The 55422-nt window shown below is 57.0% G+C and carries 61 protein-coding genes and 1 tRNA gene (1 of these 62 only partly in view); 33 read left to right on the top strand and 29 right to left on the bottom strand.

Annotated elements, in window-relative coordinates; genetic code table 11:
• Nucleotides 1-247, top strand: partial view of a division plane positioning ATPase MipZ gene (locus ACR0EK_RS13160; protein WP_209598810.1) — the 3' end only. 563 nt of this gene lie to the left of the window's left edge; 247 of the gene's 810 nt are visible here — the last part of the coding sequence; its start codon lies beyond the left edge, outside the window; its stop codon occupies nt 245-247.
• A gap of 73 nt (nt 248-320) precedes the next feature.
• Here the strand turns inward: ACR0EK_RS13160 and ACR0EK_RS13155 are convergent, their stop codons facing one another.
• From ACR0EK_RS13155 to ACR0EK_RS13145, 3 genes are all read right to left on the bottom strand, one after another.
• Nucleotides 321-935, bottom strand: coding sequence for a PIN domain-containing protein (locus ACR0EK_RS13155; RefSeq protein ID WP_480507322.1), 615 nt, complete (start codon nt 933-935; stop codon nt 321-323).
• Between the two features lie 229 nt (nt 936-1164).
• Nucleotides 1165-2436: an adenylate/guanylate cyclase domain-containing protein gene (locus tag ACR0EK_RS13150; RefSeq protein ID WP_480900356.1), complete on the bottom strand. Its 1272-nt coding sequence runs from the start codon at nt 2434-2436 to the stop codon at nt 1165-1167.
• Nucleotides 2437-2475: 39 nt separating this feature from the next.
• Complete coding sequence (locus tag ACR0EK_RS13145) at nt 2476-2928, bottom strand: MarR family winged helix-turn-helix transcriptional regulator (RefSeq protein WP_480900355.1); 453 nt, start codon at nt 2926-2928, stop codon at nt 2476-2478.
• Nucleotides 2929-2985: 57 nt separating this feature from the next.
• On the opposite strand from ACR0EK_RS13145, the gene hmgA reads away from it, so the two are divergent.
• From hmgA to ACR0EK_RS13105, 8 genes are all read left to right on the top strand, one after another.
• Complete coding sequence (gene hmgA / locus ACR0EK_RS13140; protein ID WP_267365046.1) at nt 2986-4341, top strand: homogentisate 1,2-dioxygenase; 1356 nt, start codon at nt 2986-2988, stop codon at nt 4339-4341.
• Nucleotides 4342-4377: 36 nt separating this feature from the next.
• Entirely contained in the window at nt 4378-4512 is a 135-nt protein-coding gene (locus ACR0EK_RS13135) for a hypothetical protein (protein WP_480900354.1), read from the top strand.
• A gap of 44 nt (nt 4513-4556) precedes the next feature.
• Nucleotides 4557-5819: a fumarylacetoacetase gene (gene fahA, locus ACR0EK_RS13130; RefSeq protein WP_480507314.1), complete on the top strand. Its 1263-nt coding sequence runs from the start codon at nt 4557-4559 to the stop codon at nt 5817-5819.
• 87 nt (nt 5820-5906) lie between these two features.
• On the top strand, nt 5907-6857 hold the full coding sequence (locus ACR0EK_RS13125; protein WP_480507312.1) for an MBL fold metallo-hydrolase: 951 nt from the start codon (nt 5907-5909) through the stop codon (nt 6855-6857).
• Nucleotides 6858-6991: 134 nt separating this feature from the next.
• A complete protein-coding gene (locus tag ACR0EK_RS13120) occupies nt 6992-8602 on the top strand; it encodes an FAD-dependent oxidoreductase (protein WP_480900353.1) in 1611 nt (536 codons plus the stop codon).
• Between the two features lie 5 nt (nt 8603-8607).
• Nucleotides 8608-8805, top strand: coding sequence for a DUF2783 domain-containing protein (locus tag ACR0EK_RS13115; protein WP_209506076.1), 198 nt, complete (start codon nt 8608-8610; stop codon nt 8803-8805).
• An 11-nt stretch (nt 8806-8816) separates the two neighbouring features.
• Nucleotides 8817-9455 (top strand): maleylacetoacetate isomerase, encoded by a 639-nt coding sequence (gene maiA / locus ACR0EK_RS13110; RefSeq protein ID WP_480473945.1) that lies wholly within the window; start codon nt 8817-8819, stop codon nt 9453-9455.
• A gap of 86 nt (nt 9456-9541) precedes the next feature.
• Entirely contained in the window at nt 9542-9877 is a 336-nt protein-coding gene (locus tag ACR0EK_RS13105; protein WP_480494725.1) for a DOPA 4,5-dioxygenase family protein, read from the top strand.
• Here the strand turns inward: ACR0EK_RS13105 and ACR0EK_RS13100 are convergent.
• On the bottom strand, nt 9874-11502 hold the full coding sequence (locus ACR0EK_RS13100; protein WP_480483804.1) for an acyl-CoA synthetase: 1629 nt from the start codon (nt 11500-11502) through the stop codon (nt 9874-9876). The two genes, ACR0EK_RS13105 and ACR0EK_RS13100, sit on opposite strands and share 4 nt — an antisense overlap.
• Nucleotides 11503-11723: 221 nt before the next feature.
• On the opposite strand from ACR0EK_RS13100, the gene ACR0EK_RS13095 reads away from it, so the two are divergent.
• Nucleotides 11724-13115, top strand: a complete 1392-nt coding sequence (locus ACR0EK_RS13095) for an aminotransferase family protein (protein WP_480487218.1) — start codon at nt 11724-11726, stop codon at nt 13113-13115.
• Nucleotides 13116-13207: 92 nt separating this feature from the next.
• On the opposite strand, the gene ACR0EK_RS13090 is transcribed toward ACR0EK_RS13095, so the two are convergent.
• The 6 genes from ACR0EK_RS13090 to ACR0EK_RS13065 form a co-directional block, all read right to left on the bottom strand.
• Nucleotides 13208-13798: a YeeE/YedE thiosulfate transporter family protein gene (locus tag ACR0EK_RS13090; protein ID WP_480967868.1), complete on the bottom strand. Its 591-nt coding sequence runs from the start codon at nt 13796-13798 to the stop codon at nt 13208-13210.
• Nucleotides 13799-13802: 4 nt separating this feature from the next.
• Nucleotides 13803-14351, bottom strand: a complete 549-nt coding sequence (locus ACR0EK_RS13085; RefSeq protein ID WP_480538759.1) for a YeeE/YedE thiosulfate transporter family protein — start codon at nt 14349-14351, stop codon at nt 13803-13805.
• Nucleotides 14352-14575: 224 nt separating this feature from the next.
• On the bottom strand, nt 14576-14941 hold the full coding sequence (gene rplT / locus ACR0EK_RS13080) for a 50S ribosomal protein L20 (protein WP_039523695.1): 366 nt from the start codon (nt 14939-14941) through the stop codon (nt 14576-14578).
• A gap of 15 nt (nt 14942-14956) precedes the next feature.
• Nucleotides 14957-15157 carry a 50S ribosomal protein L35 gene (gene rpmI / locus ACR0EK_RS13075; protein WP_010443552.1) on the bottom strand — a complete coding sequence of 67 codons (201 nt, stop codon included), beginning with the start codon at nt 15155-15157 and terminating at the stop codon, nt 14957-14959.
• A gap of 183 nt (nt 15158-15340) precedes the next feature.
• The gene (locus ACR0EK_RS13070) at nt 15341-16891 is read right to left on the bottom strand and encodes an alanine/glycine:cation symporter family protein (RefSeq protein WP_480483806.1); all 1551 of its coding nucleotides are present in this window, start codon (nt 16889-16891) and stop codon (nt 15341-15343) included.
• A 13-nt stretch (nt 16892-16904) separates the two neighbouring features.
• Entirely contained in the window at nt 16905-17342 is a 438-nt protein-coding gene (locus ACR0EK_RS13065) for a universal stress protein (protein WP_209506060.1), read from the bottom strand.
• Nucleotides 17343-17490: 148 nt separating this feature from the next.
• Here ACR0EK_RS13065 and ACR0EK_RS13060 point away from each other — a divergent pair, with 148 nt between their 5' ends.
• On the top strand, nt 17491-17985 hold the full coding sequence (locus ACR0EK_RS13060) for a winged helix-turn-helix transcriptional regulator (RefSeq protein ID WP_324169989.1): 495 nt from the start codon (nt 17491-17493) through the stop codon (nt 17983-17985).
• Nucleotides 17986-18017: 32 nt separating this feature from the next.
• Here ACR0EK_RS13060 and pyk read toward each other — a convergent pair whose 3' ends face one another.
• Nucleotides 18018-19463, bottom strand: coding sequence for a pyruvate kinase (gene pyk / locus ACR0EK_RS13055; RefSeq protein WP_267365133.1), 1446 nt, complete (start codon nt 19461-19463; stop codon nt 18018-18020).
• A gap of 143 nt (nt 19464-19606) precedes the next feature.
• On the opposite strand from pyk, the gene ACR0EK_RS13050 reads away from it, so the two are divergent.
• The 3 genes from ACR0EK_RS13050 (at nt 19607) to ACR0EK_RS13040 (ending at nt 21073) form a co-directional block, all read left to right on the top strand.
• Entirely contained in the window at nt 19607-20344 is a 738-nt protein-coding gene (locus ACR0EK_RS13050; protein ID WP_480900352.1) for an N-formylglutamate amidohydrolase, read from the top strand.
• Nucleotides 20345-20430: 86 nt separating this feature from the next.
• Complete coding sequence (locus ACR0EK_RS13045; protein ID WP_480554763.1) at nt 20431-20670, top strand: DUF6868 family protein; 240 nt, start codon at nt 20431-20433, stop codon at nt 20668-20670.
• 88 nt (nt 20671-20758) lie between these two features.
• Nucleotides 20759-21073, top strand: a complete 315-nt coding sequence (locus ACR0EK_RS13040) for a DUF1244 domain-containing protein (RefSeq protein ID WP_480900351.1) — start codon at nt 20759-20761, stop codon at nt 21071-21073.
• Nucleotides 21074-21116: 43 nt separating this feature from the next.
• Here the strand turns inward: ACR0EK_RS13040 and ACR0EK_RS13035 are convergent, their stop codons facing one another.
• The 3 genes from ACR0EK_RS13035 to dgcN all read right to left on the bottom strand — a co-directional run bounded on the left by ACR0EK_RS13035 (nt 21117) and on the right by dgcN (nt 24029).
• Nucleotides 21117-21977: a D-amino-acid transaminase gene (locus ACR0EK_RS13035; RefSeq protein ID WP_480487222.1), complete on the bottom strand. Its 861-nt coding sequence runs from the start codon at nt 21975-21977 to the stop codon at nt 21117-21119.
• Between the two features lie 10 nt (nt 21978-21987).
• Nucleotides 21988-22953, bottom strand: coding sequence for an N-acetyl-D-Glu racemase DgcA (dgcA, locus tag ACR0EK_RS13030; protein WP_480494738.1), 966 nt, complete (start codon nt 22951-22953; stop codon nt 21988-21990).
• A gap of 74 nt (nt 22954-23027) precedes the next feature.
• Complete coding sequence (dgcN, locus tag ACR0EK_RS13025) at nt 23028-24029, bottom strand: N-acetyltransferase DgcN (protein WP_480967867.1); 1002 nt, start codon at nt 24027-24029, stop codon at nt 23028-23030.
• A 295-nt stretch (nt 24030-24324) separates the two neighbouring features.
• On the opposite strand from dgcN, the gene ACR0EK_RS13020 reads away from it, so the two are divergent.
• Nucleotides 24325-25287, top strand: coding sequence for an L-malyl-CoA/beta-methylmalyl-CoA lyase (locus tag ACR0EK_RS13020; protein ID WP_480900350.1), 963 nt, complete (start codon nt 24325-24327; stop codon nt 25285-25287).
• Between the two features lie 51 nt (nt 25288-25338).
• On the opposite strand, the gene ACR0EK_RS13015 is transcribed toward ACR0EK_RS13020, so the two are convergent.
• Together ACR0EK_RS13015 and ACR0EK_RS13010 are read right to left on the bottom strand one after the other, a co-directional pair.
• Complete coding sequence (locus tag ACR0EK_RS13015; protein ID WP_480487229.1) at nt 25339-25917, bottom strand: PA14 domain-containing protein; 579 nt, start codon at nt 25915-25917, stop codon at nt 25339-25341.
• Between the two features lie 119 nt (nt 25918-26036).
• Nucleotides 26037-26489: an Lrp/AsnC family transcriptional regulator gene (locus ACR0EK_RS13010; RefSeq protein WP_480774195.1), complete on the bottom strand. Its 453-nt coding sequence runs from the start codon at nt 26487-26489 to the stop codon at nt 26037-26039.
• Between the two features lie 73 nt (nt 26490-26562).
• On the opposite strand from ACR0EK_RS13010, the gene ACR0EK_RS13005 reads away from it, so the two are divergent.
• Together ACR0EK_RS13005 and ACR0EK_RS13000 are read left to right on the top strand one after the other, a co-directional pair.
• The gene (locus ACR0EK_RS13005) at nt 26563-27159 is read left to right on the top strand and encodes a LysE family translocator (protein WP_267366163.1); all 597 of its coding nucleotides are present in this window, start codon (nt 26563-26565) and stop codon (nt 27157-27159) included.
• Between the two features lie 185 nt (nt 27160-27344).
• Complete coding sequence (locus tag ACR0EK_RS13000; protein WP_267366162.1) at nt 27345-28307, top strand: acetyl-CoA carboxylase carboxyltransferase subunit alpha; 963 nt, start codon at nt 27345-27347, stop codon at nt 28305-28307.
• A 3-nt stretch (nt 28308-28310) separates the two neighbouring features.
• Here the strand turns inward: ACR0EK_RS13000 and ACR0EK_RS12995 are convergent, their stop codons facing one another.
• The 3 genes from ACR0EK_RS12995 to ACR0EK_RS12985 all read right to left on the bottom strand — a co-directional run bounded on the left by ACR0EK_RS12995 (nt 28311) and on the right by ACR0EK_RS12985 (nt 30928).
• The gene (locus ACR0EK_RS12995; RefSeq protein ID WP_480900349.1) at nt 28311-29441 is read right to left on the bottom strand and encodes a lytic murein transglycosylase; all 1131 of its coding nucleotides are present in this window, start codon (nt 29439-29441) and stop codon (nt 28311-28313) included.
• 113 nt (nt 29442-29554) lie between these two features.
• Nucleotides 29555-30202, bottom strand: a complete 648-nt coding sequence (locus ACR0EK_RS12990) for a GntR family transcriptional regulator (RefSeq protein WP_480473964.1) — start codon at nt 30200-30202, stop codon at nt 29555-29557.
• Between the two features lie 30 nt (nt 30203-30232).
• On the bottom strand, nt 30233-30928 hold the full coding sequence (locus ACR0EK_RS12985; protein ID WP_480483820.1) for a M48 family metallopeptidase: 696 nt from the start codon (nt 30926-30928) through the stop codon (nt 30233-30235).
• A gap of 100 nt (nt 30929-31028) precedes the next feature.
• Between ACR0EK_RS12985 and ACR0EK_RS12980 the strand changes: the two genes are divergently transcribed.
• From ACR0EK_RS12980 to ACR0EK_RS12950, 7 genes are all read left to right on the top strand, one after another.
• Nucleotides 31029-31355, top strand: coding sequence for a TIGR02300 family protein (locus ACR0EK_RS12980; RefSeq protein ID WP_267366159.1), 327 nt, complete (start codon nt 31029-31031; stop codon nt 31353-31355).
• A gap of 143 nt (nt 31356-31498) precedes the next feature.
• Nucleotides 31499-31574: transfer RNA gene (locus ACR0EK_RS12975), tRNA-Ala, on the top strand.
• A gap of 783 nt (nt 31575-32357) precedes the next feature.
• Entirely contained in the window at nt 32358-32699 is a 342-nt protein-coding gene (locus tag ACR0EK_RS12970) for a hypothetical protein (RefSeq protein WP_480900346.1), read from the top strand.
• 96 nt (nt 32700-32795) lie between these two features.
• A complete protein-coding gene (locus tag ACR0EK_RS12965) occupies nt 32796-33227 on the top strand; it encodes a c-type cytochrome (RefSeq protein ID WP_480900344.1) in 432 nt (143 codons plus the stop codon).
• A gap of 10 nt (nt 33228-33237) precedes the next feature.
• Entirely contained in the window at nt 33238-33579 is a 342-nt protein-coding gene (locus tag ACR0EK_RS12960) for a copper resistance CopC family protein (protein ID WP_480900342.1), read from the top strand.
• A gap of 2 nt (nt 33580-33581) precedes the next feature.
• Complete coding sequence (locus tag ACR0EK_RS12955; RefSeq protein ID WP_480487240.1) at nt 33582-34448, top strand: copper resistance D family protein; 867 nt, start codon at nt 33582-33584, stop codon at nt 34446-34448.
• An 11-nt stretch (nt 34449-34459) separates the two neighbouring features.
• Complete coding sequence (locus ACR0EK_RS12950; RefSeq protein WP_480483825.1) at nt 34460-34894, top strand: c-type cytochrome; 435 nt, start codon at nt 34460-34462, stop codon at nt 34892-34894.
• A gap of 337 nt (nt 34895-35231) precedes the next feature.
• Here ACR0EK_RS12950 and ACR0EK_RS12945 read toward each other — a convergent pair whose 3' ends face one another.
• The 6 genes from ACR0EK_RS12945 to ACR0EK_RS12920 all read right to left on the bottom strand — a co-directional run bounded on the left by ACR0EK_RS12945 (nt 35232) and on the right by ACR0EK_RS12920 (nt 38559).
• Complete coding sequence (locus ACR0EK_RS12945; RefSeq protein ID WP_480900339.1) at nt 35232-35891, bottom strand: DUF2461 domain-containing protein; 660 nt, start codon at nt 35889-35891, stop codon at nt 35232-35234.
• Between the two features lie 12 nt (nt 35892-35903).
• The gene (locus tag ACR0EK_RS12940) at nt 35904-36242 is read right to left on the bottom strand and encodes a TfoX/Sxy family protein (protein WP_480586549.1); all 339 of its coding nucleotides are present in this window, start codon (nt 36240-36242) and stop codon (nt 35904-35906) included.
• Nucleotides 36243-36247: 5 nt separating this feature from the next.
• A complete protein-coding gene (locus tag ACR0EK_RS12935; RefSeq protein WP_480483828.1) occupies nt 36248-36469 on the bottom strand; it encodes an MAPEG family protein in 222 nt (73 codons plus the stop codon).
• A gap of 24 nt (nt 36470-36493) precedes the next feature.
• Entirely contained in the window at nt 36494-36880 is a 387-nt protein-coding gene (locus ACR0EK_RS12930; RefSeq protein ID WP_480900336.1) for a VOC family protein, read from the bottom strand.
• Between the two features lie 68 nt (nt 36881-36948).
• A complete protein-coding gene (locus ACR0EK_RS12925) occupies nt 36949-38184 on the bottom strand; it encodes an RNA polymerase sigma factor (RefSeq protein WP_480900334.1) in 1236 nt (411 codons plus the stop codon).
• Between the two features lie 3 nt (nt 38185-38187).
• Nucleotides 38188-38559, bottom strand: coding sequence for a YciI family protein (locus tag ACR0EK_RS12920; RefSeq protein ID WP_480900333.1), 372 nt, complete (start codon nt 38557-38559; stop codon nt 38188-38190).
• Between the two features lie 209 nt (nt 38560-38768).
• Between ACR0EK_RS12920 and ACR0EK_RS12915 the strand changes: the two genes are divergently transcribed.
• Nucleotides 38769-41009: a HEAT repeat domain-containing protein gene (locus ACR0EK_RS12915; RefSeq protein ID WP_480900332.1), complete on the top strand. Its 2241-nt coding sequence runs from the start codon at nt 38769-38771 to the stop codon at nt 41007-41009.
• A 99-nt stretch (nt 41010-41108) separates the two neighbouring features.
• Here the strand turns inward: ACR0EK_RS12915 and ACR0EK_RS12910 are convergent, their stop codons facing one another.
• Nucleotides 41109-42014 (bottom strand): LysR substrate-binding domain-containing protein, encoded by a 906-nt coding sequence (locus ACR0EK_RS12910; RefSeq protein ID WP_209598847.1) that lies wholly within the window; start codon nt 42012-42014, stop codon nt 41109-41111.
• 178 nt (nt 42015-42192) lie between these two features.
• On the opposite strand from ACR0EK_RS12910, the gene ugpB reads away from it, so the two are divergent.
• The 5 genes from ugpB to ACR0EK_RS12885 all read left to right on the top strand — a co-directional run bounded on the left by ugpB (nt 42193) and on the right by ACR0EK_RS12885 (nt 47299).
• Nucleotides 42193-43503: a sn-glycerol-3-phosphate ABC transporter substrate-binding protein UgpB gene (gene ugpB, locus ACR0EK_RS12905; RefSeq protein ID WP_480483833.1), complete on the top strand. Its 1311-nt coding sequence runs from the start codon at nt 42193-42195 to the stop codon at nt 43501-43503.
• Between the two features lie 63 nt (nt 43504-43566).
• Entirely contained in the window at nt 43567-44448 is an 882-nt protein-coding gene (gene ugpA, locus ACR0EK_RS12900) for a sn-glycerol-3-phosphate ABC transporter permease UgpA (protein ID WP_209505975.1), read from the top strand.
• Between the two features lie 20 nt (nt 44449-44468).
• Nucleotides 44469-45305 (top strand): sn-glycerol-3-phosphate ABC transporter permease UgpE, encoded by an 837-nt coding sequence (gene ugpE, locus ACR0EK_RS12895; protein WP_480559701.1) that lies wholly within the window; start codon nt 44469-44471, stop codon nt 45303-45305.
• 3 nt (nt 45306-45308) lie between these two features.
• The gene (ugpC, locus tag ACR0EK_RS12890) at nt 45309-46364 is read left to right on the top strand and encodes a sn-glycerol-3-phosphate ABC transporter ATP-binding protein UgpC (protein ID WP_480900330.1); all 1056 of its coding nucleotides are present in this window, start codon (nt 45309-45311) and stop codon (nt 46362-46364) included.
• A complete protein-coding gene (locus ACR0EK_RS12885) occupies nt 46364-47299 on the top strand; it encodes a glycerophosphodiester phosphodiesterase family protein (RefSeq protein ID WP_480967866.1) in 936 nt (311 codons plus the stop codon). Before ugpC ends, ACR0EK_RS12885 begins: the two co-directional genes overlap by 1 nt.
• Before the next feature lie 73 nt (nt 47300-47372).
• On the opposite strand, the gene ACR0EK_RS12880 is transcribed toward ACR0EK_RS12885, so the two are convergent.
• Both ACR0EK_RS12880 and ACR0EK_RS12875 read right to left on the bottom strand, forming a co-directional pair.
• Nucleotides 47373-49058 (bottom strand): tryptophan halogenase family protein, encoded by a 1686-nt coding sequence (locus ACR0EK_RS12880; RefSeq protein ID WP_267365576.1) that lies wholly within the window; start codon nt 49056-49058, stop codon nt 47373-47375.
• A gap of 65 nt (nt 49059-49123) precedes the next feature.
• Complete coding sequence (locus ACR0EK_RS12875; RefSeq protein WP_480914607.1) at nt 49124-50650, bottom strand: malonate--CoA ligase; 1527 nt, start codon at nt 50648-50650, stop codon at nt 49124-49126.
• Nucleotides 50651-50930: 280 nt separating this feature from the next.
• Here ACR0EK_RS12875 and ACR0EK_RS12870 point away from each other — a divergent pair, with 280 nt between their 5' ends.
• The 3 genes from ACR0EK_RS12870 to ACR0EK_RS12860 are packed head-to-tail and all read left to right on the top strand — an operon-like array spanning nt 50931 to nt 54680.
• Entirely contained in the window at nt 50931-52457 is a 1527-nt protein-coding gene (locus ACR0EK_RS12870) for a DUF4153 domain-containing protein (protein WP_480900323.1), read from the top strand.
• Between the two features lie 13 nt (nt 52458-52470).
• Nucleotides 52471-53163, top strand: a complete 693-nt coding sequence (locus ACR0EK_RS12865; protein WP_480487262.1) for a response regulator — start codon at nt 52471-52473, stop codon at nt 53161-53163.
• The gene (locus ACR0EK_RS12860; RefSeq protein ID WP_480900321.1) at nt 53148-54680 is read left to right on the top strand and encodes a sensor histidine kinase; all 1533 of its coding nucleotides are present in this window, start codon (nt 53148-53150) and stop codon (nt 54678-54680) included. Before ACR0EK_RS12865 ends, ACR0EK_RS12860 begins: the two co-directional genes overlap by 16 nt.
• 366 nt (nt 54681-55046) lie before the next feature.
• Here the strand turns inward: ACR0EK_RS12860 and ACR0EK_RS12855 are convergent, their stop codons facing one another.
• Nucleotides 55047-55367, bottom strand: a complete 321-nt coding sequence (locus ACR0EK_RS12855) for a DUF3604 domain-containing protein (protein WP_480900416.1) — start codon at nt 55365-55367, stop codon at nt 55047-55049.
• Nucleotides 55368-55422 lie beyond the last annotated feature (55 nt).

The following is a 55422-nucleotide window of genomic DNA, read 5'->3' as shown; positions in this document are numbered from 1 at the left end:
GCGCATGGTCAACAAGGAAAAGATGCAGCGCGCGATCGAAATGCTGTCGCAGCGCATCGGCTTCCGCGTCGCCGCGGGCTTTTCCGAACGGGTGATCTTTCGCGAACTGTTTCCGCGCGGCCTGACCCTGCTGGACCTCAAGGATATTGGCGTCAAACAGCTGAACATCTCGAACATCGCAGCACGGCAGGAACTGCGCGACATGATGCGAGAGCTGAACCTGCCGGGTGTCGAAGTCGATTTCTGATCAGTTGTATTGGAGGCAGGTCTGAGGGGAAAACGGGCAATTCAAAACGCGAAACTCTCAGCCCCTAAGCCAGTCAGTGCTGGGTAATGTCGGGGCCATAACTGACTGATTGGTCCGAAAAGACTACGTGACCACGTCTTTTCAACTCATCAACCAGCCTTTCCAGCTCTTCCTGCTCCAAGGTCTTTAAAAAAAGGGCGTTCATCGTTCCCTTAAGGGTTTTGATCTTCCTAGGACGCGAAGTTCCTCTAGACTTCAAGCTGTCAACAATCGCATCAATTTTTTGATCCAGCGAGCTTGCATTCGAGATTTTGACGAATGGAATCTCGGATAGGTCTGCATGACGGAAAGCGGGGAGCTTCCTTTGTCGCAGATGTGCAATCAATGGGTCGAAGCCTTTGTCACGAGAAATAACATGGAAGTACGCATTGGCGTCTTTAGCAGAGAGTTCTCCTAAGTAGAACGCAATATGAAAGTCCAAGGCGTTCGAGCCATTCCCTGCTATCTTCTGATAAACAGCATTTTCTCCCAAGCTTTGCAGTGCTTGTGCAAAGTCATAAGGTATGCTTTTTTGATTGGCTCCTACGAAAACAATCAAGGTGCAAACATGTCCCCGAAGGAGTTCGAGGTTCTTGGGTTGAACATTTTCAAAGTCGATTAGTATGTAGTTGTTTTTCAAAGGCCGCACTCCAATTCGAGCTCAATGCAAATACAGGACGCCGGATCAGGTCAATATGAAGGTTTCCCTGATTACCCTGCTTAAAACCGCATTGTCGGCAATGGCCTCAAACCAGTTATTCGTTCAAATCCTCACCATTCTCGAACATTCGCTCCAACCCGCCGCTCGTACCCAGCTAAACAAAGGTGTTCCTTCACGACTTTCAGTTTCGGAATCGCTGAACAGAATAGCCTCGGTTTCACCCGGTAACTGATGGCCCGCCGGGACTGTATACCGTGAACAGCTCTTTGGGTTCGTTCACCCCGCGCAGCATGTAACGCCCGACCGAGATGAGGTCTTGCGCGCAGGGGCGTGCCGCGACCGCGACGTCGTCCGAGATCAGGATTCTCTGACCCAGCGACCGGTGCATTCCCGCGATGCGTGCGGCCTGATTGACGGCGGGGCCGATCACCGTGAAATCCAGCCGCGTTTCGGAGCCGATATTGCCATACAGGATTTCGCCGGAATGCAGGGCCAGCGTGAAATTCGCAACCGGCAGCCCCTGCGCCTGACGTCTGGCGTTCAATTCATCCATACGGGCTTGCAGCAAGGGCACCGCGCTGAGCGCGGCACGGGCGTCCTCGTCGATTTCGCCGACATCGAACATGGCCATCAGCCCATCGCCCATGAATTTCAGGATATTCCCACCCTTGTCGTGCACAACGCCCACGGCCACGGCCAGGTAATCATTGAGCATGTCGATGATCTCGTGACCCGGCAGGTCTTCTGACAGGTTGGTGAACCCTTCCAGATCGAAATTCCAGATCACCGCATCGATCTGCTGCAATGATCCGCGACGAATCTCACCCGACAGGACGCGGCGCCCGGCATCACGACCCAGATAGACCCGCATCAGGTCTTCGGTCAGGTTCTGGTTCTTGGCGGATTTGAGCGCCAGCCCCAGATGCGGCAATACCGCATGAATGTGCCTGAGATCGCTGTCATCAAACCCGGACGGCGCATCGCTGGCCCAGGACATCAGGACGCCATCACTGACTTTTTTGGTACCGTCGGGGCGCATCTTCCCCGACCCCTCATACGAGATGCCGGTGGCATAATAATCGGTCGCCCCAACCTCTCTCAGGTCGTTCAGCAACGGAAATCGGCTGGGTTCGTTTTGGTCGACCAGTTTGACCCGAATTTCATTCAGATCCTCGTTCAGCAGCGCATAAAGCGGGCTTTGTTGCCACATTTCGCTGGGCGTATCCGTGTTTTCAAACTTCTCGGATTCACCGCCGGTGCTTTTGTACCAGCTATATCCGGTTCCGCCGTAAACCGGGTGCAAGGCCGACTGCGCCGCATGAAACCGCATCAGCGGAATGCCCATATCGACCAGACTTGTGCAGAACCCTTCCAGCAACTCTTCCTGCCCGGCACCCTCAAGCCCCTTTTGGACCAACCAGTCGATCAGGGTGTGTGTGGATACCTTGGCAGGTTCGAATGACGTCATTTCAAATTCCGTATCAAGCATGACACACATCTGGGGGCGGCAGGCGGCAATTACCAGTGGTCAGTCCACACCAGCCAACCGTCGCAACATCTGGCGCAGCAAGGCGGCCTCTTTTTCGCTGAACAGGTCCGACAGCCTGGCGTCATAGCTTGCAGCCACCCCGTACAAGTCGCGATACACGGCTTGCCCGGCGGGTGTCAGTGTCAGCCATTCCGCCCGCCGATCAGCCTCGTCCCGTGTGCGTTTCAGGTACCGGCGCTCCTCAAGCTTGGCAACTGCACGGCTGATCTTGGTCTTGTGCATTCTGGCCCGTTCACCAATTTCCTTGGCGGTCATTTCGCCAAACAGCCCCAGATGGAACAGCACCCGCCATTCGGTTCTGAGCATTCCGTACCGCCCCTTGTAGACAGCCTGAAATTCCAACGAGGCGCGCTCGGCCGCCTGGTTCAGCAGGAACGGCAGAAAATTCTGCAGGAAAAAGTCATCATTTTTTTCAGATTCGTCATGTGCCATGCTTGTTAGTTACAAAATCAACTATTAACCGACAAGCAGCAAACGGAGGAATACGTAATGAACCGTCCGACGGATCCGCATTCATTGACGCAAGCAGCAACGCCTGTTGGTACCCATGCCGGTTACATGCCCGGCTTTGGCAACGACTTTGAAACCGAGGCGCTGCCCGATGCGTTGCCGCAGGGGATGAACAGCCCGCAAAGGTGCAACTACGGGCTTTACGGTGAACAGCTGAGCGGCACGGCCTTTACCGCCAACCCGCCTGAACGCACCTGGTGCTATCGTATTCGCCCGTCGGTAAAGCATTCGCACCGTTACGAAAAAATCGACTTGCCCTATTGGAAATCGGCCCCCTGCATCGACCCGGATGTGATCAGCCTGGGCCAGTATCGTTGGGATCCGGTGCCGCATTCCGACGAAGGTCTGAACTGGATGACCGGGATGCGGACCATGACGACGGCGGGGGACGTGAACACCCAGGTTGGCATGGCCTGCCATATCTATCTGGTCACCGAATCCATGGTCGACGACTATTTCTTCTCGGCCGATTCCGAGTTGCTGGTGGTGCCACAGGAAGGACGCCTGCGCTTTGCGACTGAACTGGGAATCATTGACCTTGAGCCCAAGGAAATCGCGATCATCCCGCGTGGACTGCTCTACCGGGTTGAAGTTCTGGAAGGCCCGGCACGCGGCTTTGTCTGCGAGAATTACGGCCAGAAGTTTGAACTGCCGGGTCGCGGTCCGATCGGGGCCAACTGCATGGCCAACCCGCGCGATTTCAAAGCTCCGGTCGCTGCCTATGAGGATCGTGAAACCCCGTCGACCGTGACGATCAAATGGTGCGGCCAGTTTCATACCACTAAAATCGGACACAGCCCGTTGGATGTGGTGGCGTGGCACGGCAATTATGCACCCTACAAATACGATCTGCGCAACTATTGCCCGGTTGGCGCGATCCTGTTTGACCATCCCGACCCGTCGATCTTTACCGTTCTGACGGCACCCTCTGGCCAGCCCGGCACCGCAAATATCGACTTTGTCCTGTTCCGCGAACGATGGATGGTGATGGAGGATACGTTCCGCCCGCCCTGGTATCACAAGAACATCATGTCGGAACTGATGGGCAACATCTACGGTCAATACGATGCGAAACCGCAGGGCTTCGTTCCCGGTGGCACCAGTCTGCACAACATGATGATCCCGCATGGCCCCGATAGGGAAGCCTTTGACAAGGCGTCCTATTCCAATTTGGGGCCGGAAAAGCTGGACCAGACGATGTCGTTCATGTTCGAAACCCGGTTCCCCCAGCACCTGACACCGTTTGCCGCCAATGAGGCACCGTTGCAGGACGACTATATCGACTGCTGGACATCGCTTGAGAAGAAGTTCGACGGCACACCGGGCAAGAAATGACCCTCAGACTGGGCTCCCCAGACGGCACCCGTCCTGATGGCGATAAGCATTCCCATTCCGGTTGCAGGCGTACCGTCGCTGCAACCGGAAAACAAAGACGGAGCCTCGGCAGCCAACCTGCTGCAACCGCGCCCGCTCTGGGCTTTGGCGCCTGTCTATTCGGGGTTATGATCGTTTCGAACCACGTACCAAATACAACAATATAGGGGCAAAATATGCCTTTGATGAAATCCTGGGTGGCCTCGGCCAACGACGCGGCGCATCCGTTTCCACTGAATAACCTGCCTTACGGTGTTTTCTCGACCGAAGGAGATGATCCGCGCTGCGGCGTGGCCATTGGCGACATGATCCTCGACATGGCCGCGGCCGAGGCCGAGGGTCTTGTCGCGCTGAACGACTATCCGCTGTTCGACGTGCCCTATTGGAACGATCTGATGGAAGAAGGCCCCGCCGTCTGGGCCGCCCTGCGCGAGCGGCTGACCGCGCTTCTGTCCAAAGGGTCGAAAGAGCAGGAGACTGTTGAACCGCTGCTGGTGCCGATGGCCAAAGCCACGCTGCATATGCCGCTGGTTGTCAGCGAATACACAGACTTTTACGCCGGCAAGCAACACGCCCAGAACATGGGCGCCATCCTGCGCGGCTCGCCCGATCTGCCGGCAAACTGGCTGCATATCCCGATCGGGTACAATGGACGAGCCTCCTCGGTCGTGGTGTCGGGCACGCCGATCCACCGCCCCAATGGCCAGACCAAGGCCCCCGATGCCGAGATGCCGTCCTTTGGCCCCTCGAAACGGCTCGATATCGAGCTGGAGATGGGCGCCATCGTCGGCACCGGGTCGGAGTTCGGCCAGCCGATCACGGTGGACGAGGCCGATGCGATGATCTTTGGCTATGTGCTGCTGAACGACTGGTCGGCGCGCGATATCCAGGGCTGGGAGTATCAACCGCTGGGGCCGTTCCAGGGCAAGGCATTCGGCACCTCGATCTCTCCGTGGATCGTGACGGCTGCCGCGTTGGAGCCGTTCCGCGCGCCCACCCCCCCGCGTGAGAAAGAGCTTTTGCCCTATCTCAAGGGCAGCAAGGACGGGCTATACGACATCGAGCTTGAGGTTCTGATGCAGCCCGAAGGCGCCGACCGCGCCTCGGTCATCGCCAGGACCAACTATAACCGCATGTATTATTCGGCGGCTGAGCAGCTGTGCCATCACGCCATTGGCGGCTGCGCGATGAACCCGGGCGATCTGTTGGGCTCGGGCACCATCTCGGGGCCGGAACGCAGCGAATTCGGCTCGCTTATGGAACTCAGCTGGGCCGGGCGCGAGCCATTTACGCTTGAGACCGGCGAGACCCGCAGCTTTATCGAAGACGGCGACACAATGACCCTGACCGGCGCTGCCAGGGGCGATGGCTATACCATTGGCTTTGGCGATTGCACCGGCACCGTTCTGCCTGCACTCAATTCCCCATTCGGGCGATGACGCACTGAGCTTCATCTTTTTCCAAATACTCCCGCCGGAGGCATCCAACCTCTGCCTTCCGCGCAACCGCAAAAGGACAAAACCAAGATGGCCAAAGCATTCGCGTCCCAGGGGGACATGTCGGAAAAGAAAATCTCGTTCACTGAAGTGGGCGAAGGGCTTTATGCTTTCACCGCCGAGGGTGACCCGAACTCGGGCGTGATCATTGGCGATGACAGCGTGATGATCGTCGAGGCACAGGCGACCCCGCGCCTGGCCAACAAGGTGATCGAATGCGTGCGGTCTGTGACCGACAAGCCGATCACCCATGTGGCGCTGACCCATTACCACGCAGTGCGGGTTTTGGGTGCCAGCGCTTTTGGCGCGCAACAGATCCTGATGTCCGACATGGCCCGCGCCATGGTGGTGGAACGCGGTCAGGAAGACTGGGACAGCGAATTCCAGCGCTTCCCGCGCCTGTTCGAAGGGCATGAAAGCATCCCCGGCCTGACCTGGCCCACCACCACATTCAGCGACACGATGACCGTTTATCTGGGCAATCGCCGGATCGACCTGATGCATCTGGGGCGCGCCCATACCGCCGGCGATATCGTCATCCACGTGCCAGACCAGAACGTGATGTTCACCGGCGACATCGTCGAATATCACTCGGCCTGCTATTGCGGTGACGGGCATTTCAACGACTGGGGCGACACGCTGGACGAGATCAAGTGGTTCGATGTCGACGCCATCGCACCGGGACGCGGCGATGCGCTGGTTGGCAAGGACATGGTCAATGCCGCCATCGAAAACACTCGCGATTTCGTCGAAAGCACCTACCGCCCGGCGGCCAGGGTTGCGGCGCGCGGTGGCAGCCTGAAAGAGGCATGGGATGCAGTCCGCGCCGAATGTGACCCGAAATTCGCCAATTACGCGATCTACGAACACTGCCTGCCGTTCAACGTCGCCCGCGCCTACGACGAAGCCCGTGGTATCGACACGCCTCGCATCTGGACCGCCCAGCGCGATCTTGAGATGTGGGAGGCCCTGCAGGGGTAAGGAAAAACGACCCAGTTTGATCCAGATCGTTTTAGGCGGCGGGATTCAATGAAACCATATGCCAAAGGCTTCGGCACATGTTGCCGGAGCACAGGACATGCAGCACTTTGGCCCATCTGCTTGGGGGGAAGCCCATGAACAAGATCTTTGAAACTCCGCTTTACGGCTATGAACGCAGTCCGGATCAGGACAGCCCGACGCCAGTTCGGCGCAAGGTTATCGTGATCGGCGCGGGCCCGGTTGGTCTGGCCGCGGCGATTGATCTGGCGCAGCAAGGGGTCGACGTCGTGGTTCTGGACGAGAATGACAAGGTCAGTTTCGGCAGCCGCGCCATCTGTTTCTCGCAACGCACGCTGGAAATTGCCGACCGGCTGGGATGCGGGGGCCGACTGGTCGACAAGGGCGTCCTGTGGGACCGGGGCAAGGTCTTCTTCGATGATCGGCAGGTCTATGACTTCAACCTGCAACCGGATGAAGGTTATGCCAACCCTGCCTTCATCAACCTTCAGCAATACCATTTTGAGAACTATTTCGTTGAACGGGTCCGCGAGTTGCAGGCAGAAGGCGCACCGATTGAGATACGCGGGCGCAACAAGGTCGAGGCGATTGGCACGCATGACGATCACGTGCGGCTGGAGGTCGAGACACCAGAAGGACCTTACACAATCGAAGCCGAATGGCTGATTGCCTGTGATGGCGCGACATCCCCTGCCCGGCGGATGTTGGGCATTGATTTCGAAGGACGGATATTTGAAGACAACTTCCTGATTGCAGACGTGATCATGGATGCGGATTTTCCGTCTGAACGCTGGTTCTGGTTCGATCCGCCGTTCAATCGCGGGCAATCCGCGTTGTTGCACAAACAGCCCGACAATGTGTGGCGCATCGACTTGCAGCTGGGTTGGGACATCGACAAGGAACGCGAAAAGCGCCCCGAGAACGTGATCCCCCGCCTCAAGGCGATGCTTGGGGATGATGTCGAATTTGAGCTGGAATGGGTCTCGATCTATACGTTCCAGTGCCGTCGCATGGAAAGCTTCCGCAAGGGCCGTGTCCTGTTTGCGGGCGACAGCGCGCATCAGGTCAGCCCCTTTGGCGCGCGCGGGGCCAATTCCGGCCTTCAGGACACCGACAACCTGTGTTGGAAACTGAAGCTGGTTCTGGACGGGAAAGCACCTGAAACTCTGCTGGACAGCTACAACGCCGAACGCGTGTACGGGGCGGACGAGAACATCCTGAATTCCAGCCGGTCGACCGATTTCATCACCCCGAAATCCGAGATGTCGCGGATCCTGCGCGATGCGGTACTGGACCTGAGCGAGCATTATGACTTCGCGCGCCCGCTGGTGAATTCTGGCCGCCTGAGCCAGCCCTGCACCTATGATGGATCTTCGCTGAATTCTGCGGACGCGCTGAACGGCCCCGCCGGAACGCGCCCGGGTTCGGCCTGTCCAGACGCTCCGCTTGGTGACGAGTTTCTGCTGCCCAAGCTTGCAGGCAAGTTCACGCTTTTGACTATCGATGCAGACGCCCCAGATACCCTGGAAGAAGATGGGATCGAGGTCACGCGACTGGCGCTGTCGGTCAAGGATGATATGACGCTGGCCCTCAAACGCCGCTATCTGGGCGACGCGACCAGCGCAGTCTACCTGATCCGCCCGGACCAGCATGTGGCCGCCCGGCGTGACAGTTACGAAGAAAACACCTTCCGGCACGCGATCCGCAGAGCCTGCGGTAAGGAGTAAGCCCCATGTCAGACCTGATCCTAACCCCGAACATCAAAAACGCCGATGACTTCTATGCCGAACTTCTGGCCGCGCATGAAGGCCTGGAAAAAGCAGACAGCGACGCGCTGAATGCGCGGCTGGTACTGGTGTTGGCCAACCACATCGGTGACAGTACGGTGCTGACGGACGCCCTTCGCGCTGCCGCTTTGACTGACAGTTGACAGGCCCGGACGTGAGCGACGTCGTCCTTTATGACTATTGGCGATCCTCGGCCAGTTACCGGGTGCGGATCGCCCTGAATCTGGCCGGGATCGCGTATCGCCCGGTTGTTGTCGATCTGGTGGGCGGCGCACAAAAGGGCGATGAACATATCGCGCGAAACCCGCAGGGCTTTGTGCCGGTTCTGGATATTGACGGGCTGCGGTTGACGCAATCGCTGGCCATCCTCGACTATCTGGACCGGACCCGGCAGTTGAACCTTCTGCCTGATGATCCGGCGGAACGCGCGCGTGTTCAGGCGCTGGCTTATGCGATCGCCGTCGACATCCACCCAGTCTGCAACCTGTCGGTTGCGCGCTATGCCACGACCCTGAGCCATAACGCCCCCGACATGCCCGGCGACTGGATGCGGAATTTCATCAAACCCGGGTTGCAGGCGTTCGAAACCATGTTGGGTGATTTCGAACAGGCCCCCTACTGTGTTGGGTCAAAGCCCGGTCTCGCCGACCTCTGCCTGATCCCGCAGATCTATAACGCGCGCCGGTGGCAGGTTGATTTGTCGGATATGCCCCGCCTGCTGCGGGTTGAAGAGGCCTGCGCCAATCACCCGGCCTTTGTCGCGGCACATCCCGACGCACATGCGCAGGGTTAACATTGCACAGACCCTGTGTGCATGCGCAGCTAGGTTTTTTTCCTTTTAGGCCTTAGCTTTGAGCCAACAAAGCAGACGAGGTTCCTATGCCCGAGATCACCGGCTATCACGCCCATGTCTATTTCGACGCCGACACGCAGGACACCGCGCGACAGGTCTGTGAAGAGGCGGCCCGCCTGTTCCCTGTTCAAATGGGCCGGATGCACGCCCGAAACGTCGGCCCCCATTCGCGCTGGAGCTGCCAGCTGGGCTTTGCTGCAAGCGCATTCGACCAAGTCATCCCATGGCTGATGCTGAACCGGCAGGGCCTGACGGTCTTCACGCACCCGGAAACCGGTGAACATCTGGAGGATCACCGCGACCGCGCGCTCTGGATGGGTGAGATGCTGGCGTTGGACCTGTCGATCTTCGACAATCTTTAACCCAGCGCCCGTGCCTGATCCCGCAGAACGAATTTCTGCACCTTGCCGGTAGATGTCTTGGGCAGAGTGCCGAACACAACCGTTTTGGGTGCCTTGAAATGGGCCATCCGGTCTCGACAGAAGGCGATAAGCTCTGCCTCGGTTGCGGCTGCGCCGGGTTTCAATTCGACAAAGGCGCAGGGCGTTTCGCCCCATTTCTCATCGGGACGGGCCACCACGGCGGCCTCCATCACCGCCGGATGCTTGTAGAGGATACCTTCGACCTCGACAGATGAGATATTCTCGCCGCCCGAGATGATGATGTCCTTTGAACGGTCCTTGAGCGCGATATAGCCATCGGGGTGCATGACACCCAGATCACCGGACGCGAACCAGCCGCCGTGAAAGGCCTTGTCGGTAGCGTCGGGATTCTTGAGGTATCCTTTCATCACCACGTTGCCCTGCATGAATATCTCACCCATGGTTTCGCCATCAGCCGGAACCGGTTCCAGCGTTTCCGGGTCGGCCACCATCAGTCCGGACAACGCGGTATAGCGCACCCCTTGCCGCACCTTGAGGGCCGCGCGATCTTCAGGCCCTTTGCTGTTCCATTCGTCTTTCCATGCGCAGACAACCGAAGGCCCATAGGTTTCGGTCAGGCCATAGACATGCGTGACCTCGACACCCATCGCCTCCATCGCTTCGATCACGGCCGCAGGCGGCGGGGCACCTGCCGTCATCACCTTGATCTGGTGGTCAAAGTCCTTCAACTCATCCGGAGCGTGGGCCAGCATGTTCAGAACGATCGGCGCACCGCAGAAATGGGTCACTTTCTCGTCCCGGAAAGCAGCATAGATCGGTTCGGCCCGCACCGCGCGCAAGCAAACGGAAACACCTGCATTGGCTGCCATGGCCCACGGGAAGCACCAGCCGTTGCAGTGGAACATCGGCAGGGTCCACAAATAGACCGAATGCTTGGGCATATCCCAGTCCAGCAAATCGGACTGCGCATTCAGGGTCGCGCCGCGATGGTGGTAAACCACGCCCTTGGGGTTGCCCGTGGTGCCCGAGGTATAATTCAGGGTGATCGCGTCCCATTCGTCCGCTGGCAGTGACCAGTCAAACGCGGGGTCGCCTTCGGCCAGCAGGGCATCATAGGTCAGGCGGCCCAGCTTTTCACCGCCGTCGAAGGTGGGGTCTTCGATATCGATGACCAGAATGTCATGATCGACCTGTTGCAGCGCATCTTTCACCACATCCGAAAACTCGGGGTCGACCAGCAGCGCCTTGGCTTCGGCATGGCTCAGGATGAATGCGACAATCGGCGCATCCAGCCGTGTGTTGATTGCGTTCAGAACAGCGCCCGTCATGGGCACGCCAAAATGCGCCTCGTACATTTCCGGGATGTTGGCCGCGATTATCGAAACGGTATCGCCCCGTCCAATCCCACGCGCTGTCAACGCACTCGCCAGACGCCGGCAACGGGCATAGGTTTCAGCCCAGGAATACCGGCGATCCCCATAAACCACGGATGGATAATCCGGGTAGACCTGCGCCGTCCGTTCAATGAACGTAAGGGGCGACAGGGGTGTGTAATTTGCCCGGCATTTGTCCAAATGACGCTCGTAGATATGTGTCGCTGCCATCCGCTGTCCTCCCGAAACGCAGTTTGGGCGAATTGAGCACAAAGTTCGCGTTCTGACAAACCCGTAGAAATACGGCGGCAAAACTGACTGGCGATACGGGATGATACGATCTGGCCCTATCTACATCCGGGCTTTCGCGGTGATCTGAAGCATCTTAAACACATGCCGGGATGAGGCATTTCCATATCCCGTGCACCGCTTCCTCACTGAAAGGACATGTCATGGACGGCACGTTCAACGAAAACGATCTTTCCCGCGTGGTCGAGGCCGACCGCGCCCATATCTGGCACCATCTGATCCAGCATAAACCCTTTGAAACCAATGACCCACGCATCATTGTCGAGGGCAAGGGCATGCGTGTCTGGGACCAGAAAGGCAAAGAGCATCTGGATGCGGTTTCCGGCGGCGTCTGGACCGTCAACGTCGGCTATGGCCGCGAATCGATCTGCAAGGCGGTTTACGACCAACTGATGAAGCTGTGCTATTTCGCCAATTCGGCCGGTTCGATCCCGGGTGCGCTGTTTGCCGAGCAACTGATCGACAAGATGCCGGGCATGAGCCGGGTCTATTACACCAACTCAGGTTCCGAGGCGAACGAGAAGGCGTTCAAGATGGTGCGCCAGATCGCGCACAAGAAATATGGCGGCAAGAAAACCAAGATCCTGTACCGCGATCGGGACTATCACGGCTCGACGCTGGCGACCATGTCGGCAGGCGGTCAGGACGAGCGCACGGCGCAATACGGCCCCTTCGCACCTGATTTCGTGCGCGTGCCGCATTGCATGGAATATCGCAAGCATGAGCTGGATGGCGCACCCGAAGAGAATTTCGGCGAATGGGCCGCAGATCAGATTGAAGCCGTCATCCTGCGCGAAGGCCCCGATACCGTAGGTGCGCTGTGCCTTGAGCCTGTAACAGCGGGTGGTGGTGTAATCGAAGCGCCTGAAGGATACTGGCAGCGCGTGCAGGAGATCTGCAAGAAATACGATGTGCTGCTGCATATCGACGAGGTTGTCTGTGGCGTGGGCCGCACCGGCACATGGTTCGGGTACCAGCAATACGGTATCAAACCCGATTTCGTGACCATGGCCAAGGGCGTTGCATCGGGTTATGCCGCGATTGCCTGCATGGTTACCACCGAGGAAGTCTTTGACTTGTTCAAAGACGATGCCGCGGACCCGATGAACTATTTCCGCGATATCTCGACCTTTGGTGGGTGCACCGCTGGTCCGGCAGCGGCCATCGAGAACATGCGCATCATTCAGGATGAAAACCTGTTGCAGAACTGCACGGACATGGGCGCGCGTATGACGAACAACCTTCTGGCGCTGATGGACAAGCACAAGGTCATCGGCGATGTGCGCGGCAAAGGCCTGTTCCTGGGGGCCGAACTGGTTGTGGATCGTGGCACCAAAGAGCCGGTGGACGAGAAACTGGCGCAGGCGGTTGTGGCCGACTGTATGGCGCAGGGTGTGATCATCGGCGTGACCAACCGCTCGATCCCCGGTCGCAACAACACGCTGTGCTTCTCGCCTGCGCTGATAGCTACAGCCGATGACATTGACCAGATCACCGACGCGGTTGACGGCGCGCTGGGGCGTGTGTTCGGGTAAGATCACCGATATTGGCTAAAAAGAAACCGGCGCGTGTTGCGCCGGTTTTTTTTGTCGGGATGCTGGTCGTGAATGTGTACGTTCAGCCGTGATTATTCGGCCGCAACACCAACCTTTTCGCCGGTTGCGATCAGGCTGTCCGGAAGAACGAAAGCAACCAGAACAAAGACGGCACCCAGTGCGATACCGAGAATATCGCCGGACATTAACAAAACACCCTCGTAAGCGGATCCCGGAACTGTACCCAGGGTGACTTTGCCGCCAGCAATTCCATCGAGCAGACCCGTGGCCTTCCAGGCCGGATATGTCGCCATGTAGGCCGCAGCACCCAACAAACCACCGACGATGAAGAACAAGGCGTCACGGCGACCGGACGCAGCGGCGCAGACCCCTGTTCCCGGACAGTAGCCCGATGCAGCCCAGCCCGCACCCAGTAACAATCCGCCAATGAAGACACCAACATAGGCCGATTTCACCGACATATGGCCGACATCCACAAACCCCAGCATCTGCCCGCCGAACATGAGGATCGAACCGGTTCCGATTGCCAGGAGGATCGTTTTCATCAGGTGGAGTCGACGCAGTGTCAACATGCGCACAATCCAATTTGGATTCGCCGCGCCAATCCGGTCAAGTACGGCTCCGAAAGCGGTACCAATGATGATCGCAAGAATGATTTCCATCGCCTTATCCTTTCCGGTAGATCAGCATTGCCGTGGGAATTGCCGCCGCAAATGCCCCGGCTGCAAAGATGTAACCTGACAGGGCTGTCTGCATCATACCGGACATCATGTGACCGGATGTGCACCCACCCGCCAACCTGGCGCCATAGAGGACGACAAAACCGCCCAATAGCGCGACCAGGTTTCGGGCCAAGGGCGTATCGCCATAGTTTTCGCGCCAGATCATGGGCAGCTTGCCCTCACCGCGTTCCAGACCACCGCGCGCCTTGACCGACAAGAACGCCCCCGCGGCCATAGCCAAAACGAAAACAAAGCTGTAATTCAACGGATTGGATACGTATTTGGCGTATTTACCATTGGATTTCGCCATGTATGCGTTGGTTGAACTGTAACCGTCATCCGTCTGCGTCACGAATTCTGAATTGACGGTGTCCGCGATAATTCCGTCAAGGATGACGAATTGGGTCGAAACACCGATCGGCTTCACCAGAAGAACTGCCCCGAAGAACACGAGCCCTAGCAGAACACCTCCAACTTTCCAGTTTAGTGTCATGATTTCACCCTTCTCACTTATATTCACAAAATCATATATAATGTGATCCGGGGATTGTTACATGATCTAGATCAAACCGGTCATGCCTGAAACTGGTTGGCGTCATCCCAATGCATAAGGGGTGGATGTCCTGATCCAAGAAGCGCCTGGAATGCGCCGCATGTTGCAACAAAAAAGACCGCCCCAAGGGGACGGCCTTTCTTTCACTGTCTCTTTTCAGAGGTTCAGGCAGCCAGAGCAGCCTGAGCTTTGGCGACGATCGCGCCGAACGCTTCCGGTTCGTGCACGGCCAGGTCGGCCAGAACTTTGCGGTCCACTTCGATACCGGCCAGGTTCAGACCGTTGATGAAGCGGGAATATGTCAGAGCCTCGTCATGGCTGCGCACAGCAGCGTTGATCCGCTGGATCCACAGCGCGCGGAAGTTGCGCTTGCGGTTCTTGCGGTCGCGGGTCGCGTACTGGTTGGCCTTGTCGACGGCCTGAGTTGCGACTTTGAAGTTGCTCTTGCGACGACCATAATAGCCTTTTGCGGCCTTGATGATCTTCTTGTGACGGGCGTGAGTTACGGTTCCACCTTTAACGCGGGACATCTCTTACATCTCCTCTTAGCGGTCGTAGGGCATGTAGCCCTTGACGATCTTTGCGTCGGGGGCGGACAGGGTGGTGTTGCCACGGGCATCGCGGATGAATTTCTTGGTCCGCTTGATCATGCCGTGCCGTTTGCCGGCCTGGCCAGCAAGGACCTTACCGGTCGCAGTCACCTTGAAGCGCTTCTTGGCGCTTGATTTGGTCTTCATCTTAGGCATTTCCGTCTCCTTTTTCGGGTTCGGTTTCAGACGCGACTCGGCATGCCATCTCGGCCGGTCACGCGATCAGAAGCGCCGTTTACGCAAGTTCGGTCATACTGGCAAGGGGGTTTGGACCAGAATCTGTGCTTTTTGCAGGCTGGTCAGGCACCGGGGCGACACAGGCCGCCCCGGTGATTGGATTTAGTGTTCGAATTTGCGGATTTCACCGCTTTTCAGCCTTGCGGAGTAGGACGCCAGTTCCTGCCGCACCACTTTCATCAGGAAGTAGAGAGCAAAGACGTTCACAACCGCCATCGCAAAGATCGCCGCATCCGAGAAGTCGATAACCGGGCCGAGGTTGGCCGCAGCGCCGATCACCACGAAGACGCAGAAGATGACCTTGAAGATCAGCTCTTTTGTGTGTCCTTCTCCGAACAGGTAGGTCCAGGCCTTGAGGCCATAGTAGGACCAGCTGATCATGGTCGAGAAGGCAAACAGGATCACCGCGATCGCAAGGATGTACGGGAACCAGCTGAACGCGCTGGCAAAGGCGGCAGAGGTCAGGCTGACGCCGGAATTGCCATCCACCGTTGCGATGGCGGAACCCGCCTCGTTCAGCATGTAGTTTCCGGTTTCGGGATCGATGATCAGCTGTTGCGTAATGATGATCACCAGCGCCGTCATGGTACAGATCACGACGGTATCGATGAACGGTTCAAGCAGCGATACAAAACCCTCGGTGATCGGTTCCTTGGTCCGAACCGCCGAGTGAGCGATAGCTGCAGAGCCCACGCCCGCCTCGTTCGAGAATGCCGCGCGCTTGAAGCCCTGGATCAGCGCGCCGACCATGCCCCCTGCAACGCCCAGCCCCGTGAAGGCACCGGCAAAGATCTGACCAAAGGCCCAGCCGATCATGTCCGCATTCATCGCGATGATGACCAGTGCGGTTGCGACATACAGCACACCCATGAACGGCACGACTTTTTCAGTCACCCGAGCGATGGATTTCAGACCGCCAACAATGACCATGAACACGACCGCAGCAAAAACAATGCCAGTAATCCAGCCCGGATAGTCGCCAACGATACCCGCGATCTGCTGATGTGCCTGGTTGGCCTGGAACATGTTCCCGCCGCCCAATGCGCCCAGAATACAGAAGATCGAGAACAGCACCGCCAGGATCTTACCGCCCGGCAGGCCCAGCTCGTCAAAGCCCTTGGACATGTAATACATCGGGCCACCTGAAACGGTGCCATCTTCGTATTCGTTGCGGTATTTCACGCCCAGCGTACATTCGGTGAACTTTGATGCCATACCCAGAAGGCCCGCAAGGATCATCCAGAAGGTTGCACCCGGCCCACCGATGCCAATGGCAACGGCCACACCTGCGATATTCCCCAAGCCCACAGTGCCGGACAGCGCCGTGGCCAATGCCTGAAAGTGGCTGACCTCGCCCGCGTCGTTGGGATCGGAATAGTCACCTTTGACAAGGCTGATCGCGTGACCAAAGAACCGCAACTGCACAAGCGCGAAATACAGTGTGAAAACCGATGCAGCAATCACCAGCCACATGACGATCCACGGAAAGCTGGTTCCGGGCAGCGGTGCAAAGATGAAGCTGACAAACGGTCCGGTCAGGTTTGCAAAGGCCTGATTGATTTTTTCATCCAGTCCGGGCGCCTCTTGTGCAAGGGCAGGGCTGGCGGCAATGGTGGCGGCCGTTACGGCGCCAAGTGTTTTTAGCGTTCTCATTTTAGCCCTCCCCTCAGTTCACGACCGTAACCGGAACGTCGGCATGCATTACCAGATATTGCGTCGAACTGCCGAACAGGCGTTTCTTGATCCCGTCCGCAGATGCCCGACCCACGACGATTTGCGAGCCTCCGTTTTCGACCGTGATGGCGTTCAGCGTTTCCGCAACATCGCCATGGCGCACAATGCCCTGCGCTTCGAATCCCGCAGCCCTGAGGGCCTCAACAGCAGGTGTCACGACACGCGACATTGCCAGATCAACCTCTTCTTCGCGGCGCTTGTGGCGCTGGGCGTTTTCTTCAGGTGTCTGGAATGTGTAAGGTGACCATTCGATCACATAAGCGACCAGCAAATCGCACGTTCCGATCAGCTTTGCCAAATCCTTGGCAAAGGCAATCGCACGCTCGCCGGTTTCAGTCCCGTCGAGTCCTATGACAATCTTTGTTGTCATTTCGTTCCTCCGTTTTTGTTGTTAAGGCCGGGGCCCACGCCCCCGGCAGGGCGGCCGGAACTTGGAACTTTTCAACAAGACCGCCCTTTGGTAAGTATTAGGAAATTTCACTAGGAATTGGAGATTTTTTTGGGCCAATTTCAGTGTAATTTATCGTATTACGCCAAAAATACAGGGAATTTTACTGATTAGCAGAGATTTAGACAATATCGATCAACGCATCCTGCACGAGCTGGAGGCCAATGGCAGGCTCTCGATAGTTGAGTTGGCGGCGCGCGTGAACCTGACCAATACACCCTGTTCCGAGCGTGTAAAACGACTTGAGAAGAATGGCTATATCAAAGGGTACAGAGCCGTTGTCGACAAGGAAAGAATGGGGCTGGCACTGCTGACCGTGGTGCAGGTATCCCTGGTCGCAACTGCGGAACAATCCCTTGTGAAATTCAATGAAGCCGTTCGGAGTGTTCAGGAAATCGAAAGCTGCCTGATGGTGGCGGGCTCGTTTGATTATCTTCTGACCGTTCGAACGCGCGATATTGCGCATTTCCGGCTGGTGCTGGGCGAGAAGATCAACAAGCTGCCGGGCATACACCAGACCAGCTCTTTTACAGTTATGGAGATTGTAAAAGAGCCGGTTGGCTGACACGACACTCGGGCCCGAGTGTCGGCCTTCCGTTATTCCGGATCCGTGCTGTAGATCAGCCGTTCATCACACGGGGCCACGCGCAGAATGTTAGTCGTGCCCGGTACGTTGAAGGGGACACCGGCCGTAACCACGATCTGATCGGTTTCGGTTGCAAACCCCCCTGCCCGCGCCGCGCGGGCCGCGTTGACCACGGCGCTTTTGAACCGCTGGAGTTCTGGCGTCATGACGCAATTGCAACCCCAGCTCAGGCAAAGCCTTCGCGCAGTTCCCATCAGCGATGTCATCGCAATGATCGGAACACCGGGACGTTCACGGGCTGTCAATGAGGCGGTGGTTCCACTTTGCGTAAAGCAGCAGATGGCCTTGATATCGGTCTTTTCAGCAATCTCGCGGGCAGCCGCAACAATGGCATCGGCCACAGTGCTTCCTTTTGCCGTGCGGGACGCGGCGATAATCTGGGAATAGGTCGGGTCGGCCTCGACCTCGATGGCGACCTTATTCATGGTCTGCACAGCCTCAACCGGATAAGCACCTGCCGCCGATTCCGCGCTGAGCATAATGGCGTCCGTGCCCTCATAGATCGCGGTGGCCACATCCGACACTTCGGCGCGGGTGGGCATCGGGCTTTCGATCATGCTTTCCAGCATCTGGGTGGCGACAATGACCGGCTTGGCGGCACTACGGCACTTGCGGACCAGCCTCTTTTGAATGGGCGGCACCGCAGATACCGGCAGTTCCACACCCAGATCGCCCCGCGCCACCATAATCCCGTCCGACGCATCAAGGATGTCGTCGAACGCCTCGACCGCCGCCGGCTTTTCGATCTTCGACAGGATCGCAGCGCGTCCATCAGCCAGCGCCCTGGCCTCGAACACATCCTTGGCGCGTTGCACGAAACTCAGCGCCAGCCAGTCAACGCCCAACTGGCAGACAAACTCAAGATCACCACGGTCCTTCTCCGACAAGGCCGCAAGCGGCAGTACCACATCCGGGACGTTCACACCCTTGCGGTTCGAGATCGCACCGCCGACCTCAACTGTGCAATTGGCAAAGTCCTGACCACAATCTTGAACGATCAGACGGATCTTGCCATCATTGACCAGAAGGCGCGCGCCCGGTTCAAGGGCCGCGAAAATCTCGGGGTGCGGCAGGCACACGCGGGTGGTGTCGCCGGGAGCTGGATCAAGGTCCAGACGGAACGCCGCGCCCTCTTCCAGATCCTCCGCATCATTTGCAAAAACACCAACCCGCAGCTTGGGACCCTGAAGGTCAGCCAGAATGGCAATCGGGCTGTCCAGATCCTTTTCAACCTGCCGAATGATCTTGTGGCGTTCACGTATCTCGTCATGGCTGCCGTGGCTCATGTTCAGACGGAACACATCCGCCCCGGCCTCGTGCAGGGCGCGAATGGTGTCATAGTCACTGGACGCCGGTCCCAGCGTCGCCACGATTTTTACATTCCTCAGGCGTCGCATTGGTCTTGACCTCCTCATGCCGGTTCAGATTGCGCAGATCAGCTTTTGCAAAATGTTACCGCAAACACTGCTGTGGCGCTTATTGCGCAATTCCCTTTTTAAAGCAACTGCCCTACACCTGCGACAAACTAGATGACAGGCTTATGACTTACACCCCGTTTTTTGTTCACGGCGCGGATCGCCCGTCCCGATGGCTGATCACATGCGACCACGCAACCAACATCGTCCCCCCCGAGGTCAATGACGGAGACCTTGGCCTGCCGCGCGAGGATATGGAGCGCCATATCGCCTATGATGTCGGCGCGTATGAGGTATCAAAACATCTGGGCGAGATTCTGAACGCGCCAGTGATTGCCGCCAATTTCTCGCGCCTCGTAATTGACCCGAACCGAGGGGAAGATGACCCCACGTTGTTGATGAAACTGTATGACGGGTCGATCATTCCCGGCAACCGCCATGCCGATGCCGCCGAGCGCGAACACCGCCTGAACATGTGTTATCGCCCCTACCACACAGCGTTGTCCGAGATGGCAGCACTGCCACATGCGGTAATTGTTTCGATGCATTCCTTCACGCGTCAGCTGCGCGGACGTGATCCGCGTCCGTGGCACATTGGTGTGCTGCACACGCCGGACGAGCGGTTCTCGCGTCCTTTGATCGAACGGCTGCAACAGGAAGATGACCTGTGCGTTGGTGTTAATGAACCCTATACCGGCGTTTTGCCGGGTGATGCGATTGACAAGCACTGCACCGCTTTTGGCCGTCCCAATGCATTGATCGAGCTACGCAATGATCTGATCGCCGATCATGCCGGACAACGGCATTGGGCCGAGCGGCTGGCGGTAATCCTGCAAGAAGCGCTGGACGCCAGCGACCTTTGACCGCAAGGTTTTCAGGGACGTTCCACCCCTCACGCCATTGTGAGCAATGCCTCTGATCCCCATATAATGCGGGAAAGGGGATCGTCATGACACATGAGTTTCTGACAACGTTTTTCGGTTGGATGGCCACGCTTAATATCGCGGTTTTGCTGTTCACCACCGTCATGATTCTGCTTTTGCAGGACTGGATCGCTGGCATTCACGGCAGGATGTTTCAGATGGATCGCGCCGACGTGAAACGTGCCTATTTCAGATACCTTGCCAACTACAAGATCCTGACACTGATCTTTTGCATCGTGCCCTGGCTGGCCTTGAAACTGATGTAGGTAGCGCTGACCACAAGCGCCGTTGTTGTAACGACACGGCAGGATTGTTAGGTCAGACGCAACACACACTGCCTTCCGGAGCCACAAGATGGACAAGCAAACCGAAATCGAACTTCAGGCTGCCGCCTTTCGTCGGCTGCAAAAGCACCTGATGGAAGACCGCACCGATGTGCAGAACATCGACATGATGAATCTGGCCGGGTTCTGCCGAAACTGCCTGTCACGGTGGTATCAGGAAGCGGCCATTGAAAAAGGCATCGAGATGGGCAAGGACGAGGCCCGAGAACTTTTCTACGGCATGACCATGGATGAATGGAAAGCCAATTATCAAACCGAGGCCAGCGCTGAAAAACAGGCCGCCTTCAAGGTCGCGTTTGAAGAGAATGTAACGAAAAAGGGCTAGGCCCAATACGAAAAAGGCCCGCCAGATTGGCGGGCCTTTTTCTTTAGATCGCCGCCTTGCGGCTTTCGTCCAGATAAATCTCGCGCAAGCGTTTTGCAATCGGCCCCGGCGTACCGTCACCCAGCGCAACTCCGTCGATTTCAACCACCGGCATTACAAAGGCACTGGCCGAGGTGGTGAATGCTTCGTCCGCCTCTTTGGCTTCGTCGATGGTGAACAGACGCTCTTCGATTTCCATCTGCGCCTCAGCCGCCATGCGCAGCACGGCCTTTCGGGTGATGCCGTGCAGGATATCGTTGGACAGCGGGCGGGTGACAATCTTGCCGTTTTTGACGAAATAGGCGTTGTTGCTGGTGCCCTCGGTCACAAAGCCGTCCTCGACCAGCCATGCGTCGTCGCAACCTGCCTTCTTGGCCATCATCTTGCCCATCGACGGGTAGAGCAATTGCACCGTTTTGATGTCGCGGCGGCCCCAGCGGATGTCTTCGATCGAGATGATCTTGGCGCCTTTCCTTGCCGCCGGGCTGTCAGCCAGCCCCGGCTTGTTCTGCGTGAACAGAACGAGGCTGGGCTGGGTATCTGCCGACGGAAACACAAAATCCCGGTCGCCATCGCTGCCGCGCGAAACCTGCAGATAGACCAGACCTTCCTCGATACCGTTCAGCTCAATCAGCTTACGGTGGATTTCCAACAGTTCATCCTTGGTGCAGGGCTCGGCCATCTCCAGCTCGTCCAGCGAGCGCTTCAGACGGACTGAGTGACCTTCGAAGTCGATCAGCTTGCCGTCCAGCACACTGGTGACTTCGTAGACCGCGTCCGCAAACAGGAAGCCACGGTCAAAAATGGAAACCTTGGCCTCGGTCTCCGGCAGATATTCGCCATTTACGTAAACAGTGCGGATCATGTTCGTCTCCTCAACCCCAAAGTGCGGCCGCAGGCGGGTGCACTCCGGCGTCGTCAAAATCCAGCGGGGTGTCGCGGTCTTCGGCCAACAGAAGCGGGCCGTCAAGGTCCGTTACCATCGCACCCTGCGCCAGCAATGTCGCAGGTGCCATGGCAAGCGAGCTGCCGACCATACATCCCACCATAATGTCATAGCCTTCGGCTATCGCCGCTTTGCGCAACTCCAGCGCCTCGGTCAGGCCCCCGGTCTTGTCGAGCTTGATGTTGATGACATCATATTTGCCCTTCAACTTGGGCAGGCTGGCGCGGTCATGGCAGGACTCGTCAGCACAGACTGGCACCGGGCGCTTCATCCCGATCAATGCGTCGTCATCTCCTGCGGGCAAGGGCTGTTCCACCAACGCCACGCCCAGCCGCACCAGATGCGGCGCGAGGTCGGCGTAAACCTCGGCCGACCAGCCTTCGTTTGCATCCACAATGATCTTGGAATTCGGAGCACCGGCGCGCACCGCCTCAAGCCGGGGCATATCATCGGGCGTGCCCAGCTTGATCTTCAGAAGCGGGCGATGCGCGTTCCCGGCGGCCTGCGCCTGCATTGCCTCGGGGGTGTCCAGCGACAATGTATAAGCGGTGATTTCGGGGCCGGGCTTGGGCAGACCCGCCAGGTCCCAGGCGCGCTTGCCAACACGTTTGCACTCCAGATCCCACAGGGCACAATCCACGGCGTTCCGCGCGGCGCCTGCGGGCAGCAGATCCGTCAGCGTCTGGCGGGTGACATCCGCGGGCAGACCGGCAATCTCAGCCTCAACAGACTCGAGCGTTTCGTCATAACGCGCGTAAGGAACGCATTCGCCCCAGCCGTGATGGCTTCCGTCCGAAACCCGAACCGTCAGCACCTTTGCTTCGGTCCGCGACCCGCGCGAGATGGTGAAGACCTGCGCCAGCCGGAACACATCGCGAGAAACCTCAATCTGCACGCACCCGCTCCTTCATCTTTTCCCAAATACTCACGCCGGAGGCGGAACAGTCCGCCACCGGCGCGTTGTTCAGATCATATTGCGGCCAGCGCGTCCACCAGCTTGCCCGAACCAAAACGGAACGGGTCGGTCGCAGGCAAGCCCATATCCTCTTCGATCTTGGCCAGATAGGCGGTCGCGTCTGCCTCGGACATGTGCTGGGTGTTGACCGAAACGCCAACAACCTGACAATCCGGGTTTGCCACCTTGGCCAGCGCCAGCGCGGTGTCGCGCAGGGCTTCCAATGTTGGCAGTTGATAGGTTGGCAAGCCGCGCATATGCGCACGGGTCGGTTCATGGCTCAGGATCAGGGCGTCCGGCTGGCCGCCATGGATCAGCGCCATGGTCACGCCGGAATAGGATACGTGGAACAATGATCCCTGCCCTTCGATCAGATCCCAGTGATCCTCGTCATTGTCCGGTGTCAGCCATTCGACCGAACCAGCCATGAAATCGGCAATGACTGCGTCCAGCGGCACACCGTCACCGGTGATCAGGATGCCGGTCTGGCCGGTCGCGCGGAAGGTCGATTTCATCCCGCGCTCACGCATCTCGGCGTCCATCGCCAGCGCGGTGTACATCTTGCCAACCGAACAGTCTGTTCCGACGGCCAGACACCGCTTGCCCTTGCGTTTGATCCCGTTTGCGATCGGGTAATCGATCTCGGGCACCCGTACATCGTGCAGTTTTCGTCCTGTTGCTTCGGCAACCGCTACCAGGTCGGGCTCATCCCGCAGCAGATTATGCAACCCCGAGGCCAGGTCGAACCCTTCCTCAAGCGCCATAACCAGAACCTTTTTCCAGTCCTGGCTGATCACACCGCCGCGGTTTGCCACGCCGATCACCAGCGTCTTGGCTCCGGCTTCTTTCGCTTCGGTCAGGGTCATGTCAGTCAGGCCCAGATCGGCCTTGCAGCCATCCATTCGATACTGGCCCACGGCGTTTTCCGGACGCCAGTCCTTGATCCCAACAGCCACTTTGGCCGCTAATTGGTCGGGCGCATCGCCCAGGAACAGCAGGTACGGTGTCTCGATCATTGCGGTCACTCCTTTGATTCCGGGGCAGGCTAGAGAAGCGGCAAAACGAGCGCTTCGCGTTTTGGCCCGTCAACCACGACCTATGCGCGAGTTTCTTGTGCAATATTCGCAATATGCGCAAAAATCTTCGAAGTTTTCAAAATGATTAAACTTTAATCGCCCCGGTCGGGCAGTTTTGAAGCCGCTTTCTGCAACCGCATTGCCGCAGATGCACAATCGCTCTTGCGCCGCACCACGCAATTTAATACCTCATTGAGCAGAAAAATCGTAATTTCATTACTCAGACGAGGTCCAGATGAGCTTTCGCATCCAACCTGCCGCACCGGCGCGCCCCAATCGCTGTCAGCTGTTTGGCCCGGGATCGAACACCAAACTGTTCCAGAAGATGGCAGCATCCGCCGCAGATGTGATCAACCTCGATCTTGAAGACTCGGTTGCACCTTCGGACAAGGATGCGGCCCGCGCCAATGTCATCGAAGCACTGAACACCGTGGATTGGGGCAACAAATACATGTCCGTTCGCATCAACGGATTGGACACCCCGTACTGGTATCGCGACGTTGTCGATGTACTGGAACAGGCGGGCGACCGTCTGGATCAGATCATGATCCCCAAAGTCGGCTGCGCGGCGGATGTCTATGCGGTAGACGCACTGGTCACTGCCATTGAACGCGCCAAAGGTCGTGCCAAACCGATCAGCTTCGAGGTTATCATCGAATCCGCAGCTGGCATCGCCCATGTCGAAGAAATCGCGGCCTCCTCGCCCCGTTTGCAGGCTATGAGCCTGGGAGCTGCGGATTTTGCTGCCTCGATGGGGATGCAGACAACCGGCATCGGTGGCACGCAGGAAAATTACTATATGCTGCACGCGGGTGCGAAACACTGGTCCGACCCATGGCATTGGGCACAGGCCGCCATCGTTGCCGCGTGCCGCACCCATGGCGTGCTGCCAGTCGACGGGCCCTTCGGTGATTTCAGCGATGACGAGGGGTACATTGCGCAGGCCAAACGCTCGGCCACGCTGGGCATGGTCGGTAAATGGGCGATCCACCCCAAGCAGATCGCGCTGGCCAATCAGGTGTTCACCCCATCAGAAGAAGCCGTGTCAGAGGCCCGAGAAATTCTCACCGCGATGGAACAGGCCAAAGCCAATGGCGAAGGTGCGACAGTTTACAAAGGACGTCTGGTCGACATCGCGTCGATCAAGCAGGCCGAGGTAATCGTGGCACAGGCCGAACTGATCGCGGCCAACGGCTGAGAACCAAAAAAAGGCGCCTGCCCTGGCGCCTTTTTCAGGTGTTTTCTGGCGTCACCGCCCAAAGACAGCATTCGGCGTCCAGGTGAACCTTTCGCCCTTTTTACCCGACTTCATCATCAGGCAGGATGTTCCAAGCTTCTGGAAATAGATGATCTTGAGCGGGTACCACCCGGCCTTGGGCACTTCGACTTCGGTCCGCTGGTTGGCCTCGCAGCCCTGAATACCCGTGACATAGCCGATATTCTGGCCTCCGACGAATGCTTCTATCCCGTCATTCGACCAGGTTTCCAACTCGTAAACCCCAGGCGAGTCGAACCGCATATATCCCGTAATCTCGGCGGCAACATTGTAAGCTCCGTCGAATGTCATGACATTGTCACCCTGATTGGTGTCCCTGTAATCCAATCCCTGCAACGGTTGCCCAGGCTGTGCTTTGGACAGCATGCTTTTTGCCTGACTCAGATCGCGGATCTTCTTGTGTTGATTGCCCGTGCCAATGTATTTCACATTCAGCCCCGCCTTCGGAGAAGGCTGCGGGTTGGCAGGTTGCAGTTTCAGCGGGGCAGACAAGGCGGCCCCGGCAACCACTGACAAGGCAACTGCGGCCGCCACTGTTCGAACGCGTTTCATCGTAATCTCCCTGTTTGCGTGCCGTTATGGCTGTGCATATCCACTGGCAACGTCATTTCCACGACATTAGGCCGTGAGTTTTCGCCCTGCAAGTGAGTGTGCCTTCACAATTCAAGACGTCACGCCCGTAAATTCTTGGGCGAACCCATAACCACATAGGATGTGATCGAGGTGACATGCGGCAGCGTTCCCAACACCTCGGTATGGAAGGTCTTGTAAGACGGCAGGTCTGCACATTCGACCCGCAGCAAGTATTCGATTGTTCCCGTGATGTTGTGGCACTCAACAACTTCCGGCGCTTGTTGGAGCGCGCGTTCAAACCCCTCCTGCGCGGCCTTCGTATGCTCGCCCAGCCCTACACCGATGTAGGCGACAAAGCCGATACCCATCGCCGCCGGGTCCAGAACTGCGCGATACCCCGTGATCACCCCGGTCTTTTCAAGCTCTTGCACGCGGCGCAGACAAGCAGAAGGGGAAAGGCCCACACGCTCGGCCAGATCCAGATTGCTGATCCGTCCGTCGCGAGATAGCTCTTGCAATATCTGGCGGTTTATCCGGTCATTCTTCATCATTGATTGCACAATTACAGGAAACACGCACAAAAAAGCAATTTCATTTGCCGCAGCGCGGACAATACTTCGCTCCATGACTTATGACATCCTGATGGCCCTGATCGCCTTTGCCTTCGTAACCTCGATCACACCGGGGCCGAACAACCTGATGCTGATGGCTTCGGGGGCGAATTTCGGCTTCCGACGCTCGATCCCGCATATGTTGGGCATTGGGCTTGGCTTTACCTTCATGGTGCTGCTTGTCGGGGCCGGTCTGGTGCAGGTCTTTGACCGGTATCCCGTCAGCTATACGGTGTTGAAAGTCCTGTCGGTGATCTATCTGCTCTATCTGGCCTGGAAGATCGCGCATGCCGCGCCGGCAAACAGCGCCGAAGCCACCGGCGTGCCCATGACATTTCTGCAAGCCGCAGCGTTTCAATGGGTAAACCCAAAAGCCTGGGCCATGGCCCTGACCGCCACCACGGCCTATACACCAGATCGGACGATGTATGCGATTGCCATCGTTGCGTTTGTCTTCGGAGCCGTCAACTTACCGTCCGTCAGCACATGGACCGTTCTGGGACAGCAGATGGCCCGGATGCTGACGAACCCGCGCCGATTGGTCGTATTCAACTGGACAATGGCTGTGCTGCTTGTGGTTTCGCTCTATCCCGTGCTTTGGCCGGGGTGAGTTTCCTCAATGGTCGATTTCAGTGATTGTTTTGCTGGGCATGTCGGGAATGTGCTGGCAAGCAAACGAATCTCTTAATCTGATCAACGGCTTTTGACATGAAAGATGCCGCTTCCGTGTCATCTAGTTGCATCTGAGGCCAGCCAGCGGCATATAGCTAGGAAAATTCACGCAGATGAGGCGTCATGACCCAGTATCTGGATTTCGAAAAACCGCTGGCCGAGATCGAAGGCAAAGCTGAAGAGCTGCGCGCGCTGGCCCGTGCCAACGAAGAAATGGATGTGGCCGAAGAAGCCGCCGCGCTGGATGCCAAAGCCTCCAAGCTGCTGGATGAACTCTATCGCGACCTGACACCCTGGCGGAAGTGCCAGGTGGCGCGTCACCCGGAACGCCCGCATTGCAAGGATTACGTGGACGCATTGTTCACCGAGTTCACACCGCTGGCTGGTGACCGGAACTTTGCCGACGATCTGGCCGTTATCGGTGGTCTTGCGCGCTTTAACGATCAGCCGGTGATGGTGATCGGCCACGAAAAGGGCAGCGATACCAAGTCGCGGATCGAACGCAATTTCGGGATGGCCCGCCCCGAGGGCTATCGCAAGGCCGTGCGCCTGATGGAGATGGCGGGGCGTTTTGGCCTGCCCGTCATTACCCTGATCGACACCGCTGGTGCCTATCCTGGCAAAGGAGCCGAGGAGCGCGGTCAATCCGAGGCGATTGCCCGGTCGACCGAGATGTGCCTGAAAATCGGCGTGCCGCTGGTTTCGGTCATCATCGGCGAAGGCGGCTCGGGCGGCGCTGTGGCGTTTGCGACCGCTAACCGTGTGGCGATGCTGGAGCATTCGGTCTATTCGGTGATCTCGCCAGAAGGCTGCGCATCGATCCTGTGGAAAGATGCCGAAAAGATGCGTGAAGCGGCCGAGGCGCTGCGTTTAACCGCTCAGGATTTACACAAGCTGGGCGTATGTGACCGGATCATCCCGGAACCCAAGGGTGGCGCACATCGCGATCGCCCGTCTACGGTTGAGTCGGTGCGCGCGGCCATCACCGCCATGTTGGCGGAATTGGACGGCAAGGATGGGGCGGCCCTGATAAAAGACCGCCGTCAGAAATTCCTTGATATCGGATCTAAAGGGCTGGCGGCGTAACCGTCAGCCACCCAACCTGCGCAACAACGCAACCGAAGGCTCACCTGTCACGGGCAGACCATTGGCGCTTTGATACGCGCTGATGGCTGTGGTGGTGTTGTTTCCGATCACGCCGTCTGCACCTTGCGTGTCATACCCCGCAGATGTCAGGCGGCGCTGCAATTCCTTGCGGTCGTCCAGTGTCAGCCCGTTTGCATCCGGTCCGAACGAGGCCTGAAACGGCGCGCCGCCCGCGATCCTGTCCGCCAGATGACCGACACCAATCGCGTAGCTGTCCGAGTTGTTGTAGCGTTTGATCACCTGGAAATTGCGGAACACGGCGATGCGGGGGCCAGGTTTTTGCGGCTGCAATATGGCCACCGGAGTACCGGAAACGGTTCCGGCCTCTCCGCCCCAGGGTTGGCCCCGCACCCAACCTGCGCGCGACAGATAAGCAGCGGTCGAAGCCAGCGAATCTGTCGGGTCGTCTGACCAGATGTCGCGCCGCCCGTCGCCGGTGAAATCCACGGCATAGGCAAGATACGAGGTCGGAATGAACTGCGTGTGCCCCATCGCCCCGGCCCAACTGCCAGTCATGTTAGCGGGCGTGGTATCGCCATTCTGAAGGATTTTCATCGCCGCGATCAGCTGGCTTTCAAAGAACTGCCCGCGTCGGCCATCATAAGCCAGCGTAGACAGCGCCGATACAACGGGCACATCACCGCGGCGCGCGCCATAGCGGCTTTCCAGCCCCCAGACGGCCACGACGATTTCCTTATCCACGCCATATTGCGCCTCGATCCGCGACAGAGTGCCGTTATGTTGCCGCAGCATCTGCTGGCCGGTGCTGATCCGCTCGTCCGACGCCGCGATGGCTAGGTAATCTTCGAGGCTGCGCTTGAATTCGACCTGATTTCGATCGCGTTCGATTACGTCGGGCAAATACCCGGCCCCCTGAAAGGCGCGGTCAACGGTTGTCCGGGAAATCCCCTGCGACACTGCCCTGCCCTTGAAACCGGCAACCCAGGCATCCCACCCGGCATTGGGAACAGCCCGCATCCGGGTTGCAGGCGTGCCGGACGGAGCGGCACCGCCCGTGCAGGCGGCCAAAAGCGTTGATCCGAGGCAAATGGAAAAGGTCCGGCGAGTGATCATGGTTTGGGTCTGCTCTTGTTTGTGATTTGCCGCAAGAGTAACCCAGCCGGGTTGCACAGGCCAGAACAGTGACACCTTGGAAGGGCGCTTTGACGATGTCGGCAGGAAGCCGCTCAGCTGACCAGCAAACGCAGCCCTTGTGTCACATCCGAGCGCACTGCCAGCCGCAATCCCGGCTCGTCCCCGGCCTTAAGCGCGGCGATGATCAGCTTGTGGTAATGTGGCGGCTCTGCGCGTCTGAGGCGTCCGTAAAGAGCCCGCATCGTCGGCCCAAGCTGCAGCCAGACAGTTTCGGCAATGGCCAGCATCGCAGGAGCCTGAGCGCGCAGATACAGGGTTCTGTGAAATTCCAGGTTCGAACGGATATAGCCAACCGCATCCCGTTTGGTCACCATCTCGGCAACTGTCATGTTGATGCTCTGCAACCTATCGATCAGGGCCATGTGTGCCCTGGGCAAGGCCCGGCTTGCCAGTTCGACCTCAAGCAAGGCGCGCAAGGCAGCCAGTTCCTCAATCCGGTCATTCGTCAGCTCCGGGGTCGATACCCGGCCCGATGTAGACAGGAACAATGCCCCTTCTGCGGCCAGGCGGCGCACCGCCTCTCGCGCCGGGGTCATTGAGACGCCGAACTCCTTGCCGATGCCCCGCAGGGTCAGGGCCTGCCCCGGTGCCATCTCACCATGCATGATCCGGGATCGCAGTGCCCGGTACACCCGGTCATGTGTTGCGGTCTGGGTTTCGGAAGGGCGCGCGGTCAACATATGCTCATGTGATCACAAAAAGGCGCCACGTCAACTCGGCTCGGTATCAAATCTGTAGCGATGCAACTCGGCCCCGTTGTCGCGCAACCAGCGGCGGGGCGGCTTATACGGGCCAAATATCTTTTCGACCTGCGCCCAGAAGGCAGGTGAGTGGTTCATCTCGGCAAGATGTGCCACCTCATGCGCCGCAACATAGTGCAACACATCAGGAGGCGCCAGAATAAGGCGCCACGAAAACATCAATCCGCCATGCGAGCTGCACGACCCCCAACGCGACCGCGTGTCACGCAGGCTGAGTGTCGTGTACGAACGCCCCAGCATGGCTGCATAATCATCACAGGCTCCGGTCAACCGGTCCCGCGCCAGTTCCTTCAGGAACCGGCCCAACCTGCGGGCCTCGGCTCCTGTGGGCACGGCAACCTCATCTGCATTCAGAAGAACCCGCCGCCCGGTTGCAGGAACGATTCGGCGCGCTTTCCCTTCGATCGGGATCACTTGCCCAAACTGCACGGTGGTCATATCGGGCCGACCCTGAAGATGCTGCCGGATCCACCCTTCTTTGGTGCGCGCAAAACTCAAGGCCTCAGATTCCGGCACGCCATTCGGGTAAGTCAACGTGACGCGCCCATCCAGCTGGGAGATTCGCAGGCTGATACGCCGCGCCCGAGCCGATTTGCGCAATCTCAGTGGCACCGGCGGTGTCCCTGGCAATGCGTGCTCTCCCATATCGCGACCTCTCTTGCGCAAAGACTTTGACAGTGCCCTCTGCCTGTGGCAGGTGAGCTGAATCATTTAGACGACTCACCTGATATCAAGGGGATTTGACATGCCCAAGGAAGAATGGGGCGTAAAGCGTGTTTGCCCGACAACCGGTAAGCGGTTTTACGACCTGAACAAGGACCCGATCATCAGCCCCTACACTGGCGAGATCGTGGAGCTTGAAACATCCAAAAGCCGTATGATCTCGGCGGATGCAGAAGACGCAGCTTCGGTCAAAGCACGTGAAAACACGGCGGATGACGATCTGGTTCTGGACGATGATGACAACGTCGACGTGGATTTGGATGACGATCTGCTGGACGATGATGATGACGACAATGATGATGTTTCTCTGGACGACATCACCGACATGTCATCAGACGACGACAACTGACCAAGTAAAAGGCGATCCCCAGGGTCGCCTTTTTCACCTGAGGAGCAGCCCGGGTGAAAATTCGCGCCCGATTCAAACTTTGGACTTGCACTCGCTGCCGCTGTCTCCTAAACGTCCGTCCACCGTACCGATGGTACAATGATGGGGCCTTAGCTCAGTTGGGAGAGCGCTTGCATGGCATGCAAGAGGTCAGGGGTTCGACTCCCCTAGGCTCCACCAAAACCTAACAATACAACCAGATAGCAAGCATTAGAGCGGTGTGACACACAGGTGTGACACAAAATGAAGCTGTATGCATATCTCTCTCTGTCCCGACACGGCATCTACTACTTCCGTTGGCCCTTGCCCGGCACAAGACCAAGCACCAAACGTCGGGCAGTGCATTGATCTGTCGCCCACCAGCCCCGGAAAACATCATTCCAACGGATCAGAGGCCGACGATGCACTAACAATCAAACTGGACCAGTCAGATGAGGCTGTTCACTATCAACAGCGGCCTCGTGATCACCAAACATAAACTGGCTAGACTGGTTGTTTGCGAGTGCGCCTTTGCTAAGTAGCTTACTCAAACGCCCCACAACGAGCTTCGCCGATAGCGTCATGGTGGGGTGCATAGCAACCCTCTACACCATGGCCGTGCCAGTCACCGTGGTGATGCCTGCCCGTACATCCGGCAATAGCTATTAGTACGGCCAAAAGCGTCACCGCTATCCGGGATGTATTTATGCTATGGCTCTCATCCATGTGCGAAGCACCTTTCTAACAATTTGGCAATCGACGCTATGACACAGGTCATCGCACATCCACAGCGTCGTCCACATCACTGCAGTTAGGGGGTTATTAAGACGGTCCTTCTCGTGTTGCTGTCTAGGAAAAGGGGAAGCTTCAATCAATTGTCCGAATAAAAGCTGGTCGTGATCCGAAAAACCAAAGGGCTGGCGTTGTCATGCTTGGTCTACTGCAGTAGCGTCCTGAACCATGGTCATCCGACGATACTCAATTGTGCTACTAGTCAGCGTTCTGGTCACCCTGACCGGTTTTGGCACCGTTGTTCATGCGCTATCAGATGGCTGCATCGGCCTTCACTGTGAAAGCCAAATGCAATCAACGAAACACGCTTCCGTGGCAAAAAATAGCATCGATAACTCGGCCCCAAACAGCGACCATGACCCGGACAGTTCAGGAACCGGTGAGTGTAATCCCTCTATCTGCCAAGCCGTTGTTTTGCTCGCCCAGAACGGAGAAGCCTCGCAGGATCAACGTGAAATTGATCCAGAATTTCAGATTGGAACTCAAGCCAAGCCGATTGAACCGGATAACCCATACAAGCCCCCTGACCTTTGAAGCAGCGTGAATCCTTGCGAACATCTGCGACCTGCGCGTGCCGCTGTTCGCAATGAACCGCAGCACTATAAGCTTCCAAAATGTCAGGACCAATCCATGAAAAAAAGTTACTTACTAGTCGGCGTATGCACCGTCGCTGCCGTCGCCGCTTTCATAACCCTTCGGCCCGGTTCAATCGAAGAGACTACGCCGCAGGAGGCACTTGAAGGCGATGCTATGGTCGCAATTCAGATGCCGTCAATTGAGGGCAATGCTGTAATCGGTCAGCGTGTCTTTGATGTCTCCTGCACTACTTGCCACGGCGCCAACGCGGTCGGAGTAGAAGGCGCAGGACCGCCTCTGATCCACAAGATATACGAGCCCAGCCACCACGCTGACGAAGCCTTTCAGAGGGCGGTTTCACAAGGTGTAAGAAGCCATCATTGGCAGTTTGGAGACATGCCGCCGGTCGAGGGATTGACGCGAGGCGACGTTGCCATGGTGATCGCGTACATTCGTGAAATTCAACGTGCCAACGGAATAAATTGAGGACAGGACCATGAAAAAGATCGTAACTCTCGCAATCATGGCTGCTATTCCCAGCGGGGTACTGGCGCATTCCAAGGCCGAAGAAACGACACCTGCCAACGGGGCTACTGTAACGTCTGTGCCCGCCGAAATTGGCCTCAGCTTCACCAAGGACATCCGGCTGACGCGGATAGAGATGGCCCATGAAGAGCAAGCGGCGATACGCTTGGATTTGGGGGACCAAACAAGTTTCCGTCAGGTGTTCACGATCCCATTGCCGGGCAATGGAACCGGCACCTATGTCATCGAGTGGCGTGGTTTAGGTAAAGACGGCCATGCGATGCAGGGCGAATTTTCCTTTTCCGTGGAATGAGCATGCCAGACATTTGGGGAGTTGTCGCAATCCTCGCAAAGCTGGTGCTCTACATCGGCTTTGCTGGGTCCACCGGGCTTGTCGCCGTTAAGTGCCTTTTTTCCGAACTAGTCGCGCCGGTAAGCCTTGCGATGAAACGCCAAGCCTTGGTCTTGGCGTGGCTTTCCCTCGCAGCAACGGTATTTGGCTTCATGCTCCGAGGAGCCGCCTTAACGGGCGGAGTTGACGGCATGGTCGATCCAGAGATGCTTGGCTTGCTTTGGCAGACCTCCGTAGGCGACGTACTTGCTTATCGCCTTTCAGGCGCAGTTTTGATCCTTGTGGGACTGTCTGTTCCTCGCTTTGGTCTATGGATCGCGCTGTTGGGTGGCACATTGGCCATGTGGTCCTTTGCACAGATCGGACATGTACCGGAGCTGGAGAGTGTTGGCGTCCAATTGTTGCTGCTGTTGCACCTGCTGTGTGTGGCCTTTTGGGTGGGTATATTTGGCCCGCTGCGGAGTATGGCTCTCATGCCTGAACACCTGACAGATGCAGCAGTGTTAGGGCACAGGTTTGGACAGGCTGCTGCACTTATTGTGCCAACGCTAGTCGCGGCGGGTCTGTGGATGGCTTGGTTGCTTGTCGGCAATCTCCAAGGGCTCTTGTTCACCGGCTACGGGCAGACGCTTTTGATCAAGGTGTTTCTTGTGGCACTGCTGTTGATCCTCGCCGCTGCCAACAAGCTCCGATTTGTTCCGGCCATGCAAAGTGGAGAGGCAATAGCAGCGCAACGCCTCGCCCGATCCATCGAGGTTGAGGCAATAATCGTATTAGTGGTGCTGGCGACAACGGCGACACTCACGAGCGTACTAACGCTTCCGAGTTAAGGTAGGTAGAGATGAACAATCACCTTTGCGCACTGGCTATATGCAGCATTGGTACGAGCCTTGCTGCAGATCATGAGTTGATAGATAGAGACCTAGCGAATGGGCAGGAACTCTACGCAGTGCACTGTGCCTCATGCCATGGAGTGAATCTGGAAGGACAACCTGACTGGCAAACACCCAACGATGACGGGGTGTTGCCCGCGCCACCACATGACGTGACAGGGCACACTTGGCACCACGACAACCAGCTACTGTTCGAGTACACCAGACTAGGTGGGGCAGACGCATTGGCAGCACGCGGCATTAAAGACTTCAACAGTGGTATGCCGGGTTTCGAGGGCACGCTGACTAACGAAGATATTTTGGACGTGCTGGGTTACATACGCTCCACATGGCCCGACGATGTTCAGCAAATGCAGGCCAGCCGCAACCTTCCCCACCAGTAAAAGACAGCTGGCCTCGTAAAGGTTTGGACGTACACAGTACACCGTAGCAGGTTGTGCAACTTCAAGTGTGACTTCAAGAGAAGCCACAGTGCAAACAAGAAATCTACAATAGTATTTACGATCAGTGTATCAGGCGTTCGGCGGCGTTTCCCGCAGGCTCCACCATATCCAAACAAAAAAACAGAGGGCAAACACTGGAGCGGCGTGGCACACAGGTGCGACCCAAAATGAAGCTGCATACTTATCTCTCACTTTTCAGACACAGCGTTGAACGATTAAGGTCGGCACCTTGGCGATATCCATCGAGCCTATGTTCCCGGCATATGGAAAGATGGGGTTACTCGACCCGAGAAAGCAGCAGAAAAACAGGTAAGAGGTCGTCGAACAATTCTATAGTTCTTTCAATGAGGTTTGGTTCGATTGCAAAGGCGGGATTTCCCAGATCCATCCAGACGGTAAAGCCTTTGCGGCGCAATGCTTCATCATTTGGATGATCTTTGTCAAAACCGGAGGGAACACGTTTCAATTCAGGATCCCCGACCCGGAATCCACGCTTTCGCATCTCAGCGGCAAGCTGTATCATCTCTGCCCCTTTGGGGCCTGCCATCTCTGTTCGAAAGGCATCCAACGCTTCCTTTTCGTACTGAAACACCCCGCAGCCAAGCGCCAGATCATCGGGTGAGAGCCCAAAGAACCACATCGGTGGCTGATCCGCATTCCCGTCAGGGATAAACGCAATATGCAGGTGTGCGTTGTAAGGTGTTTTGTCCTTGGAAAATCGGACATCCCGATGAATCCGAAAAATCTTGCTGCTGTGGTTCTGGCCAGTCAGATCAAGCAATGCATCCGCCATGTTATCCGCGAAGTGCCTGCTGGCCTCCTTCAAATGGGTCTCGTAAATTGCTTTGTTGGCTGCAAACCATTCCTTCGTGTTATTGGCCCGCAAGTGCCTGAGAAAACCAAGCGCTGCGGGTGAGAAACTGTCAAATTTGGCCATTGATTTCTCCGTTCAGTCTTTCGCGGGAAGGGCTGCGGCGTGTTCGAGACAAAGGTGTAACCAGCGCAGCAAAGCGGCGTCATCGCAATCACTCTCATCCACGCGGATAAAACCACCCAGTTTGCGTGCACCGTGAATCACTTCCTGAGCCGCAGGGTCCGCCAGCGCAATGCTTTCGTTGTCCTTGCCCACCCGGAACATGAAACGGCCCAGCCCGTCGTTATGCCGCCGCGCCCCGCACAGCATGTTGCCGTTCAAGAAAAAGCAATTGCCACCCATCATGCGCTTTTCTGAAATGCCCACATGCGCGGCCAAAGCGTCACGAATGCGTGCGTTGAGGGTTTCATCCACCGGCATCAGCTGGATGCCTCAGGCTGCCGGTGGATCGACGGCGTGAACGAAACATATTCGACGAAGTTTCCATGTGACCGCATTACGCGCAAGAGCCTGTTGCCCCCATCCCATAACGGATGGATACCCGCCCTGGACCGACGCAGGCCAAAAGCAGTCGCCAGTGGAACGGTTACCCAGACCAATACCGCCGCAATAACCTGCACGATGTGCGAATATTGTTCCATCTGCGCCCTCCTTTCAGGCAGTTCTCAGGGTCTCATGCTTTCATAAGTGATCAATGCAAAGCGGGCACCTTGCGGGTCGTTCAGCGTGGCCATGCGCCCGACACCCGGCATATCCATCGCGGGTTGAAGAACTGTGGCGCCTTTGGCTTCGGCCTTTGCAACACTCGCATCCAGGTCGGCCACTGTGAAGAAGATCGTCCAGCTTCCACGCTCTTCCGGCATTGGTGAAAAGCCTCCGATAGCGGTCTCGCCCACAACTGCGGCCGAATAACTTGACCCATCCTGCATCGGCATATCGCTGATCGTCCAGCCCAGCACATCCTGATAAAAGGATTTGGCCTTGCTCTGATCCGGCCCGGAATGCCCGATCCATCCTGAATTTCCGACAGCCGTCATCTCAAGTATACTCATGGGTACCTCCGTTGGTTACGCCCGCCACATACGGGTCTGACCCAAGGACGTATGAGGAGTGTGTTTTCCTACAGGCCCTCCAATTCTTCTTTGCTAATTTTGATTTTTTCGTTGATCACGTCGCATTCCAACGCGGTGGGAGAAAGCGCCAACACGGTTTCAAAGGCGGAAATGGCGTCTTTATGATCCCCCGCTTCTTGCAAAAGGCCACCTCGCATCGCGTGAAACCAACGATAGTTGGACAGCTCCTGTGACAGAGGATCCATTGCCTTCAAAGCATATTGTGCGCCGTGTAGCTTGGCCTGTGCGGCAATCTGGTTGAGCCGGATCACAGGTGTCGGCTGCAATGCGTAAAGGGCGGCGTAGTGGCTTTCGATTAACGCCCAGTTGGTTTCTTCGGACGAGGTTGAACAGGCATGTGCCTGGGCGATTGCAGCCTGGATGACATAGACCCCGCGGTGGCCAATCCGCTGGGCTTTTTGCAACAGGGATGTAGCCTCAGCGATATTCGAGCGATCCCAAAGATCGCGGTTCTGATCGTCGAGTGCGACGAGCTTGCCTTCCGCGTCAATCCGGGCCCGGCGCCGGGCGTGTTGAAACAACAACAGCGCCAGCAATGCGGCCTGCTCGCCCATTGCAGGGAACAATGCGGCAAGAAGGCGGGCAAGCCGGATCGCTTCTTTGCACAGCGTGAGCTTGATTTGCTGCGGCCCGGCCGAGGTCGACCACCCTTCGCTGAACATCAGATAAACCATTGTCGAGACTTCGCCCAACCGGGCTTGTCTTTCAGCCGGGCTTGGCGTTTCAAAGGCGACCGGGTTATTTGCTGTTTTCTTTTTGGCGCGGGTAATGCGCTGTTCCATGGTCTTGGACTTGACCAGAAATCCGCTGGCGATCTCATCGACGCTCAGCCCCGCGACCACCCGCAAGGCGATGGCGATCTGATCCCGCCGGTCCAGTTCCGGGTGACAACAGATGAACAGCAAGCGCAGGACATCATCCCGCATCTCGTCAGGGTCGGGTGTTTCCGCCGGCATCGGTTGAAACTCCTCTGCGTGGCGCGACAGGATTGCCGTGCGTCGCCGGGATTTGCGTAATTCGTCCAGACCCGCATTCCGGGCCGTGGCCAGAAGCCATGCCAATGGATCACGAGGCGTCCCGTCCTGAGGCCAAACCGCCAAGGCTTTCAGGCAGGCGTCGGCAAAGGCCTCCTCTGCGGTGTCCAGATCCCGAAAAGCCCGCGTCAGGGCAGCAATGGCGCGCGGGCGTTGTTCAGCAAATGTGGCCTCCAGCCAGTCTGACATGATCTATTCCGACGATATGGCTCCCCCAGCCCAGGCCACAGGCCGAACTTCCAGCCGCGCGACCGGTGAAGAGATCAGTTTTGCATGTTCCAATGCTTCTTCAAGGTCTTTGAAATCAGCGGCGTAAAACCCAAGGAAGTTTTCCTTGGTCTCGGAAAACGGGCCATCGGTGATCAGGGGTGCAGCGCCCTCAGACGCGGCTGGTTCGACCATTACCGCTGACGTTGGCGGCATCAGTTTTATCGACACGAACTCTCCGCGTTCCGACAATACCGTTTGCAAGGCGCGATGGCCCGACATCACTTCGTCCTGGCAATCTTTCGGCAATGCCTCGAACACACCCGGTTCCCCATAAATTGTAATCGCGTAGATCATTATCGCCTCCATGCGTTGGTCGCATTGTGCAAGGACGCGCGACGCCATGCAAATCCGACAACGCGCAGAGCCGACAGATTGCCCAGACCGCTTTTGTCTGAAAACCCAGAAGCCCGGGCTTCCATTGCCATCCAGATAACAGGTCGGTGGATTTCAAAAACCGGAGCAAAACCGGTACCTTGAAAACCGGTTCCCAGAAAAATGTCCAAATGGTAGGCTGCGAAACTATGGAAAGCCGGCCAAATCGTCGATTAGCAGCCATCTTAGCCGCCGATATCGCAGGCTATTCAAGATTGGTTGGCTTGGATGAAGAAGGCACCATCGACAAGCTGCGCCGGATCCGCGCTGAAGTCATCGAGCCCTTGATCGCCGGGTATTCAGGGCGCATTGCGAACACAGCCGGTGATAGTTTTCTGATCGAATTCCCCAGCGCAGTCGATGCGGTTCGCGCCGCAGTCGAGATACAGGCCGAACTGTCGAAAAGAAACTCGGATACCGAACCTGATCGCGCAATTGTTTTTCGGATCGGTTTGAATGTCGGCGATGTCGTCTCAAACGCCGATGACATCCTGGGTGATGGTGTCAACGTTGCCGCACGGCTTGAGGCGCTGGCAGAACCTGGGGGGATTATCGCCTCGCAGGCGATTGTCGGATACGCGCGCAACAAGGTGCCCTTCGCCTTTACGCCAATTGGCCCGCAATCCGTCAAGAATATCGCGGACCCCATTGAGGCGTTCCGCGTCGAAACAGATGCGTTGACCCCGGCGGTAAAGCAAAAAACGAAGAAAGCGCCGCGTTTAATGAAGCTAGCTGCAATCCTGATCGTGTTGGGCGCGACCGGGTATATCGGGACAAAGACATGGGAAAAGGGTCAGTTGCGCGCTTCTGAAGCACAGATGGCTTACCCTCTGCCGGACCTGCCCTCGATCGCCGTGCTTCCCTTGACGAATTTCACCAGCGACGCGTCCAACAAGATGTTGATAGATGGCGTTTCCGAGGATCTGATAACGGACTTGTCCCGCATATCAGGGTTATTTGTCATCGCCGGAAACACATCCTTTGCATTTCAGGACCGCGAAATTGATGTGGCAGGTTTTGCCGAGAAACTGGGCGTTCGCTATGTCGTTGATGGAAGCCTTAGACGTAGCGGAGAAGGTTTTCGGGTCAACATCCGCCTGACGGACACGTTGAACGGCAGATTGATCTGGGCGGAACGTTTCGACGGTGAAATCGACGAGATCTTCGACCTGCAAAACAACATTGTACTGGCGATTGCGCGCGAGTTGGATGTCCCGCTCGACACGCAAAGCCGGATTGCTATCGAAAGCATAGAGACTGAAAAGATCGAGGCGCGCGAAGCGTTCCAACGCGGGTGGGCGCTTTATTCACGCTTCAATGAACAGGACAATCTGGCCGCAATTCCGCATTTTGAGCGGGCTGTCGAGCTGGACCCGAATTATGCGCGCGCCTGGGCGATGTTAGCTATGGTACATTTGCGACCGCACATCTTCCACCACTGGTCAGGCTTTGCGAATGCTGAAGAACAGATGCATATCGGGCTGTTCTATAAATACTACCGTGAACTGACGCATCAGGACACCTCGCTTATCCACGTCATCAGGGCAATAGTCGCTCTCAACCTTCCGGACTGGGACAGCGCCGAGGGTGTAAGTCGGGGAACGGAAGAAGCGAGACAAGAAGCCGCGAAAGCCATTGCCCTGCAACCAAGCGACCCCGAAGCGCATGTGACAATGGGATGGGCCTTGATCGCGGGTGGCGAGCCAGAGGAAGGGTTGGCATTTGTACAGGCTGCAATGCGCCTCGACCCGGAATACCCCAGCCACTACGCGCTATTTCAAGGTGCTGCGCTGTTTGCGATGAATGATCTGACAGGTGCAGAGGCTGTTATTAGGTCTGAGCTGGACCGAAACCCGCAGGCAGTAGAGTTGATGCCATTTGCAGCGTCGGTTCTGGCCTCGAATGGCGATCGAAGCAGCGCGCGTGCAATGATCGAACAATGGCAGAATGGAAAAAACGAGAAGGTTCTGGGCGAAGCGGTGCGCGATTATTTCTTTATCGTGCGATGGATCGGCGAGCATCAGCATTTGAACAATCGCTTGAAAAACGGCCTTCAATTGGCCGCGCTTCCGCCGAGCACGACAGTTGCGAGCCTCAAAGCTGATCTGATGCGCGGAGATGCCAAGGAACAACGTGACGCGGCTCAGTCTTTGGCGCTCTTTGGAGCTGACGCAGCCCCAGCCGTTCCGGAACTGATCATGCTGTTGGGCAGCCCTTCGGTTTTTGTCAGAAAAGAAGCCGCCAACGCATTGGGTGAAATCGGCGGGAAAGCATCCCCCGCTTTGCCTGCATTGGAAGCAGCCGCAGACGGGTCTTTGTCGGGTAGATTTGCCGCCCGAGCCATTGAACAGATACGCGGAGCCTCACAATAACGACGACTTTGGGCGTATTCGATCCCTTGGCTCCTGCTTTTTCTGGAGAGTGTTGGCTGGAAACGCGGGCAGGTATCCTTCGTCCCGGTGACCGCAGCCTCACGCAAGTGTTCTGAACGCATTCAGACTTTCGCTGAAATGCTCGATGAACTCCAGTGTTATCAAAGACGGCTGCTTCAGAACCGGGCGTACCAGCGAAAGTGTATGCGGCAAAAACGGCTTGAATGGCCTGTAGCTTAGCCCCCGGTCTGTGTAATGGACAGCGTCCAGTTCGCTGACGATTGAGACACCAACGCCTTTTATGGCCAATTCACATGCCGCCGTGAATTGCCGGACTTCGATATGAGAGTTGAGTGTAACATTGGCCTGCTGAAATGCCTTCGAAAGCCGTCCGAAAAAGTCGCTGTCGCGCCGCGTATGTATGATGTTCTCATCTGCAAGATCGGATGGCGTCACCTCCGAGAGGTTCTCAAGCGCGTGATTTTTCGGGAATACGCAAACCGTGCGCACATCTACATTTCTGCTTTCGACCCCCGGATGACCGTTAAAGCCATCGGTGATTCCAAAGTCATATTGTTCGCCAACCATCCATTCCAATATCCGTTCCGGCCTGTCCGGTTCGATCGTCATGGTGACACCTGGCCGGTCTTTCAGAAAACTTGCCACAACATCCGGCAGATGGCTGGTGGCGAAACCGGGCAGGCAGGCGACGCGGATATGCCCGGCTTTACGCTGTGTGATATTCTGACTCGCGTCCGATATCTGCTTCATCAATTCCAGGACACGGTCCACGCTGGGTTGCAGATAGCGAACTTCCTGGGTTGGCACCAATCGCCCTTTGCGGCGATCAAAAAGTTGAAAACCAAACGATTTTTCAAGATCCGACAGCAACCTGCTGACAGCTGGTTGGCTCACCCCCAAATCGGCGGCCGCTGCTGTGACCGAACCATTGGTGGTCACCGCCATGAGTGCTTCCAATTGCCGAATTCTCAAAGTTTGTCTCATTGCAGACCCAGTTCCGCTTTTTTATTCACACTGTATAACATTGTATTATGTTTTTTGCCAATAAGTAGGGCTTGAATTATATTTCTGTAACGGTAACGTCGTGAAATCGTCATGTGTGTCGAATACGCGTTGCAGTCGGTACTCAACGAAGCATCAAACCTGATGCATGGGAGGAATCATGAAAAAGAATTTGCTTGGCGCTCTTGCCGTTACAACTGCCTTGTCCCCCTTGGCGGCAATGGCACAAACCGAAGTTCAATTCTGGCATGCCTTTACCGGCCGCCTTGGCGAACTTGTCAAAGCGCAGGTTGAAGAATTCAACGCCGGTCAGGATGAGTTTGTCGTGGTCGAAAGCCACAAGGGCAACTATTCAGAAACCCTGAACGCTGGCATTGCCGCTTTCCGTGCTGGCGAACAGCCACACATCCTGATGGTTTTCGAGGTTGGCACCGCAACGATGATGTCAGCAAAAGGCGCGATCAAGCCGGTCTACGAAGTCATGGCTGAAAGTGGCGCGTCTTTTGATCCCGATGCCTATATCGGCGCGGTGAAGGGTTACTACACCACCACCGACGGTGATATGTTGTCGCTGCCGTTCAACTCGTCCACGCCGGTCTTGTGGGTCAACCGCGACGCCATGCAGGCGGCAGGTGTTGATCCTGATACTGACCTGTCAACTTGGGAAAAAGTCGGCGATGTGCTGGAGCAACTCAAAGCCGGAGGCGAGGACTGCCCGCTGGTGACGGCATGGCAAAGCTGGATTCACCTGGAAAACCTGTCAGCCTATCACAACGTTCCGTTTGCATCGCAGGACAATGGTTTTGCCGGTCTGGACACAGAACTGATGCTGAACGGCCCGGTACAGGTCGCGCACCTGAGCGCCATGGGTGACTGGGCCAAGGATGGGAAATTCATCTATACCGGTCGCAGAAATGAAGGCGGCGCAAACTTCAGGGCCGGAGAATGTGCCTTGTTCACCGAAAGCTCGGCCGGGTATGCCGGGATCAAAGCCGAGGCCGAGTTCGACTTTGATGTGCGCCCGCTGCCGTATTGGGAAGCGGTCACAAGCGAGCCTCAAAACACCATCATCGGCGGTGCATCCCTATGGGTGATGGAAGGTCATGATCCCGAAGAATACAAAGGCGTTGGCGAGTTCCTTAGCTTCTTGTCCTCGTCCGACGTTCAGGCGGCATGGCACCAGAATACCGGCTATCTTCCGATTACCGCAGAAGCCGGTGAAGCGACTCGTGCGGCCGGTTTCTATGATGAAAACCCGGGCACCGATATCGCTGTGATCCAGATGACCGCGAAAGAGCCGACAGCAAATTCGAAAGGTCTGCGTCTGGGATCGTTCGATCAAATTCGCGGTATAATCGATGAGGAACTTGAGGCCATCTGGGCCGGTGAGAAAACTGCCCAGGAAGCCATGGACAGCGCAAAAGAACGCGGTGACGCGCTTCTGCGCAGGTTCGAATCGGCGAATCAATAAACCTCTGAAATCCGGTGCGGGCTCGGCAGAGCCCGCATCCACTTTTCCCGGCGGGTCATCAGGATGGAAAAACGCGTCACATTCCGCGGCTGGCTGTTGCCATTGGCGCTGATCGCCCCACAGGTCGTCATTTCTGCCGTATTCTTCTTTTATCCCGCTGCACAAGCTGTGTGGCAGTCGCTGTTCATCCCAGATCCGTTCGGGTTGTCGTCCAAGTTCGTCGGTCTGGGCAATTTTGAATTTCTGCTAAGCGACAAGTTTTATCGCGCATCCTTTGTAACCACGGCCGTGTTTTCGACGCTTGTTACGCTCTGTTCCATGATCCCGGCCCTGTTTCTGGCAGTCATTGCAGATCGGCTGATCAAAGGATCCGGAGCTTATCGGACGCTGCTGATTTGGCCTTATGCAGTCGCACCGGCGGTTGCGGGTGTGCTATGGCTGTTCATGTTCAACACGCGCGTCGGTGTCGTGTCGTGGTATCTTGGACAGCTGGGCTATGACTGGAACCACGTCTTGAATGGCACCGAGGCGATGGGGCTTGTGGTCGTCGCTTCGGCCTGGGGGCGCATCAGTTATAACTTTTTGTTCTTCTTCGCCGCACTCCAGTCGGTTCCACGGTCGGTCATCGAGGCCGCAGCGATCGATGGCGCACGGTTCTGGCGCAGGTTTTTCACGATTGTCCTGCCGTTGCTGTCACCGACAGCGTTTTTCCTGCTTGTAGTGAATGTGGTCTATGCGTTCTTTGAAACTTTCGGCGTAATCCACACAATCACCGGTGGCGGTCCGCAGCAGGCCACGACCATTCTGGTCTACAAAGTCTTTTCAGACGGGTTTGTCGGTCAGGATCTGGGCTCGTCTTCGGCGCAATCGGTCATTTTGCTGATTGTCGTCGGCCTTCTGACCGTCATTCAGTTCAAGTACGTGGAAAAGAGGGTGCATTACTGATGGCAGCCCAACAGCACGGAATGGTCGAAAAGCGCGGAGCGGGTATCTGGCTGACACATGCCCTGATGATCTTTGGCGTCCTGGTCATCTTCTTTCCGATTTGGCTGGCATTTGTCGCCTCAACCGTTACCCAGCCGGAAGTTGTATCACCACCCATGCCGCTTTTGCCGGGTGATCAGTTCTGGGAGAACTACAAGGCAGCCCTGTTTTCCGGCGTGAATGTCCCCGTCGCAACGATGCTGTTCAACAGCCTTGTGATGGCCATCGGGATCGCAGTGGGCAAGATCGTCATTTCACTGCTGTCGGCATTTGCAATCGTCTATTTCCGCTTTCCCGGTCGAACAACATTCTTTTGGCTGATCTTCCTGACCCTTATGTTGCCGGTCGAAGTGCGCATCGTTCCGACATTTGAGGTCGTGGCCGGGTTCGGCATGCTCAACAGCTATTACGGGCTGATCTTTCCGCTGATCGCCTCGGCCACGGCGACCTTCCTGTTCCGTCAGTTCTTTCTGACAATCCCGGACGAGCTGGCCGAAGCTGCGCGTGTGGATGGTGCCCGGCCTATGCGGTTTTTCATCGATATCGTCGTACCGATGAGCCGGACAAACATCGCGGCACTGTTCGTCATCCTGTTTATCTATGGGTGGAACCAGTATCTGTGGCCGCTGCTTATCACCACCGACCCTGAAATGAACACCATTGTGATGGGCATCAAGCAGATGTTCCCGTCTGGCGATGATGTAGCTGATTGGCCGGTCATCATGGCAACCTCCATTCTGGCGATGATCCCGCCGGTCATCGTGGTGGTGTCGATGCAAAAGCTTTTTGTCCGCGGCCTTGTTGATAGCGAGAAATAGAAAATGGCAACAGTAACCCTGGAGAATGTCAAGAAGAGCTTTGGCCCGACAGATGTCATACATGGCATCGACATCCACATCGAAGATGGCGAGTTTATTGTCATCGTCGGCCCTTCGGGCTGCGGAAAATCCACGCTGTTGCGGATGGTGGCAGGGCTTGAGACCGTGACCGCGGGTGAAATCCGGATTGGTGCGGAACGGGCCAACGAAAAAGAGCCGATGGATCGCGACATTGCCATGGTGTTCCAGAACTATGCGCTCTACCCGCATATGTCGGTCCGGCAGAACATGGGCTATGGCCTGAAGATCGCAGGGTTGCCCAAGGCCCAGATCGATCAAAAAGTGACCGAGGCGGCCAGGCTATTGCAGCTTGAACCATTGCTCGACCGCAAACCCAGACAATTGTCAGGCGGCCAACGTCAGAGGGTGGCTATGGGTCGCGCGATTGTCCGCGAACCTGCTGTGTTCCTGTTTGACGAGCCTCTTTCGAACCTGGATGCCAAGCTTCGCGTGCAGATGCGGCTTGAGATTCGTGAGCTTCAGGAAAAACTGGGGATCACGTCGCTTTATGTAACCCACGATCAGGTTGAAGCCATGACAATGGCCGACAGGATGATCGTCATGAACGGCGGTATCGCCGAACAGGTTGGCACACCGCTAGAGGTATACGAAACGCCAAGAACCCTGTTTGCGGCACAGTTCATCGGCAGCCCCGCGATGAATGTCTTTGAGGCCCAACGCGAAAACGGAACCGTCATGATTGGTGGGGTCGCGGTTGGTTCGTCGCAGGGCCCTGATATTGCCTTCAAGCTGGGGGTACGACCCGAGCATCTATTGCTGGATGACAATGGCCCGATTGAGGCTACGATTCAGATGGCAGAGCCACTGGGGGCAAACACGCTGTTGCACGGTCAACTGACCGGCTTGGGCGATCCGATCACGATCAGCCTTCCGGGTGTGCACCCGATCGAAGGCCGACATCCGAACATGCGGTTTTCTGTGTCCTCAGACCATATGCATCTGTTTGACCGATCCACCGGTGAAAGGCTGGAAGGCTGATGGCATTCCCACAGGTCGAGGCTTTCCGGGGGGGCGACAACCTGATCCGCATCGTAGGCCACCGGGGTGCGCGAGGCGTATTGCCTGAAAACAGCATGATTGGTTTTGACTTTTCGCTGTCCATTGGCGTGCCGCTGCTGGAGTTTGATGTTGTCCTCACGGCTGACGACGTCCCCGTCATAACCCATAATCACCGGCTGCACGCCCCCAGTTTTCGCGATGCTGACGGCCAGTTTCTGACCGGGGAAGAGCCAAAGGTTTCTACCCTGACGTTTGAGCAGATTCAGAAGTTCGATATCGGGCGATTGGATGGGAATACTGCCTATGGTCGGCGTTTTCCTGATCAGGCACAAATGGATGGCGTTCGCGTTCCAAGGCTGCTTGACCTGCTGGATCTGGTATGTGATCCCCAACATAGCGATGCCTGTCTGATGCTCGAGCTCAAATCGGACCCCGATTTGGCCCATGACGCGTGCTACAGAGAGACGTTTGTCAGTCTTGTCCTGCAAGAAGTTCGTTCCAAGGCCCTGTCGTCACGCGCGGTGCTTCACAGTTTCGACTGGAATCTGTTGGAAGAATGTCAGCGGCAAGCACCGGATATGCCTTCTTCTTATCTGACCCAACTTCCCGAAAACGCCGAGGATGTTGGGGAGGATTCTTCCAAAGCAGTCTGCCCGGATTTTCGCAGCTGCGAGGGCGATATTCCGCGATTGGTCAAGCAAGCGGGCGGCTCACTGTGGTGCCCGTATTATGCGGATGTAACTGCCGAAAACGTCGAACTGGCCAAAGATTTGGGCCTTTGCGTCGCGGTTTGGACGGTCAATGACCCCGATGACATTGCCAGAATGATCGACCTGCGTGTGGATGCCATTGTTTCTGATTACCCGGGTCGGGTTCAAAGGCACTTGTCTGACCGGGGTAAAAACTGGCGCTAAACCGCCCTGAAGGCCGGGGCTGAATGCCTCGTCCTTCAGTTTCTTAAATTTCCTTCGTAAGGGCAGAGAACCGCTAGAACAGTTGCAAATCCTTCGCGCCGCTTTGGATTTCAGCAAAGTTCGGCATGTTCTGGATCGTAACAGGTGCGGGTTTCGTGCCCGGCATCGCAACCGTCGGTTTCGCCACGTTCGCCATCCCAAAGACCGGTTTTTCCAGCTCACCCCGGATATCGCGCAGCAGCGTTTTATGATCCGGCATCACTTTGACTATCTGCGCAAGATCCTCTTTCGCACGCTGCATGCCCTGGAACCAGATCACTTTCTTCAACGGTCGCAAACGATCTCGGATGCCGGTACCGTAACCCGTATCATAGACCTGTTTACCCAACAGAACCGTTTGATAAACACGATGGTCAAACAGCGTGGCAAATTCCACATCGTGATCCATCGGCAGACGGTGCTGCCACAGCTCCAGATTCTCGGCCAGCCGATCCGGTATCTTCATCTCTGTCCGCGCGTCGATCCAATAGGGATCATCCTTTCGGTTGCCCAATCGGTAGTGCAGGCAGATGAATTCCAGAACCTCGTTATAAAGCTTGTCCATCTGCCGGTTGTATCTTGCCCGCAGTGACGGTGCGACGTCGCGCGTCGGCAAGTGTTCTGCAAACCAGCGCACTGCGTGGTCAATCATGTGGATCGCGGTACTTTCCAACGGCTCGATAAACCCGCCGGACAGACCAATTGCCACACAATTCTTGACCCAGGCATTGCGCACGCGCCCGACGCGCATCGGGATGATCCGCGGTGTCAAACCCTTGCCGCTGTCACCCAGCCATTCAAGATATTCGTCGGCCGCCTGATCATCCGTTCGATGCGCCGAGGAGAACACATAGCCTGTACCCACACGATTGTAGAGCGGCACCCGCCACGTCCACCCCGCGCCCAGCGCGGTCGACCGCGTGAGGCTTTCGATTTTATTGGGATTGCGGTGTTCAACCTGCAACGCCATGGCGCGGTCATTGGGCAGATAGTCCGAATAATCCAAAAACGGCTCGCCCAGTGCCTGATTGATGATCAGGCCGCGGAACCCGGTGCAATCGATGACCATTTCGATGTCATGACGTCCTGCCCGCTCCAGCATCAGATGGCTGACGTTGCCTTGTTCATCCAGCTCGACCTTCTGTACCTCGTCCTGGATATGCTCGACGCCGCGCTTTGTGCAGACCGTGGTAAGCATACCCGCAAACTTCACCGCATCCAGATGATAGGCATAGCCAAAACGCTGTTCAAACTCGGGCTGACCCAGCTGCCGCGCGCCTTTGCACAGACGGCCCAGATGATCGTGGGGCGAAATGGACTGTGTAAAGTCCCTCTCTCCATTGCCAAAGCGCAGGAAATACTCGGCGGCGTCCAACCCTTCCAGCATCTGGCCATGGGCAAAGGGGTTCACGTAATCGATGCGTTTTCCTTTGGGGTCCTTGTTCCAGTTGCAGAACTTCACGCCCAGCTTGAATGACGCGTTTGTCTCGCGGAAAAAATCCCGTTCGGAAATGCCCGCCTGACGGAGCGTGACCGGCATGCGCGGCACCGTAGCCTCACCCACACCTACAGTCGAGATATTGGGGCTTTCGATCAGGCAGATATGTGGTCGGTCTTTTGTTGCTGAAGTGCGTGAAAACACCATGTCCAGGATCAACGCGGTCATCCAGCCTGCCGTGCCGCCACCTACGATGGTGATTTTGCGCAAACGATTGTTCATATTCTTCTGTCCCCATTGGTTTTGAGGACTATATCAAGTTTCCGACGCTTATCTAGGCTCTGCCATTATGTGCCTTGTGACCCGGCTTTGAACATGTCCCTGAACTGGTCACGCAAGATGTTCTTTTGGACTTTTCCCATTGTATTGCGGGGCAATTCATCCAGTTGAATAAGCGTGCGGGGATGTTTGAACCGCGCCAGGCTGTCGCGCACTACTTCCATGACCGCGTCGAGATCCGGAGACTGCCCGGGTTCGGCAACAATCAGGCCCAGCACGGTTTCACCGAAGTCGGGATGCGGCACGCCGATCACTGCGCTCTCCAGAACACCGGGGTGGCTGTCCAAAACCAGCTCAATTTCCTTGGGGTAGATATTGTAGCCACCCGAGATGATCAGGTCCTTGTTGCGCCCGACGATATGGACATACCCATCTTCGTCGACCCGTCCCAGATCACCGGTGATGAAAAACCCGTTTTCGCGCAGCTCGGCAGCCGTCTTTTCCGGCATCTGCCAATATCCCTTGAACACGTTCGGGCCACGCACTTCGATCTCACCGACTTCACCCTGCGGCAAAGGGTTGCCGTCTGCATCGCATATCTTCAGTTCGACCCCTGGCAAGGGAAACCCGACCGTACCCGCGCGACGTTCGCCGTCATAGGGGTTTGAGGTGTTCATATTGGTTTCAGTCATGCCATAGCGTTCTAGGATACGATGCCCGGTACGCTCCTGGAATTGTGCATGGGTATCCGCCAGCAATGGGGCCGAACCCGAAACGAACAGGCGCATGTGTTCGGTCAGCTCGCTGGTAAAACGCGCGTCTGCCAGCAGGCGCGTATAGAAGGTCGGAACGCCCATCATCGACGTGGCTCCGGGCATTCTGTTAATGATCTGATCCGGGTCGAATTTTGGCAGCCAGATCATGCTTCCGCCGACAGCCAGAATGATATTGGTGGCCACAAACAGCCCATGCGTGTGAAAGATCGGCAGCGCGTGCAACAGAACGTCTTCCGACGTGAACCGCCACTCTTCGACCAGTGTCCGCGCATTGGACAACAGGTTGTTCTGGGTCAGCATCGCGCCTTTTGAACGTCCGGTGGTGCCCGACGTGTAAAGAAACGCCGCCAGATCCTCACCGTCCCGATCCACGGTCGCAAAGCTGTCTGGCATTGCAACCGCCAGATCCATCAGCGAGCCCGAGCCATCCGCATTCAGCGTTTCCACCCTGCCCCCAAAACGCACGGCAATCAGGGTCAGTTGGTCTTTGCTTCGGCCATCGCAAACAACAAGTGACGCGCCGCTGTTTTCGATGAAATACGTCAGTTCGTCCACGGTATAGGCGGTGTTCAGCGGCAGGAAAACCAGGCCTGCCTGCGCGCATGCCGCGTATAGCGCCAGCGCCTCAGGCGATTTATCGACCTGAGCCGCAACCCGGTCCCCGGGTTTTAGGCCCAGTTGCGTGGCCACATGGGCGATCCGGGCGGCTGTACTCAGAAAGTTTCGATAGGTGACGGTCGTCCCGTCTGTCAGGTGCAGGAAAGCCGTATCTTTGTCGGCGTGAATGCCAAACAAATCATCATAGAGAGGGTTAGCCATGTTCGATCCTCCGTTTCCCCAGCCATAACGGCGAACCGCTTCTTAGGGGAAGGTTCAACTGTGTCACACTGCGCTTTTGCTTGCAGTTCAATGCCTGATCGCGTCGCTTTTATTGCCCGGCGCGAGTTGCAGCTCGGAACCCGTGGTGGGTAATGCCTTTCACCGCCTCTGCACATTTTCTGCACGAAAGCCCCATGAAGGCTGCGGATACGTCGCGCCAAAGATGCAAGCGCCGCAGGCAATCTGCCGGGAAAGGAAACCTGCAAGCAGGAGACAGGACATGAGGCAGGAACTGACAATTCGCGGCGTGCCGGACAGCATCGTGCTGGACGCGTGGTGGCTGGGAAAGATGGACGAGGCCCCCCGATGGGGAGGCAACAGACGACAGCAGAGTGGCTCTCTGATGTCCACGCTGAAAATGCGCCATGCGATCCCGCTTCTTGCATCGCTGGTAGCGCTTGCTGATTGGTTGTTTTGGGAACAACCGCTAGGCATTTCTGTCTCAGTCTTCGCGCTGGTCTTGTCCGCCGCGATCATGGCGATGAAACCCCGGCGGGCGACTGCAACGGAATGGCTCATAGCCGCCGCATTTGCCTTGTTCACCAACCTGCCGGTGGCCATCGATTTGCAGCTTCTATCGTTATTGTTCAGCCTTGCTGGTTTGGTCAGTCTGGCCACCTGGGCGCTATTCGGTCAGGCCGTAAACGAACGTCTGCTGCTGCGCTCCGCCCTGCGCCTGCCTTCCATCGGCGCGACGCTTTTGCTGCGCGACACATGTCGCACCGCGGTTGCCGCCGATCTTGGGTCCGACAGCCGTCGCCACGCAGCCTCGCTGGCGTTGCCCCTACTATTGGGTGCGGTCTTCCTTGCCTTGCTGGCCGCCGCCAATCCGGTGCTGGAAGATCTTCTGGCAGAGCTGGACCCAAGTCTTTTGTTCGAAGGGTACTTTTGGCTACGACTTCTGTTCTGGGGTGTTATGGCCTCGCTGCTGTGGCCGTTCCTTAACCTCAGCGATCCATGGCTGGGCGGCATTGCCCGCCCCGCCACCATGCCAAAGACAGGCCCAAGCCGGGCCGCATTTCTGATCAATCCAATCTCGGTGCGCAATTCGCTGTTGCTGTTCAACCTGATGTTTCTTGTACAAACCGTGATGGACCTTGGTATCCTGACCGGCGGTGTATCCCTGCCTCAAGGGATGAGCTATGCCGCTTATGCCCATCGGGGCGCTTATCCGCTGGTGGCGACGGCCCTGATGGCGGGCGTATTCACTCTGGTCACTCACAGCATGATCGGCGCGGACCGGACGTTGCGCATTCTGATCTACATGTGGTTGGCGCAAAACGTGTTCCTGGTGCTGACAGCTGCCATCCGGCTGCATCATTACGTCGACGCCTATGCGCTTACCTATTTGCGGGTGGCCGCCTTCATATGGATGGCGCTGGTTTTCACCGGTTTGCTGCTGATCGTGGTGCAAATCCATCGCGGCTTTGGTACGACCTGGCTTCTGCGGCGTTGTTTTGCAGCGCTTCTGGTGGTCTTGTATATCTGCAACTTTGTGAATTTCGCATTAGTCATTGCCAGCTACAATCTGAGCCACGGCAGCGCTCTGACGCAACAGGATACCGGTTACATATGCAGCCTTGGTGCTGATGCTTACCCCGCCATCCGCGATCATGAAACCAGAACCGGACAGCAGGTCTGTGACGTATGGATGCGATATGATCTGAAAAAGGATGCAATCACCAACTGGCGCGAATGGGGCTTTCGGAGATGGCGGATCCAAGCCTATTATCGGCAGCAGAGTTGAAGGACCCCATTTGATGCCTGCACGCATTCTTGTTGTCGACGACGATCCGGATATCCTTGAGGTAACAAGGTTCGCGATTGAAAAGGCAGGTTATGCGCCACTTCTGGCCAGCGACGGCCTGACCGCGCTTGATACAAACCGTCAGGAAAGCCCCGACTTGATCGTGCTGGATATCGGGCTGCCCGAAAAGGATGGTCTGGAAGTATGCAGGGACATCCGCAAATCCTCGGACGTGCCGATCCTGTTCCTGACCGCCCGTGATGACGAGGTCGACCGTATCGTCGGGCTGGAACTGGGCGCCGATGATTATCTGACCAAACCCTTTTCCCCGCGCGAATTGGTGGCCCGGATTAAGGCCATCCTGAAGCGCAGCGCGCCGACACCTGCGCAGCCCGATCCGGTGCTGTCGCAAGGCAGCCTGCACCTGGATGCAGAGCGGCACCTGTGCAGGTTCGCGTCAACGCCTGTGACGCTGACCGGATCGGAATTTCGGCTGCTGGCAACTCTGATGGCCCGTCCCGACCGCGTTTTGTCCAGGGCGCAGCTGATCGATGCGCTTTACGGCTACAACATCCACGTCTCGGACCGTACCATTGACAGCCACATACGCAATGTCCGTGCCAAACTGGCCCAGGCCGGCTGTGCCGAGGGGATCGTGACCATTCACGGTGTCGGCCTCAGGATGGGTGCATGCACGCCCGGCTGAACCGCAAATGGCGCCCCAGATTGTGGACCATCGTTCTGCTGGTGCTGGGTATTGTCCTATGCCTGCCCTTTGCCGGGCTGATCCTGTTCCGTTTTTACGACAGCCAACTGGTGCAACAGACCGAAGAAAGCCTGCTGACACAGGCTGCGGTTATGTCAGCGGCGTATGCCGAGCTTTATGCAGATGCAGCCGGGATCAAGCCGCCCCGCCCGAGTGCAATCTCAACCGAGTACGCGGTGTTCCCATCGCTGTCGGTCAATCGCGAAACGGTTCTGCCACCGCGCCCGGACGCGAGACCGGCAACCGTCCGACCCGGTTCGGGTTATCAGGCCATCGCCACCCCACTAAGCCGCATCGCCAACGCCGCCCAGGCGCAAACCCTTGCGGGCTACCGGATGCTGGATGTCGATGGGAACGTGTTTGCCGGTACTGCGGAAATTGGCCAGAAGCTGGGTCATGTTGACGAGGTTCGCGAGGCCCTTTCAGGGAAAACCGTCTCGGTCGCGCGCACCCGCGTGCGCGAGGATGCAACGCCTGCGCTTTATACCCTCAGCCGCGGTGCCCGCGTGCGCGTTTTCGTGGCGATGCCAGTGTTCGTGGATCAGACCCTTATCGGGGCGGTTTACCTGAGCCGCACCCCGAACCATATTTTCCGCTTTCTGTACGGCGAACGTTTCAACCTTGCCAAAGCTGCGGCATTTGTTGCTTTGTCCACGGCGCTTATCGGGTACGTGTTCTGGCGGTTCATCACTCGGCCGATCCACCTGTTGAACCAGCGCAGCCAGATGGCGGGTTACGGAGGTCAGGCATGGGAACCACCAGACCAACTTGGCACGCGGGAAATCGCGGATCTGAGCCAGAGCTTTCAATCGCTGACGGAACGCTTGCAGGACAAGCAGGACGGATTGAAAACGTACACCGCCCATGTCACCCACGAGCTGAAGTCACCCCTCACTGCCCTGAAAGGCGCGGCAGAGCTGCTGCGCGACGATGATTTGCCACCCGCGCAGAAACACCGCCTGCTGGACACTGTAGAAAAGGGCGGAAAGCGGATGGAGGATCTGCTGGCCAACATGCGCGCCTTCAGCCTTGCCGATCAGAGCGCCATTAACGGTACATGCTGTCTGAACGACATCACTGATCAGCTCGTCCAGACTTTCCCCGCGCTTGCCATCAAGGCTGAGAACGATCACCTGCCCTTACCCGTCGCGGCGCCCACCCTGCACATCATTCTGACACATATGCTTGAGAACGCTCAGCAACACGGCGCGCAGAATGCCGTGCTGACAGCCTATCAAAACGACGGTGTCGTATGTCTGAAAATTGCGGATAATGGCGCCGGTATCAGTGAAGGGAACAAGGACAAGGTTTTGCAGCCCTTCTTTACGACAAAAAGAGAGGCCGGTGGCACAGGTATGGGCCTGAATATTGTCAAAGCGACCATGGAAGCAATTGGTGGGCAACTCAGTGTTGTGCCAAGCAACCAAGGCGCTTGTTTTCTTCTGATTTTTAATTAATTGGGCGCGCAAGCCGCCTGTAAAAGGGGCAACATTCGCTGTTCAGAAGCTCGGAGGTTCTGTCTATCGAACCGCAGTCGCAGACTTTGCGCTTAGCCGCCATTCGCTCTGACACCGCTGCGCGTTTTGGCACATCAATGTCCGAGTGGCGTCAACTTTGCTAAGGATTAGTTCGGGTTGATCACCAAAAGTGAGACAGGTCCGACGCTTTCCAAATGGCCCTTTCCGAGCGCCGCCGCCAGCATATTGTTCAGGTTGTGTCGTGTCTTTCCACCGAGACCTGTTTTCGCACGAGAGGCGGTACCACTCTCAACCGCACCATCGAACAGTCGATCGCGTTATTTTCAACCCAAACTTGGCAATCAGTCAGCCTTGCGGCGTGTACCAGATTGGAGACGTGTAGGCACGCTCCTGCTGCGAAGTAGGAGCGCCTTCAGGGATGTCGATACCGTAGCGGTATGCGTCGTAGACGTACCAGGGTGGTGTCGGAATCTCGAGCACACGCGCGTAATAGAAAGCCGGGCGCGCCGGGTCGAATTCAGGATCAATCCAGATTGTCGCAAGTTCCGCGGCACCAATGGTGTTGGTCCAGGTTGCGGAAGCAACATCCACAGTGTCACCAACGGGCGGAACCTTTCCGTCGCTGCCAGTTTTGGACGTGTCGCGGTTTGCTGCCGCTCCTTTGATAGCATTTATTGCAGCAAAGGAGACGAACTATGGGACTGAAACGGACGGACGAATT

The sequence above is a fragment of the Ruegeria sp. AE4 genome, from assembly GCF_056542185.1.
The sequence above is the reverse complement of the archived record's forward strand: the minus strand, read 5'-3'. Positions and strand labels throughout refer to the sequence as shown.

Bases quoted from the DNA above. Each gene is read 5' to 3' on its own strand.
- ACR0EK_RS12920 (WP_480900333.1), bottom strand. From the start codon at position 38,559: ATGATCTACGCGATTACAATTTATGGGGAACCGGGTGTGTTCGAGGCA.
- ACR0EK_RS12925 (WP_480900334.1), bottom strand. From the start codon at position 38,184: ATGTCAGACTGGCTGGAGGCCACATTTGCTGAACAACGCCCGCGCGCC.
- ACR0EK_RS13050 (WP_480900352.1), top strand. From the start codon at position 19,607: ATGACTTACACCCCGTTTTTTGTTCACGGCGCGGATCGCCCGTCCCGA.
- ACR0EK_RS13020 (WP_480900350.1), top strand. From the start codon at position 24,325: ATGAGCTTTCGCATCCAACCTGCCGCACCGGCGCGCCCCAATCGCTGT.
- rpmI (WP_010443552.1), bottom strand. From the start codon at position 15,157: ATGCCTAAGATGAAGACCAAATCAAGCGCCAAGAAGCGCTTCAAGGTG.
- ACR0EK_RS12910 (WP_209598847.1), bottom strand. From the start codon at position 42,014: ATGAGACAAACTTTGAGAATTCGGCAATTGGAAGCACTCATGGCGGTG.
- ACR0EK_RS13000 (WP_267366162.1), top strand. From the start codon at position 27,345: ATGACCCAGTATCTGGATTTCGAAAAACCGCTGGCCGAGATCGAAGGC.
- ACR0EK_RS12875 (WP_480914607.1), bottom strand. From the start codon at position 50,650: ATGGCTAACCCTCTCTATGATGATTTGTTTGGCATTCACGCCGACAAA.
- fahA (WP_480507314.1), top strand. From the start codon at position 4,557: ATGCCTTTGATGAAATCCTGGGTGGCCTCGGCCAACGACGCGGCGCAT.
- dgcN (WP_480967867.1), bottom strand. From the start codon at position 24,029: ATGATCGAGACACCGTACCTGCTGTTCCTGGGCGATGCGCCCGACCAA.
- rplT (WP_039523695.1), bottom strand. From the start codon at position 14,941: ATGTCCCGCGTTAAAGGTGGAACCGTAACTCACGCCCGTCACAAGAAG.
- ACR0EK_RS12860 (WP_480900321.1), top strand. From the start codon at position 53,148: ATGCACGCCCGGCTGAACCGCAAATGGCGCCCCAGATTGTGGACCATC.
- ACR0EK_RS12980 (WP_267366159.1), top strand. From the start codon at position 31,029: ATGCCCAAGGAAGAATGGGGCGTAAAGCGTGTTTGCCCGACAACCGGT.
- ACR0EK_RS12870 (WP_480900323.1), top strand. From the start codon at position 50,931: ATGAGGCAGGAACTGACAATTCGCGGCGTGCCGGACAGCATCGTGCTG.
- pyk (WP_267365133.1), bottom strand. From the start codon at position 19,463: ATGCGACGCCTGAGGAATGTAAAAATCGTGGCGACGCTGGGACCGGCG.
- ugpC (WP_480900330.1), top strand. From the start codon at position 45,309: ATGGCAACAGTAACCCTGGAGAATGTCAAGAAGAGCTTTGGCCCGACA.
- ACR0EK_RS13015 (WP_480487229.1), bottom strand. From the start codon at position 25,917: ATGAAACGCGTTCGAACAGTGGCGGCCGCAGTTGCCTTGTCAGTGGTT.
- ACR0EK_RS13065 (WP_209506060.1), bottom strand. From the start codon at position 17,342: ATGACAACAAAGATTGTCATAGGACTCGACGGGACTGAAACCGGCGAG.
- ACR0EK_RS13040 (WP_480900351.1), top strand. From the start codon at position 20,759: ATGGACAAGCAAACCGAAATCGAACTTCAGGCTGCCGCCTTTCGTCGG.
- ACR0EK_RS13070 (WP_480483806.1), bottom strand. From the start codon at position 16,891: ATGAGAACGCTAAAAACACTTGGCGCCGTAACGGCCGCCACCATTGCC.
- hmgA (WP_267365046.1), top strand. From the start codon at position 2,986: ATGAACCGTCCGACGGATCCGCATTCATTGACGCAAGCAGCAACGCCT.
- ACR0EK_RS12985 (WP_480483820.1), bottom strand. From the start codon at position 30,928: ATGGGAGAGCACGCATTGCCAGGGACACCGCCGGTGCCACTGAGATTG.
- ACR0EK_RS13035 (WP_480487222.1), bottom strand. From the start codon at position 21,977: ATGATCCGCACTGTTTACGTAAATGGCGAATATCTGCCGGAGACCGAG.
- ACR0EK_RS12865 (WP_480487262.1), top strand. From the start codon at position 52,471: ATGCCTGCACGCATTCTTGTTGTCGACGACGATCCGGATATCCTTGAG.
- ACR0EK_RS12880 (WP_267365576.1), bottom strand. From the start codon at position 49,058: ATGAACAATCGTTTGCGCAAAATCACCATCGTAGGTGGCGGCACGGCA.
- ACR0EK_RS13135 (WP_480900354.1), top strand. From the start codon at position 4,378: ATGGCGATAAGCATTCCCATTCCGGTTGCAGGCGTACCGTCGCTGCAA.
- ACR0EK_RS12995 (WP_480900349.1), bottom strand. From the start codon at position 29,441: ATGATCACTCGCCGGACCTTTTCCATTTGCCTCGGATCAACGCTTTTG.
- ACR0EK_RS13115 (WP_209506076.1), top strand. From the start codon at position 8,608: ATGTCAGACCTGATCCTAACCCCGAACATCAAAAACGCCGATGACTTC.
- ACR0EK_RS13045 (WP_480554763.1), top strand. From the start codon at position 20,431: ATGACACATGAGTTTCTGACAACGTTTTTCGGTTGGATGGCCACGCTT.
- ACR0EK_RS13085 (WP_480538759.1), bottom strand. From the start codon at position 14,351: ATGACACTAAACTGGAAAGTTGGAGGTGTTCTGCTAGGGCTCGTGTTC.
- ACR0EK_RS13010 (WP_480774195.1), bottom strand. From the start codon at position 26,489: ATGATGAAGAATGACCGGATAAACCGCCAGATATTGCAAGAGCTATCT.
- ACR0EK_RS13125 (WP_480507312.1), top strand. From the start codon at position 5,907: ATGGCCAAAGCATTCGCGTCCCAGGGGGACATGTCGGAAAAGAAAATC.
- ugpB (WP_480483833.1), top strand. From the start codon at position 42,193: ATGAAAAAGAATTTGCTTGGCGCTCTTGCCGTTACAACTGCCTTGTCC.
- ACR0EK_RS13100 (WP_480483804.1), bottom strand. From the start codon at position 11,502: ATGGCAGCGACACATATCTACGAGCGTCATTTGGACAAATGCCGGGCA.
- ACR0EK_RS12950 (WP_480483825.1), top strand. From the start codon at position 34,460: ATGAACAATCACCTTTGCGCACTGGCTATATGCAGCATTGGTACGAGC.
- ACR0EK_RS12965 (WP_480900344.1), top strand. From the start codon at position 32,796: ATGAAAAAAAGTTACTTACTAGTCGGCGTATGCACCGTCGCTGCCGTC.
- ugpA (WP_209505975.1), top strand. From the start codon at position 43,567: ATGGAAAAACGCGTCACATTCCGCGGCTGGCTGTTGCCATTGGCGCTG.
- ACR0EK_RS12960 (WP_480900342.1), top strand. From the start codon at position 33,238: ATGAAAAAGATCGTAACTCTCGCAATCATGGCTGCTATTCCCAGCGGG.
- ACR0EK_RS12915 (WP_480900332.1), top strand. From the start codon at position 38,769: ATGGTAGGCTGCGAAACTATGGAAAGCCGGCCAAATCGTCGATTAGCA.
- ACR0EK_RS12935 (WP_480483828.1), bottom strand. From the start codon at position 36,469: ATGGAACAATATTCGCACATCGTGCAGGTTATTGCGGCGGTATTGGTC.
- ACR0EK_RS12885 (WP_480967866.1), top strand. From the start codon at position 46,364: ATGGCATTCCCACAGGTCGAGGCTTTCCGGGGGGGCGACAACCTGATC.
- ACR0EK_RS13150 (WP_480900356.1), bottom strand. From the start codon at position 2,436: ATGCTTGATACGGAATTTGAAATGACGTCATTCGAACCTGCCAAGGTA.
- ACR0EK_RS12990 (WP_480473964.1), bottom strand. From the start codon at position 30,202: ATGTTGACCGCGCGCCCTTCCGAAACCCAGACCGCAACACATGACCGG.
- ACR0EK_RS13145 (WP_480900355.1), bottom strand. From the start codon at position 2,928: ATGGCACATGACGAATCTGAAAAAAATGATGACTTTTTCCTGCAGAAT.
- ACR0EK_RS13105 (WP_480494725.1), top strand. From the start codon at position 9,542: ATGCCCGAGATCACCGGCTATCACGCCCATGTCTATTTCGACGCCGAC.
- ACR0EK_RS13120 (WP_480900353.1), top strand. From the start codon at position 6,992: ATGAACAAGATCTTTGAAACTCCGCTTTACGGCTATGAACGCAGTCCG.
- ACR0EK_RS12930 (WP_480900336.1), bottom strand. From the start codon at position 36,880: ATGAGTATACTTGAGATGACGGCTGTCGGAAATTCAGGATGGATCGGG.
- ugpE (WP_480559701.1), top strand. From the start codon at position 44,469: ATGGTCGAAAAGCGCGGAGCGGGTATCTGGCTGACACATGCCCTGATG.
- ACR0EK_RS13005 (WP_267366163.1), top strand. From the start codon at position 26,563: ATGACTTATGACATCCTGATGGCCCTGATCGCCTTTGCCTTCGTAACC.
- ACR0EK_RS13090 (WP_480967868.1), bottom strand. From the start codon at position 13,798: ATGGAAATCATTCTTGCGATCATCATTGGTACCGCTTTCGGAGCCGTA.
- ACR0EK_RS12945 (WP_480900339.1), bottom strand. From the start codon at position 35,891: ATGGCCAAATTTGACAGTTTCTCACCCGCAGCGCTTGGTTTTCTCAGG.
- ACR0EK_RS12955 (WP_480487240.1), top strand. From the start codon at position 33,582: ATGCCAGACATTTGGGGAGTTGTCGCAATCCTCGCAAAGCTGGTGCTC.
- ACR0EK_RS13095 (WP_480487218.1), top strand. From the start codon at position 11,724: ATGGACGGCACGTTCAACGAAAACGATCTTTCCCGCGTGGTCGAGGCC.